Source organism: Amycolatopsis sp. NPDC033938, from assembly GCF_055575975.1.
Map to the genome: position 1 here is coordinate 1 of NZ_JBVIRO010000001.1, position 54,973 is coordinate 54,973.

Consider the following 54,973-nt stretch of genomic DNA (forward strand, 5'->3'; position numbering starts at 1 on the left):
CTCCTGGTTTGAGGGTTTGGCTTCAGCACCTCCCTCGCTACCAGGAGCCCACCCTTATGCCAACACGACACACCACAGGTTTAGGAACAGGCTCTTAGAACCCGAATCGCCACTCACGACCAACCCGGCCCAGGCCTCACGGAAGCTTCAAGGTCAGGCCACGACCTGCACCACGTCGCCACTCTGCAGAGTCGAGAAGTACTTCTGCGAAGCCGCCGCGGACAGGTGGATGCAGCCGTGCGAGTACACCGACAGGCTGCCGGTGTGGAAGGCGATACCCGGCAGGAAGAACACCGAGTTCGGCATTGGCGCGTCGAATTCCTTCGAGTGGTAGTTCTTGACCTTGTTCGACACGTGGAAGACGCCGGTCGGTGTCGCGTGGCCCTTCTTGCCGGGCAGCTGCTTGACCGGACCGTAGATGACCTTGCCGTCCTGCAGCAGCCAGGTCTTCAGCGCGGAGAGGTCCACACAGGCGCTCACGCCCGGTGAAGCCAGCGCGGCCTTGCACGGGACGTCGGCGACGTTCGCGGCAGGCTTGGCCGCCGGTTTCGGCGTGGGCTTCGGCGTCGGCTTGGGCTTCGAAGACGTCGGCTTCGGGCTGGAGCTCGAACTGCTCGGCGTAGGTGTCGGTGTCGGCGACGACGACGTGGCGGGTGCCGAGGACGGCGCCGAAGTGGTCGTGGTCCCGGAGGCCGGGTCACCCTGCGCGACAGCGCCACCACCGGGCGCGCCGCCGCCGGTGTTGCCGGAACACGCGGTCAGCACCAGCGCGGTGGCCAGTGCGGTCACCCCCACCAAGAACCTCTTCACGACCCTTACCCCCGTTTGTCCGTAGTTCGTCTGACATGGGTAAAGACGGAACTCACCCGTCCGGGGTTGTTGGGCGGAAGGTCACGATCACGTCTCATGGCACGCGGCCGACGACTCTCGCGTACATCCGGCCGGGATTGGCGCCCTCGTCCAGGTAGCCGGGCAGCGGCGGCAGATCCCTGGCGAACACGGCCAGCCGTTCGAACAGTTCGTTCGCGTCCGCGGGACGTCTTTCCGGGTCCTTCTCCAGCAGATCCGCGAGCAGGACGTTCAGTCCACCCGGTACTCCGTCCACTTCAGCCGGACTTTCCTTGACCTGCTTCTCGAACACCGCGTACGCCGTCGGACCGGTGAACAGCTGTCTGCCGGTCAGCATTTCGTGCAGGACGCAGCCCAGCGCGTACAGGTCGCTGCGCGGTCCCGCGATCCCGCGCTGGATCTGCTCGGGCGCCATGTACGCGGGTGTGCCCAGGATCTGCCCCGCGCGGGTGAACTGGGCGACGTCGGTCTCGCGCAGCATCGCGAGCCCGAAGTCGAGCACCTTCACGCTGCCGTCGGGACACAGCATCAGGTTGGTGGGCTTGAGATCGCGGTGGCAGATCGAAAGCGCGTGCGCGCCGGCCAGGACGGCGCACGCCTGCGCGGCGATCGCGGCCGCCCACGGCACCGGCAGCGGGCCGTGTTCGGCGGCGAGATCGGCGACGGTCACGCCCTCGATGAACTGCATGACCTGGTACAACCGCTCGTCGTAGGTGCCGAAGTCGTACAGCGTCGGCGCACCCGCGTGCTCCAGCGTCGCGAGGATCCGCGCCTCGCGGATGAACCGCTGTTCGAGTTCGGCGTCCGGACCGCCGGGCAGCCCGAGGAACTTCACCGCGACGCGGCGGCCGAGATGCCGGTCGTGGCCCGCGTAGACCGCGCCCATCCCACCCCGGCCGAGCGGCAGCTCGTCGAGTTCGTAGCGATCGGCGATCAGCAACCTAATTCTCCGGCTTGAGCTGTCCTTCGGTGAGCCCGGCCAAGCCTAGTCTCACCAGCTCCATGCCCGATTCCGCCGCCTCGCGCAGTGCGTCCTCGAACTCCGCGAGCCGGGTGAAGGCCTCCCCGTGCGCGCGCTGTGTCTCGATCGGGAGACGCGGGATCCGGGTGCGCTTGAGGTCGATCCGGGTGGAGGAGGTCGGCGCGATCTGCCCGGCCGCGCGCAGACAGCCGGCGAGGAACGCGGCGTCCAGCCGTTCGGGGTCGGGGCGGTACTTCGACATCGACGGCTCAACCGTCGTCGGCGATCCACTGTGGACATATGCGGGTACGGCCGGCGACGCGACGACGTCGCCCGCCTCCACCGTTTCCGGCACGCTGAGCACCCCGGACTTCAGCAGCTCACCGATCGTGGTGAACGCGGGTTTTTCCGCGGAAACCACCAGCGACGGCAGTTCCGGCCGGATCCCGTCGAAATACCGCCGGACTTCCAGGAACGCCTCGCCCGCGTGTTCGTCCCGCGTTTGATGCCGGGCGGGGGAAAGGTCGATCTCCTCGTCGAGCAGATCGATGATCCGGACGGCGCCCGGCACCTCGTCACCGCGCAAATGCGCCGCCCATTGATCCTCCACAGTGGACGGATCGGCCAGCAGGAGCAGCCGGGAGGGCGGGCGCTCACCGGGTTCCGGGCGCCGCAGCAGCCAGACGTCCGAGCCGCTGACCGTCACCACCGCACGCAAAGCCCCGGCCCGCAACAGGTTTCCGCGGATCCGCCGTCCGGTGCGGCGTCCGGCGGCGGCCAGCGGCATCCGGATCGCGACCAGCCCGCCGGGTTTCACATGCGCGAGACAATGCTGCACCCACGCCAGTTCCGGCTCGCCACGCGGTGGCTGGCCGTATTCCCAGCGCGGGTCGCCGACGAGTTCGTCGTAACCCCATTCCCGCTCGTTGAACGGCGGATCGCAGACGACGGTGTCCGCGAGCACCCCTTCGTAGGAGTCCATCGCCAGGGCGTCCGCGCCGTACATCTCCATGTCGGCCCCCGCGAGCAGCAGCCGGTGCGCGGCGATGCACGAGGTCGCCGGATCGTCGGCCTGGCCGAGCAGCCGGGTCCCGCCGGAGGCCAGCAGCAGTGTCCCGAGCCCGCACGCGGGGTCGAGCACGACGCCGGGTTCGGGGCCGATGAGGCGGGACATCAGCGCGGCCACCGGTTCCGGGGTGACGGAGAGCTGACGCGAGTGCGCCTCGACGTAGCGTTCGCACAGGAATTCGTAGGCCTCGCGCGCGCCTCGCTCGCCCACGAAGCGGTCCAGCAGGCTGAGCAATTCCGCGTCGTCGTAGCGGGGCGAAAAGGACCACTCGCCCGGCCGGGTCAGATACGACCCCACCCGGCCCACCCGCAGGCCGAGCGACAGGTCGTCGCCGAGGTTCCGCAGCCGTTGCCAGATCCGGTCACCGAGCGAGATCTCGAACGGCTTTCCTCGCTCACGCAGCCAGTTCTCGACGGTGACCAGCGAAAAGAGGGGGCTCGACGCCGTCCCGCCGACGGGCGGCGGAAAATCACCGTAACGTCGACGCCAGTTGCTCACCGCGGCGCGGCCGACGCCGGCGATCCGCGCGATGTCCGCCGCGCTGACGGTGGCTTGCTCCTCCATCGGCGCATCGTAACCGACAGCTGACCATTCCAGCCCTTTGTTTGTGAACTCAGTACACAGCTGCTTTACTGGGATCCATGAGGTACACCCTTCGGTACGCCGCCGGCTCGGATGTCGGGCGGCGCCGCCAGGTCAACCAGGACTCGGTCTACGCCAGCCCCAGGATGCTGGCCGTCGCCGACGGCATCGGCGGCCAGCCGCACGGCGAGGTGGCGAGCGCCGAGGCGGTCGGCGTCCTGTCCCGGCTCGACGCGGACCTCGGCGGTTTCGACCTCGCGGAGGTCGACCTGGTCGAGGTGCTCTCCGGCGGCCTTCGCACCATCGATGACAGGCTCGCCGCGACGGCCGAGCAGGAGCCCGAGACGCGGGGCATGGGCACCACTCTGACGGCGTTGCTGTTCGACGGGTCGCACTTCACGGCCGCCCACATCGGCGACTCCAAGGGATACCTCCTCCGCGGAGGAACACTTCAGCGCTTCACCCGCGACCACACCCTCGCTCAGGCCCTCGCGGACGACGGCCGCATCGACCCGTCGGAGGTCGAAGGGCACCCTCGCGGCTCACTGCTCATGAAGGCACTCCTGAGCACCGGCAGCGGCGAAGCGGACATCTGGACCTTCGACGCGGCCCCGGGGGACCGTCTCCTGCTGTGCTCGGACGGGTTAACGGCAACGGTTGTCGAAACCGTTATCAAGGACGTCCTCGGCGCCTTCCAAGATCCCGCCGAGACCGTCCCGCACCTGATCCACCTGGCCAACGAAGGCGGCGGACCGGACAACATCACCTGCGTCGTCGCCGACGTTCTCGCTCCGGCGCGCGCCTGAGGCGACCAAGCCGGAAACCCAGGTCAGACCCGCCTTCGAAGGACCGAAAGGGCATCCGGTAAAGTTCCCCACGGAGGATTGGCCGAGCGGCCTAAGGCGCACGCTTGGAAAGCGTGTTGGGTTCACGCCCTCGCAGGTTCGAATCCTGTATCCTCCGCCGTCAGCAAGGCCCCGGACGTTCCGACGTCCGGGGCCTTGTTGATTACTTAGCAGGACCTTCACTTAACAGAGTCAGTTGATCACGCTAAGTTTAATGGTGGTCGTTCCAGCCCCCGACGTCCCAAGGAGTCCGCCAAAATGGCCGGAGTCGAAGAGATCCGCGCTGGTATCGCGCTCGCGAACGAGAAAGCATCCGCGGGTATCGCCGCACTTCAGCAGGCAGCGCAGTCTCTCGAAGAAGCCCAGCTTTCACTTTCCCAGGCCACGCAGGGCAGCACCCAGCACGAGGTGAGCCAGGCGCACGGGCTTCTCGCCGAGGCACTGCAGGGCATCACCGGTATGCAAAGCACCATCCAGGCCGGCATCTCGTCGGCCGAGTCGTACTCGACCCGCCTCTAGCATGTACCTCGAGGAACTGCACCAGCTGCTGACGGCCGTCCAAACCGGCCTCGCCGACGGACGCACGCACGCCGAACGGGCCAGAAGCCTGCTCGAAGAGGCCCGCCGGGCCATCGTGGATCCACAGGCTCAAGCCGTGCCATGGGTGCCGTCGCAGCTGGCGCAGGCCGACGAGGGAATAGAAAACCTCCTGACGCGCCTTTCCGCCGCTGACGACCTGGTCAGCGGTTACCAATCACGCCTCTGAGATCGGCGAGCCGGTATGGGCAGCAAAGCGAGTGAACAGCGCAATCGCGTCGCCACGGCGCTGGAACGGGTCCGGCACCAGATCGGACTCGTCCTCGGAGCCGCCGCCGGCGCCCGCCAGGCCGCCGAGGCGGAACTGGCCAAACTGCAACTGGAACAGCACATCGTCCGGGTGGGGATGAACAACTCCACCTCGGATCAGTACGCCGAATGGTCGCGACATCCCGCCGCTGGCGAGGTGTTCGGTCTGCTCGGCAACGTGCGGAACCAGTTCTACGCGGACTGGGAAGCGGGTCCGGACGCGCTGCGCGACCTCGTCACGAACAACGCGCCGGGCCCCGCCGGCCAGCAGCCGGGCAACTGGCTCGGCCGGGTCGGCGGGAATCCCGGCATCACCGCGCCGGGGTTGTGGCGGGTCGGCTCGGCGACCGTGCCGGGCAAGGACGTCCCGCGCACGTTCGACGTCGCGATACCCCTGCTCGACGAGTCGCATCTGTCCATCACCTCGGCACCGAAGACCCGGGCCGCGGTGGACGGCATCGTGCAGAACCTGCTGATGCGTGTGCTGAGCACCTTCGAGCCCGGCGCGGTGCGCGTCCACCTGTGGGACGTCGGGCAGCTGACCGCGATCCTGCCGGACCTCTATCCGCTGAGCCGCACGAGCGCGCTCACCCTGTACGACCCGGGACGGCTGGAGGACCTCCTCGACGAACTGGCCGGGCACATCCGCCGTATCCACGCGACCGGGATGCAGGCGGGCCACACGTCGCTGCGGGAGATCCGGCAGGCGAGCGGCCAGCGCGTCGAACCGTTCCGCGTCGCGGTGCTCTACGGCAACGGGGAGACCCTCGAACCGGAGCGCGCCCGCGAGCTGAAACGCGTCGCCACCGGGGCGCTCGCGGCCGGGATCTGCCTGATCCTCATCGACGTGCCGACCACCTTGTCGACGTCGGTCGAAACCTTGAGCCTGTACGACGACCGGCGCGCGACCAGCAGCATGACCGGCCCGGATCTGGTCGTCGACCTCGATCCGCCGATGCCGTCCGCGCAGGTCATCCGGGCCGCCGGGCGGATCGCCGAGGCGCTGATCGCCAAACAGGGCGGTCCCCGTTCGTTCGCCGACCTCCTGCCGACCGAACTGGGCAAGGAGAGTTCGGCACGGGAACTGCGGGCACCGGTCGGGTTCTACGAGGGCGAGGCGGTGGAGGTCGTCATCGGCGACGCCAGCCCGCACGCGCTCATCGGCGGGCCGAGCGGTTCGGGGAAGACGAACTTCCTGTACTCGCTGCTGGGCAGTCTCGCGGCGCGGTACTCGCCGGACGAACTCGCGCTGTATCTGCTGGACTTCAAGGAAGGCGTGTCGTTCGCCGGGCTCGCCCCGGGACGGCGTGACGCCAGCTGGCTGCCGCACGCCAAGCTCATCGGCGTCAACGTCAACACCGACCGCGAGTTCGGCCTGGCGCTGCTGCGCTTCCTCGCCGACGAGCTGCGCCGTCGTTCGGCGGCGGCGAAACAGCACGAGGTCACCAATCTCGCGGATCTGCGGGAGCAGGATCCCGGCGGGCACTGGCCGCGGATCGTCGCGGTGATCGACGAGTTCCAGTACCTGTTCGCCGGCCGTGACGGCGTGACCTCGACCGCGACCCAGCTGCTGGAGGACATCGCGCGGCGAGGCCGGTCGCAAGGCATCCACCTGGTGCTGGCGAGCCAGGACGTCGCCGGGATCGAGGCGTTCTGGGGCAAACCGGCGGTGTTCGAGCAGTGCACACTGCGGATCGCGATGCCGAAGGCACGGCGGGTGCTGTCCGAGACCAACAACGCGGCGGTTTCGGCGCCGAAATGGCATGCGGTGATCAACCACGATTCCGGTATCGCGCACGGGAACCAGCTCGCCCACGTGCCGGACGCGAGCAGCAAGGACGTCTTCGTCAAACTGCAGCACCGGCTGTGGGAACGGTATTCGGAGTCGTTCAAGCGGCCCCGGCTGTTCGACGGCGCGCATTCCCCGGTGCTGGAACAGTTCCCGGTGTTCAACGATCTGAAGCCGACGAAGAAGCCGCGAGCCCTGCTGGGGCAGTCCATCGACGTCGACGAGGCCGCCTGCGGGGTCGACCTGCCGAAGGCGCCCGGCCGCAACATCGCGGTCTTGGGTGCCGCGACGGCGGAGGCACTGTCCATCATGGACTCCGCCGCGCGCTCGCTGGCGCGTCAGCATCCGCTCGGTTCGGTGGAGTTCGTGCTTTCGTGCCCGATCGAGGCGTCCGTTCCGGCGGTGGCCGAGCTGGCAGAGCGGCTGAAAGCGGAGGGACACCACGCGTCATTGGTCGACGACCTGCCTTCCCGGGTAATCGATATCGCGGAGAATCTGTCCTCTTTGGACAATGCGAAGGTGTTGCTGCTGTACGGCGTCGACGCCTCGATCCCCGCGCTGGAGGCCAAGGCACCCGGGCAGTTGAAGAGCGGTTTGGACCAGCTGCGGGTGCTGCTGAAGCAGGGGCCCACGCACGGCGTCCACACCATCGGCTGGTGGCGCAGTGTCGCGCGGCTCAAGGACACCCTCGGTTTCGCGGGCACCGACGACATCGGCACCTGGGCCGCACTGGACGTCCAGGGCAACGAACTGTCACCGTTCGCCGCCGGGCAGGTCGTGCACTGGTCGCCGCGACCGGGCCGGGCGCTGTTCTTCGACCGCACGACCCACGGCGCACCAGAGGTGATCATCCCGTTCCAGCGGCCGGAAGGGCTTCTCGATGGATGACGGCATGACCGCGGCCATGCGGTACAAGGAGATCGTCGGCCTCGCCCGCGCTTCGGCGGAGAACCTCCGCGACTGGGAGATCGGCCGCGCGGACGAACTGGAGGCCCGGCTCGCCGAGGCTCACCAGGCGGTCGCGGACGCCGCCGAACGCGAGCAGCGGGCGATCGACCGGTGCACACGCTGGTGGAAGATGGCGCAGCACAACGTCGAAGGCCTCGCCTGGCTGCCGGACGACGAAGACCCCCAGCCGGTGCCGACAGCGCGCGCCGGCTACCTGGAGCGGTACCTGGAAGAGGTCAAGCCGAGCTACCAGGAACTCGTCCAGGCCGTTCTTTCCCTCGGCTGGCGCGCCAAACGCTCCTGAACAGCGCGTGAAGGCCCCCTTCCCTCGGCTGAGCCGAGGGAAGGGGGCCTTCACGCGCGTAACTACCGAGTCGGCAGGTAGGGGCCGAAGACGCGTTCCAGGTGGTCCGCCAGGTCGTAGAACGCGTCCTGGATCGGGTTGCCCGCGCTCGGCCGGAACCGCAGCACCTGCGGGTCATGGTCGCTCGCCTGCTTCGCGAACTCCGCGTTGAGGTGCACGACGTCGTAGTCGGTCCCGCGCGGCGCCCGCGACGCCAGGATGTGGTCGAGCACCTGCGACTGACCCTCGAAAACGTAGCTGTACCGCTCATTCTCCGGAAGCGACGCGATGAGGTCCTTCAGCGCGCCACCGGCGGTCAGGGTCTGCACCGCGGGCGAGAACGGGTAGTCATTCAGGTCACCGGCCACGACGATGTTCGCGTTCTTGTCCGACGCGAGCACCTTGTCGATGAAGCCGCGGAGCACGGTCGCCTGCTTGGCCCGCTGCACTTCGGAACTCCGCACCGGCGGCTGGTTGCGGCCGTGGGTCGGCTGGTCGCCGCCCTTGGAGTTGAAGTGGTTCGCGATGACGAACACGGTGCGGCCCTGGAAGACGAACTCGCCGGCCAGCGGCTTACGGCTGGCGTTCCACGCCTCGTCGGAGGGTTCGACCCGGCCTGGGGACGCGGTCAGGTGGGTCTTGCCGCGTTCCTTCACGACGCCGACTGGGGTGGTCGCGTCGCCGCCCGGACGGTCCACAAAGGACACGCGAGCCGGGTTGAACAGGAAGCCGACGCGGATGTTGCCGCCCGGCTGCCCGCCGTCCTTGCCGTTCTCCGGGTCGATCTGCCGCCACTCGTAGCGCGGGCCACCGGCGGCGACGATCGCGTCGACGAACTTCTGCAACGTCTGGTCCGCGGCGACGGTGCCATCGTTGGTGGGCCCGTTGTTGTCCTGGATCTCTTCCAGGTTCAGGATGTCCGGCTTCGCCAGGTTGGTGGCGATGGCCTTGGCCAGCTCGCCGAACTTCTCCGCACTGTCCAAAGCGGACAGGTTCTCCACGTTGTAGGTCGCCACCGACAGCTCACCACTGCGCTGCTTACGGGTGCTCTCGCGCTGCAGGCCGTTGTCCTTCGCCGCGCCCAGCTTCGTCGCGAACAGCGTGTAGCCGCCGAAGTTGCTGTATTCGACCGGGCCGGAGGTCTCGCCGGTGAGCACGTCGCCGGTGTTGACCTTCGGGAAGGGCGTCTCGGCGAACGGGATCAGCGACGCGACCTTGAGCACGCCGGTGTTGAGCCGGTCGTAGTCCAGGTACACCGCGCCACCGCGGATGCTCGGGTTCTGCTGCGGCTTGGTGGTCACGTAAAGCTCGTTGAACGACGACGTCGGGCCGACGACGCGCGCGTCGGAGACGCTGACGGTCTCGCTCTCGTGCGTCTCCCAGAAGTCCAGCGAGTACTTCGACGGCTCCAGCGGCAGCGGTTCGATGTTGCCGCCCGGCGCCGGGGCGACGGTGTCCGGGACCGACGCCGGCGTGACGACGGTCGGCGCGGGTACGGCGTTTCCGCTCGAATCGATCGTCCACTGCGCACTGGTCAGCTCGGTGAGCGACTGGTACGGCGAGGTCGCGGGCGCGTCCGGGTAGAACTCGCGGACGGTGCCGGTGGCCGTCACCGCGTCACCGACGGCCACGGCGGGGGTGGTCGAACCGGTGAAGACGAACAACCCCTCGCTGGTGCGCGGGTCGGCGTCGGGAGCGGTGTCGGTGAGCCAGAACCCGCGTGCCGAACCGAAACTCCGGATCGCGGTCACGACACCGGTGACCCCGGCGACCTTTTGGTCCTTGAACGGCGAGATCCGGGTGGTGCCCTGGATGTCGTGGATCTTCGCGGTGACCGGCGGCGGGCCGGTCTCGCCCGGTGTCTCGCCCTTGCTGTTGGTCGGCGTGGGCGCGCCCGCGGTGAAGTCGGCGGCGTTGTCGTCGGTGTCCGCCAGCGTCGTCCCCCTGGCGACGGACGCGGTGTTGGACGGCGCGGGTGCCGCGGCGCCCTCCCGGATGACGGCGGTCGAGCCGAAGCCGACCAGGTCCTTGATCCGGCTGTCTGCCGCGCAGTCGGCGGCGGTCTTGCAGGTCAGCGCCGTCGTGCCCTGGACGAGCGCGACGGTGCCCGCGGTGGCGGACAGCGTGATCGTCCCGGTGGCGTCCGGGGTCGGCAGCGCGACCGTGCCGCCCGAACCCTTCGCCTGCGCGACGAGGTACCGCGCCCCCGGCGCGACACCGCCGGTCAGCGGCGTGACCTGCCAGCCGCTTCCCGACGCGGGCGCGTACTGGACGCTGAAGCCGTCGAGGCTCACGGCGGCCGCGCCTCGGTTGGCGAGTTCGACGAAGTCGTTGCTCAGCGTGGCTCCCGAGTTGCCACCACCGCCGTAGACCTCGGCGATCACGGCGTCGGCGCTGGGCGCGGCGAGCGCGGCCGGAGCGGCGGCACCGCTCACGACCAGCCCGGAGGCGACGGCCGCGGTCAGGGCCCTTCTCCGGGCAGCACGTCGGGATGTGGTCACGCTGAGTCCCCTCTTCGCAAGATCGGTCGAGGAATACTCCCCCGAACAAGTGAAATGAGGAAGACGGCAAGACAACGATTCGTCACCGCTAGTCCGTTCGGACCCGTGCTTTCGTCGCTGCCGAGGCTGGTTCCTCCAGGTTCCTTCGTGAGAGGATCAAGCTCCGCCGCCTGCACACATCAGGAGGCGTTTTCATGCGCGGACTTCTTTGCGCGCTAGTCCCTCTCCTCGCGGCGGGTCTCGTGACCTCGGTTTCCCCAGCGGCCGCCGAACCATCCGAAAGAGCCGCGTTCGAGGTGATGACCCCGGCGAGCACGGTCGCGTCCCGCACCGACCGGCGGCCCACCGCGGGCGGGATCCACGATCCGGTCGCGCGCAAGACCTTCATCTCGTGGTCCGGCAAGGCCGCGGACACCTACGTCCAGGCCTACGACCACCGGACCGGCACCTGGACGGCACCGAAGAAGATCGCCGACGGCGAGTCCGATCCGCACAACTACCCGACGATGCTGCTCGCGGGCGACGGCCACCTGCTGATCTTCCGCGGCATGCACAACACGCGCACCGTGATCAGCCGCGCGCCACTGGCCCACTCCCTCGACGGCACCTGGACCGACACGGAGATCCCGGAGGGAGATTCCGCGAGCTACCCGATGCCGGTCAAAACCGCCGACGGCACGCTGTTCATGTTCTACCGCGAGACGACCGACGAACTCGATCCGGCGGCGAACCCGGACTTCCGCCCGATGAAGTACATCGTCTCCCGCGACAACGGGAGGACGTGGAAGAACTCGGTGCGGCTGACCGGGAAACAGTGGGCCTTCGGTTCGCTGGGCCGCGCCGACCACATGGACGAGATCTACGTCGGCCAGCTGCGGTACCTGCCGTCGTCCGGGCGGATCCAGTTCGTCTACACGCTGGCCGGCGGCGGGCCGGCGCAGCACAAGCACGACGTCTACCACCGCAACGTCTACTACCTGTCGTTCGACGTCCGGACCCTGCGGTTCTTCTCCGCGGCGGGCCGCGACCTCGGCACTCAGGTCGACGACGCCGAGCAGGAGAGGTACCTGAAGGTCGTCGAGACGCCGCTCGAACTCCCTGGCGGGCTCAAGTCGCCGGACTACATCCTGCAGGTCGGCACGCAGCGCGACGGCAAACCGTTCGTCACCTGGTTCCAGTTCGACGCCGCGGGCTCGCCGCGCGATTTCGCGGGCGCGTGGAACGGCCGGGACTGGGAAGTCCGCGAAGTCGCGAACGGACTCCGAATGCGCGAGATCGAACCGCTCAATGGCGGCACTTGGCGCGTTTACGGAACTCGTGACGGACAGCCGGGCATCGAAACGTTCTTGCTCGGGAACGGGCGCGTCTGGAAACCGGAAACCGTGATCAGCACCCCGAAACCGGTCCAGCGGGTCGAGGTGATCACCGGCTTCCGCGATCCCGCCCGCATTCTGGCGACCGGCGCGTCCAGTGCGCGTGACGTCGCCGTGGCCGACGGTGACATTTATGTCGCGGGAATGCCGCGCACATAGACCATTGGTGTTTCCCTGCCTTAAATGAACCTCAAGTCCGGGTACAACCCGGCGTTTCCGGAGTTACCTTTGCGACGTGAGCGAGGACACACTCTTCTGACGCTCGCCGGGGAGGGCGAGCGGGGGGAACTGGGGGAATGGGGGGCGCACCGCCGGTGCACGGGACCCGTCTGGGGAGGACGGTGCCCGTACACCGGCGGTGCGTCATGTCCAGCCACTCATGAGGCGGATCAGCGCTCCAGCTCCTGCCGCGCGCGGTACTTGCCGATGAGCGACTTCGCCCCGGCGACAGCGGCCTTCCCCGCGCCTTTCGCGCTCGCCGCGAGGAACGTCGTCCAGTCGAAGTAATCCCGCCACAGCACGATGCGGCCGTCGCGGACCTCGAAGGTGCCACAAACCCAGAACTCGGCCTCCCAGGTGCCGCGGCGCAGGACGTCGGTGCGTTCGGTGAGCACGATCGGGCCGTCGGCGGCGATGTGATGCGTGCGCGCCTCGAAACCGCTGCCGTAACGAGCCATGGTGCGCAGCTGTTTCTCCACCGCCCCGAGGCCGCGGGCGGCGGGGAGCGGGACGTTCTGATAGACGATGTCGATCGCCAGGAAACCCAGCGCGCGGTCGATGTCGAGCTCTTCGAGAGCCTGAAGGAAACCGGTCACCACGGTCTTCGGATCCGTCATGCCTGCCAAGGCTAATCCGATTTTGAACCGCCGGAAGGTCACAGCCGTATCACAGAGCGGAGGGGCCGGTCCCCCATGACTACGGAGGTCTCAATGCGACGGCGACTGCCGATGGCCCTGCTCGGACTGCTCGTCTGGGTGCTCGCGGCCTGCTCGACCGCCACGGGTGCCGCTCCGGCGGCGCAGGGCGGACCGGGCGCCAACCAGGCCGACATCACGTTCTCCCAGCAGATGGTCCCGCATCACCAGCAGTCGATCCAGGTCGCGAACCTGGCTTCGGAACGGTCGGCGTCCGAGTTCGTGAAGTCCGTCGCGGCCAAGATCGTCAAGGCCGAGTCGGCCGAGGTCCAGACGATGACCGGCTGGCTGCAGTCGTGGAACGCGGCCGTGCTCCCCGCGGCCGGTCACGCCGGGCACTCGATGCCGGGGATGATCACCTCGGGGCAGGTCGCCGCACTGCAGAACCTGACCGGCGACGAGTTCGACCGCACCTGGCTCCCGTTGATGGCCGAGCACCTGCGCAACGGCGTCGCGATGGCGAAGACCGTGCTGTCGTCGGGTGAGCACGCCGAGACCAAGGCGCTGGCACAGGAGATCGTCGAGAACCAGACGGCGGCGATCGACGAGATCAGCGCCCGGATTTCTTGACCCCCTGAAGGGCCGCCGACGCCCTCCGGTATTGTTCTCGGCGGTGGCGTGTCCGAGCGGCCGAAGGAGCACGACTCGAAATCGTGTGACGGTTAATACCCGTCCGTGGGTTCAAATCCCACCGCCACCGCAGCGAAGAGCCGGTCTCCACGGAGACCGGCTCTTCTGCGTGAGGGCTACTTGTTGAACTTGTCCTTGAGGTCCTGCACGCCGCCTTCCGCGCGATCACGCAGATCGTGCCCGGCTTCCTTGACCTGGCCCTCGGTCTGGTCGGCTCGACCGGAATTCGCGAGGTCCTGGTTGTCGGTCTTCTCGCCGAGCTTCTCCTTGGCGGCGCCGATGGCCTGCTCGGCCTTGTCCTTCGCCTTGTCGAAAACGCTCATGGCGGACGTTCCTCCTTCGACTGCGGCCACCGTTTGCGGCCGCCTGTCTCCGGAGTACCCGGGGAGCGGAAGGTGACACATCTGTCACCCGGTGCGGTTACCCCGTTGCCCGTGGAAGAAGTCTTCGAGCAGGGCCGCGCACTCGGTCTCCAGCACCCCGCCGACGACCTCCGCGCGATGGCTGAGCCGCCGGTCGCGGACGACGTCCCACAGCGACCCCACCGCCCCCGTCTTCGGCTCCCAGGCGCCGAAGACGAGCTTCGCGACCCTGGCCATCACGAGGGCGCCGGCGCACATCGTGCACGGCTCCAGCGTCACCGCGAGCGTGCAGCCTTCGAGCCGCCAGCCGTCGCCGTAGATCTTGGACGCGGCCCGCAGCGCGAGGATCTCCGCGTGCGCCGTCGGGTCGCCGTACTCCTCACGCGCGTTGCGCGCGGACGCCAGCGGGGTGCCGTCCGGTGCCAGTACGACGGCGCCGATCGGCACGTCGTCGCCCGCACCCCGCGCCGCTTCGATCGCCGCCTGGACGGCGGCGATGTCGGCGGCGGAGGCGGAGGGGCTCAGATCTCGTCCAGGATCTTGGAGAACTCGGCGGCGAATCCACACCGCTGCGCGACCATCTGCAGTTGTTCGTCCGGATAGAGGTCGACCTCGCCGACGATCACCTCGAGTTCGGCACCCGGCAGGCCGAGATCGGTCAGGATCTCCAGGTCGCCTTCCGGCCAGACCGCGTCGTCGTCCTCGTCCGGCGGGTCGACTCTCAGCACGTCGAGGACGTCGGCGGCGATGTCGTAGTCGAGCGCCGCGGCGGCGTCGGACAGCAGCAGCGAGGGACCTCTCGGACTCGGCCGGACGATCACGAAGAACTCGTCGTCGACCGCCAACAGCCCGAAGGCGGCACCCGTCGACCGCAATTTCCCGAGCTCGGTGATCGCAGCGTCGAGTTCCGCGAGCGCTCCCGGGTCAAGAGAGCTGCACCGCCACCGACCGTCCTCCCGCACCACGGCCACCGCGAACCCCGTGATCGGCTCTTGCACCGCCATGCGCACACCGTATTCCGCCCGCATTCGGAACGCACGCACGGTGCGCCCGAAGCGCCTCATGCGCCACTATCGAGACATGACCGGACCCACCGACCTGCCCACTCTCCCCGACGCGCGCTTCGCCGGTTTGCTGGACGAAGCCCGCGCACTCCAAGCGAAAACCGTAGAGCTCCGCCGGGAGATCCACCGGAATCCGGAGATCGGACTGCATCTGCCGAAGACCCAGGCCGCGATCAAGGCGGCCCTGGAGGGTCTGCCGCTGGAGATCACCGAGGGCAAATCGACCACTTCGCTGACCGCCGTCCTCCGGGGTGGGAAGCCGGGGCCGTCGATCCTGCTCCGCGGCGACATGGACGCGCTCCCGCTGCAGGAGGACACCGGCCTCGACTTCGCCTCCGAAGAAGACGGCTCGATGCACGCGTGCGGGCACGACACCCACGTCGCGATGCTGGCTTCGGCGGCGCGGCTGCTGAGCGAGCACGTCGACGAGCTGGCCGGTTCGGTCGTGTTCATGTTCCAGCCCGGCGAGGAAGGCGAGCACGGCGCGCGCCACATGATTCACGAGGGCGTGCTCGAAGCCGCGGGCGAACGCGTCGAGAAGGCGTTCGGCCTGCACATCTTCACCCAGGTCGAATCCGGCATCGTGCAGACGAGGCCGGGTCCGATCATGGCTTCGGCGAATAGCTTCCACGTCAAGGTCACCGGCCGGGGCGGGCACGGCTCGGCGCCGCATCAGGCGATCGACCCGGTGCCCGCGGCGGCGGCGATGGTCGGCGCGCTGCAGACGATGGTGGCCCGCAAGGTGAGCGTGTTCGAGCCCGCGGTGGTCTCGGTCACCCGCATCGAGGCGGGGACGACGACCAACATCATCCCGGAGACGGCGTTCCTGGAGGGCACCATCCGCACGCTGTCCGAGCGGACGCTGGCCTTCGTGCGTGAAGAGGTGCCCAAGGTGTGCGAGGCGATCGGTGCCGCCCACGGCGTCCGGGTGAGTGCCGAGGTGGTGTCCGGTTACCCGGTCACGGTGAACGACCCGCAGGTCGCGGGCAGGGTGCTGGAGCTGGCGGCCGAGGTGCTCGGGGCCCGCAACGCCGAGGTCATGGAGAACCCGGTGATGGGCGCGGAGGACTTCTCCTACGTCCTGCAGCGCGTCCCGGGCGCTTTCGCGTTCCTCGGCGCCTGCCCGCCCGGCGCCGACCTGGCCACCGTCGAGGCGAACCACTCGAACCGGGTGGTCTTCGACGAGGACGCCATGGCCAACGGCGTCGCGATGTACGCCGCCTTCGCCCTCGACGCACTGCGCTAGCCACGAGGGTCGTGAGTGGCGATTCGGGTTAGACCGAACCCCCTCTCAGGTACCTACCCGTGTCCTGCGGCCTTGCTGGCGTGAGGTAGCGCGTGAAGGCCCCCTTCCCTCGGCTGAGCCGAGGGAAGGGGGCCTTCACGCGCAGTCGTTGTGACTGGTGGTGCTGCTGAGGCTCTTGATGGCCTTCCCTCCCCGTATCCGCCGTAGGTACTTAAAACACCCTTGGCCAGAACCCGAATCGCCACTCACGACCCGCTGTACCGACCGCCTGCCCCAACCTTCAGGACACCCGTCCCGAAACCTTCGCCGTGGTACCGTAGGACGTCACATCATATATCAGATCGGACATGCCAGTGACGACCGCTTCTTCGTTCGACGAGCTGAAACGAGCGCTGTCCGGGGTCGTGGCGATCCCGGTGACCCCGTTCGACGCCGACGGCGCCGTGGATCCGGACACCTACGAGAAGCTGGTGGACCGGCTGATCACCGGCGGCATCGACGTCGTGACGCCGAACGGCAACACCGGTGAGTTCTACGCGCTCGACGAGGCCGAGGCGCGGCACTGCCTCGAACTGACGGTCAAGACCGCGGGCGGCCGGGCGACCGTGGTCGCCGGTGTCGGACATGACGTCGCCACGGCGATCCGCGCGGCACGGCACGCGCGGGAGGCGGGTGCGGACCTGGTCATGATCCACCAGCCGGTGCATCCGTACGTCTCGGCGGAGGGCTGGGTCGAATACCACCGGGCCATCGCGGCGTCCGTTCCGGAACTGGGTGTCGTGCTGTACGTGCGCAACGCCCTGATCGGCGGAGAGCAGCTGACCCGGCTCGCCGACGTCGCGCCGAACGTCGTCGGCGTGAAGTACGCGGTGCCGGATCCGGTGCGGTTCGCGTCGGTGGCACGGGACGCCGGGTTCGATCGGTTCACGTGGATCGCCGGACTGGCGGAGCTGTCCGCGCCCGGTTACTTCGCCGTCGGCGCGACCGGGTTCACGTCGGGACTGGTGAACGTCGCGCCGTCGATCTCGCTGGAGATGTTCCGTTCGCTACGGGACGGCGACTTCCGCGGCGCCATGGCCGACTGGGAACGCATCCGCCCCTTCGAGGAGATGCGGGCCGCGAACAGCAACGCCAACAACGTGAGCGTCGTGAAAGAAGCATTGGCACAACTGGGTTTGTGCCGCCCTGAAGTCCGACCGCCGAGCCGTCCGCTCCTGCCTGGCGAACGCGAAGAAGTCGCGTCACTGCTGGAAAGCTGGGGGCTGCGCTAACGGTTTTCTGACCGTGTTCACGCCCGCCAAGGGTGGGCGTGAACACGGCGACAGGTCAGAGGTCTTGTGCCATCGACGATCGCGGCGTGGCCCTGATGGGCGCCTCGGGGCGCACCTCGCGGCGCGGCGGGCGGCTGCTCGCCGGACCAGGCCGGCGGGACCATGAGCGCGAAGGGATCGATGTCTGGCCGGTGCTCCTGTCTCCGGTCTGTTCTCGGACCGGACGGAACCGGGGGAAGTTTCCCTCGATGTCCTTGACTGTACGCCAGATCGTGCTGTTCCGGTGAATTGCTTCCGCTGGACGGGCGTGGGACGATGGGGGCAGACCACGGAGCGACCGTGGCGTGTTGTGGGGACCAGTGCCACTCTCGGCCGAACCAGACCCCTTCGGTGTTCCGAAACCCGTTGCTGGACTGACCACTTTCACAAACCAGAACGGTGTGATCTCTCATGACTTTCGCAACGCCGCTGGATCAGCCGGCGTCGCCGTCCAAACAGGGCACCGACTTCGCCGAGTTGTCCAAATTGGTCAAAGACGCCGGCCTGCTCAAACGCAGGCGCGTCTACTACGCGCTCAAAATCTCCCTGAACCTCCTCGCTTTCGCGGGCGGATGGGTTGCCTTCGCGCACCTCGGTGATTCCTGGTGGCAGCTGTTCCTCGCCGCCTTCTTCGCGATGATGTTCACGCAGCTGTCCTTCATCGGACACGACGCCGGGCACAAGCAGATCTTCTCGAGCCGCAAGGCGAACGACGCCACCGGATTCGTCCACGGTGGACTGACCGGGTTGAGCTACGGCTGGTGGATCGGTACGCACAACCGCCACCACGCCAACCCCAACCACGAGGACGAAGACCCGGACGTCAACCTCGCGGCCCTCATCTTCACCAAGGCCCAGGGCGCCGAACGACGCGGTTTCCTGCGCTGGATGGCGAAATACCAGGCGTACCTGTTCTTCCCGCTGCTGTTGCTGGAAGGCCTGAACCTGCACGTGTCGAGCGTGACTGCGATCTTCCAGCGCGGCTTCAAGCGGCGGAAGCTCGAATCGGCGCTGATGCTGGCCCACATCGCCGCGTATCTGACGGCGGTGTTCGTGGTCCTCTCGCCCGGTGTCGGCTTCGCCTTCATCGCCGTGCACCAATGCCTCTGGGGCGTGTACATGGGCTGCTCGTTCGCCCCGAACCACAAGGGCATGCCCACGCTTTCGGCCGGTCACAAGCTCGACTTCCTGCGCAAGCAGGTGCTCACCTCGCGCAACGTGCGCGGCGGTCCGGTCGTGGACTTCGCCCTCGGCGGGCTCAACTACCAGATCGAGCACCACCTGTTCCCGAGTATGGCCCGGCCGAATCTCAAGCACGCGCAGGTGATCGTGAAGGAGTTCTGCGCGAAGCACGGCATCGACTACGCGCAGTGCGGCTGGGCGGCGTCCTACGGGTACGTCCTCCGACATCTGCACGAGGTCGGGGCGCCGTTGCGCGCACAGGCGACGGCGGGTGCGCGATGACCGCCGCCGTCTACTCGCTCGGCGATGTCGCCGAACCGGCCGCCGACGACCGCTGCCCGTGCTGCCCGCATCCGATGTCCTCGCACGACGCGATCGCGCGGCGGTTCTGCACCGCCACCGCGGCCGGCGGCTTCAGCCGCGGCTGCACCTGTGCCACGAAGCCCGAAACAACCGAATAGAGGATCACCGTGAACGCCGAAACCATCCCCGTCTCCCGCTACGAAAAGCGGGTCGACACCGTGAAGAAGATCGTCGCCGAACACACCAGCCTCGACAACGAGGCGGCGTTCTCCCTGGCCGTGCACATGGTGCGGGCCCTCGACACCGTCCCGGAGCCCGTGCGCTGAGGAGTGTGGCCGGGGTTACTCGCGCGTTAACAACGCGTCAGTGACCCGCTCGGCGACGTCAGGGAGATGTTGTCGGAGCGGCCAGGGCGGGTCGATCGGAGTTGTGCTGGCGGAGCACTGACCGATCGACGCGGAGGTACCCGTGACGCTCAGCGAGCTCCTGCCCAGCCTCGGTTGCGAGGCCGCCGACCATCTCGAACCCGGCGTCTGGCCGAGGAGCACCCACCTCGGCCCCGGCGGGGAACTGCTCTTCGCCGGCGCGCCGGTGTCCCACCTCGCCGCCCGGTTCGGGACACCGGCATATCTGCTCGACGAAGACGAGGTCCGGCAGAACGCCCGCGCGTACCGAAGGGCGCTGCCCGACGCCGAAGTGGCGTACGCGAGCAAAGCGCTGTGCACCCGGGCGGTCCTGCGCTGGATCGCCGAGGAAGGCCTTTCCCTCGACACCTGCTCGGCGGGCGAGATCGCCGTGGCGCGGTCGATCGGCTTCCCGCCCGAGCGGATCCTGCTGCACGGCAACGCGAAGACCCCCGAAGACCTCAAGGCCGCGTTGTCCTACGGCGTACGCCGGATCGTGGTGGACTCGCTCGACGAGATCGAGCAACTCGGCGCGCTCACCACCGGCGCGCAACAGGTGCTGATCCGCGTGACCCCCGACGTCGCGGCCGGCACCCACGCGGCGATCACCACCGGTACCGAAGGCCAGAAGTTCGGCTTCTCGTTGCGCGGGGAGGTCCGCGACAATCTCGACCGGGCCGTCTCCGCCGTCCTCTCGCAACCGGGGCTGCGCCTCGCCGGGTTGCATTGCCATATCGGCTCGCAGGTGTCGCGGGTGGATTTCTACGAACTGGCCGCCCGCAAAATGGTCGGGGTCCTCGTCCGGCTCCGCGACAGCCACGGCGTCACCCTGCGGGAATTGGACCTCGGCGGCGGGCACGCCGTTCGCTACCTTCCCGGCGACACCGGTTTCGACATCGACGGCTACGTGCGCCGCCTGCGGGTCGCGCTCGCCTACGAATGCACATCGCACGGTTTCCCGCTGCCGAAACTGACGATCGAGCCGGGCCGCGCGATCGTCGGCCCCGCGGGCATCACCGTGTACCGGGTCTGCGCGGTGAAACGCGGATCGCGCACCTTCGTCGCCGTCGACGGCGGCATGAGCGACAACGCCCGCCCCGCGCTCTACGGGGCGGCGTACACCGCTCGGCTGATCGGCAGGCGCAGCCGCGCGGCCCGGCGGCCGATGACGGTGGTCGGCAGGCACTGCGAATCCGGCGACATCCTCGCCGACGGACTCGCGCTCCCCGACGACGTCCACCCCGGCGATCTGCTCGCCGTGCCGTGCACCGGGGCCTACCACCACTCGCTCGCGTCGAATTACAACCTCGTGGGCAGGCCGCCGGTCGTCGGCGTCTCACGCGGTACGGCCACCCTGCTCGTGCGGCGCGAAACCGAGGAAGACCTGCTGAAACGCGACCTCGGCTGACCCGGCTTCCGAAAACCTCGGCCTTCTCCCTGTCGCACGACAGAATCCTTCGCAAGACAACGTCTTGAAAGAGAATCGCGACAAACAACTTAACGGCGGTAGCATTACCGGCATTGATCGATACGCTGCGCGACAAGAATCGCATGCCGAAACAAAGGGAGGGACGGCATGGGTGACGAACCACGCGCGCAGATGGAGCAGCGCACAGCCAGAGGTTTGGACAATACCGATCGCACTCTGATCGCCCTGCTGCAAGTCGACGGGCGGGCCTCGTTCACGGCGCTCGCCAAGGCCGTCGGTCTGTCGGAGGGCGCCGTACGGCAGCGCGTCCAGCGACTGCTGCGGGACGAGACGATGCAAATCGTCGCGGTCACGGATCCGGCGAACGTCGGCCTCGGCAGGCAGGCGATGGTCGGGGTCAAGGTCCACGGCGATCCGCGGGCGGTCTCCGACCAGCTCTCCGGATTGCCGGACGTCCACTACGTCGTCCTCACGGCGGGAACCTACGACCTGCTCGCCGAGGTCGCCTGCCGGGACGACGAACACCTCTTGAGTGTGCTGAACGACGACATCCGGCCCATCCCGGGCGTCGTCAGCACGGAGACCTTGGTCTACTTGAAACTGGCAAAACAGACATACGCCTGGGGCAACCTGACCCGATAACAGGCCAGCCCGGTGCCATGAAAGGTCCTTTCCTTGCAAATTTTGCAAGGAAAGGACCTTTCATGGCACTCGGGGAGGGGTCAGACGCAGCGCAGGTACGCGTCCGGAGTCCGCTGCCCCGTGTCGAGCCCGCGAAGCACCTTCGGCAACACGCCGCTGTACAAGACCCCGAGCCGTTGAGTCGCCCGGGTCAGCGCGACGTACAGCTCCGCCTCACCGCTGGGACCTTCCGCGAGAATCCGCTCCGGCTCCACCACGAGGACGGAGTCGTACTCCAGGCCTTTGGTCGCGGACGGCGCGATGGCGCCCGGCACGTCCGGCGGCCCGATGACCACCGAAGTACCCTCTCGCGCCGATTCCTCGCGACCGAACTCCGCGACGGCGTCCGCGAAGTCCACTTCGGACAGTCGACGGGCCCATGGCCGCACACCGCACGAACGTACCGAGTCCGGCGGTACGACATCCGGCGCGAAACTCGCGAGGAGCGAGGAAGCCACCGCCATGATCTCCGACGGCGTCCGGTAGTTGACGGTCAGTTTCCGGTACACCCACCGGTCGGCGACGTACCGGGAGAGCATCGCGTCCCACGACCGCGCACCGGACGGCGACCGGCGCTGCGCGAGATCCCCGACCACGGTGAACGACCGGCTGGGGCAACGCCGCATCAGCACTCGCCAGTCCATTTCGGACAGTTCCTGCGCCTCGTCGACCACGACGTGGCCATAGGTCCATTCCCGGTCGGCGGCCGCGCGTTCGGCCAGATCCCGGTCGTCACGCTTCGCGAAGCGTTCCGCCAGATCCTCCGCGTTCAGCACGTCGGCCGCCCTGAGCGCGAACTCGTAATCGTCGTGATCTTCTTCGACCTCGACGATTTCCAGTACGCGCTCCGCGTATTCGCGCTGGGCCAGCTGCCGCCGTTCCGCCGCCCGGCGCTCGGCGGTGCGGTCCCAGCCGAGCAGCTCGACGGCCTCGTCCAGCAACGGTACGTCGGACACCGTCCACGCCTCCGCGTCCTCGCGGAACAGCGCCGGATCGGCCCCTGCCGCCCGCAACCGCTCCGGCGAGGAATAGAGGTCGGCGAGCAGCCGCTGCGGCGTCAGCACCGGCCACAGGCGATCGAGCACCGCGCCGAGCCCCACGCTGACTTCCATGTCGCGCCGGAGGTTCTTCAGCATCGCCGGGCGGGTGTGCGCGTCGTCCTTGGGCAGCCAGCCGTCACCGAGCCGGTCGACGGCGCGTTCGGCGAGCGCGGTGATCACCTCGCGTTCGAAGACCGCCTTCGCCTCGTTGTGCAGCAGTCCGGTGGCCCTGGCCACCTCGCGGGCGGCCGCCGCGACCTCGGCGTCGAGCGGCACGGTGACGTCGTCGAGTTCGATCGGCTCAGGTTCGGCGGGCACTTCCTGCCGGTCCGTCACCGCCGCCGCGAGCACCTCCAGCATCGCCAGCGAACCCTTGAGCCGCTGGACGGACGGCGGATCCTCGCGTTCGGTGCGCAGACCGGGGACGAGGTCCCCCGGCGTCGCGAAAACGGCGCTGGTCTCGCCGAGCGACGGCAGGACGCGGCCGATGTGGTCGAGGAAGCCACTGCTCGGGCCGACCACGAGCACGCCGCGGCGTTCCATCCGCTCCCGTTTCGTGTACAGCAGATACGCCACGCGGTGCAGCGCCACCGCCGTCTTGCCGGTGCCCGGGCCGCCCTCCACGACCACGACACCTGGGTGGTCCAACCGGATGATCTCGTCCTGCTCGGCCTGGATCGTCGCGACGATGTCCCGCATCCCCTCGCCGCGTGGCGCGTTGACCGCGGCCAGCAGTGCGACGTCGCCCCGTTCCCCCGCCGATTCCGGACGGCCGAAGACCTCGTCGGTGAAGTCGAGGACCTTGCGGCCGAGGGTGCGGAACTGACGGCGCCGCGACATTCCCTCCGGAGACGCGCCCGTCGCGCAGTAAAACGCGCGAGACGCGGGCGCGCGCCAATCCAGGAGCAAGGGTTCGTAGTCGTTTTCGTCGTCGAAAAGACCGACCCGGCCGACATAGAGCCGGTCGCCCGAAAGGGCGTCCAACCGGCCGAAACAAAGGCCCTCGTCGGCGACCTTCAGCCGGGCCATTTCGCGGGCCTTCGTGCCGACGGAGACTTCCCGGTCCGAAAGCGCGAACCCTTCTCCCCGCAGCGCACCGGCGTACGCTTCGCCCACCCGCACCCGTTCCGCGTCCAGTCGCCCGTAGAGCGACGCGACGTACTCCCGTTCGGATCGCAATTCCTCGTCGTACCCCTGATTTGACAAGTTCCCCTCACAGCGGTTAGACTACTGACACATTCGGCGTACTGATCAGTCATTCTGATTCGGGCGCCGATTTTTTATTGTCCACCACTTGTCAAGGGAGACCCGGTATCACTCCGGAAATGATCGTGCGCGATAATGGGGACCACAGCCCACCATTACCGCGCACGATCCGTGCTGCCCGGGTACCGCTCAGCCGAGCATGAACTCGCGGGGCTCCAGCGCCCTCCCCACCACGCGGACGTCGCCGAGCCAGCCGTGGAACGCCTGCTCGACGATCGAGTCGTAGGCGTAGGCCCCGATCAGCCAAGGGCCACCGGGGTTCGCGATCCCCGCGGCCGCCGTCTTCGGATTCCGCAGTACCGGGCAACCGTCGACGTACAGCGTCGTCCGCCTGCCGTCGTTGACAGCGGCGACGTGGATCCATTCCCGCAGTGCCAGTTCATGACCCCAGCAAGTGGAAATCCCGTTCTGGTTCACCGGGAACACCGCCCACTGGAACGCCGCACCGTCCGAAAGGGACAGTGTCGCGGCCGGCTCACCGGGGTCGTCACCGGTCTTGCCCGCTTTGCCGCCGGAGCCCTGCCTGCCGAAGAGCGCGGCCCAGGAATGCTTGCCGTCCTTGAAATCGGCGGGCAGCTTAACGAAAGCCTCGATGGTGTAACCACGCGCGAACGTCTCCGCGTTCATCGGCGCGGAGTCCGCGGTGCGCAGGTAGCCGCCGCGCGCGGGCTTCTTGCCGCCGTCGAACCGAAGGCTCGACCTCGACGGCTGCCGCGCGGAGAACTCACCGGAGAACCGCACCGCGTCGGGCGCGCTGCCGGGCAGGGTCACCCGGACCAGGTCGTTGCCCCGGCCGGACAGGTCGCGGACCCCGGAGACCGGCGTGCCGTCCTGCCCTTCGAACCGCCAGTACGCCACGGTGCCGCGGATCAGCTGCCGGTCGGCCGGCCGGGCGGGCGGGACCGGGACCGGCGCGAAACCGGCGAACCTCGCCTCGAAATCGATCTCCAGGCTGAAGTAGTCCACCGGACCGGTGCGCTCGATCTCCCGCCGCTGCAACTCGTTCAGCCGCGGCGCCTGGTCGGCCAGCCACGGTGAGAACGTGCGGACGTCGATGACGTTCCGCGCGAGGTCGAACCGGTAGAGCCGGATCATCGCGCTGCCGCCGTAGTACCGATCCTGGTAGTTGGTGATGTGCAGGTGGACGTCGTTGCCCGCCTTGTTCCGCTTCACCGTGCGGCCCGGCGGCCAGTAGTGCCCGTTGAGGGTCAGGAAGATCTGGTCGTTCCCGTCGACCAGCTCGTCCCACACCTGCTGCCCGAACTCCGAGAGCCGCGCTTCGCCGGCCTCGTCGGCCCATACCAATTCATGGATGGTCAAAATCGCCGGAAGCCGGGGATTTTTCGCCAGTATCGACCGCGCCCACTCCAGTCCGCCCGCCGACGGCCGCCAGTCGAGCGCCAGCAGCAGCCACTCCCGGCCACCGGCGCGGAACACGTGATGGCTGTTGTAGCCGTCCGGGCTCGCGCCGCGGAAGGTCCGCGAACCGCGTTGCCGCTGCGGGCCGAAAGCGTCGAGATACGGGGTGCGGCCGCGCTGGTCGTCGGTCGAGGACTTGATGTCGTGGTTGCCGGCCAGCGTGCTGTAGGGGAACCGGCGCCGGTCCAGATGCTGGAACGACCGGCTGATCTGGTCGAACTCGCCCGGCTGACCGTTCTCGGTGAGATCACCGAGATGTGCCAGGAAGACGATGTTCTCGTCCCCGCCGGTGACGTACCGCAACGTCGCGTCCAGCGGCGCGGGGTCGCCGCGGTCGGCGTCGAAGAGGTACTGGGTGTCGGGCAGGACCGCGAGGGTGAAGCAGGTGTCTTCGGTGTCCAAGCCGTGGCGGCCGGGGGTCGCCGAAGCAGCCGGTGCGCCGAGGGTGGGCAACGCGGACACCGCCGCACCGGCGCCGAGCAGGCCGGCACCACGCAGGAAGGTCCGTCGGGAGGAGTCGTTCACGGCCGCAACCTACGGTCGCGGAGGCAACGGCTCCCGAACCGCGGATGAACACTTGCTCCGCTCGGTACCTTCATCGTATGGGGGAAACCGAGACACCCGAACGGGTCAAACGCTGGCCGGTGCTCGCCGGGGTCGGCGTGGTGGTCGCCGCGGCGGCCTGGTGGATCGTGGACGAGATGCCGTCGGTGGACGAAGCCGTCGCCCGGGAGGCGCTACCCGGGATCGACGAGCATCTGCGCGCGTGGACGACGGCGGCCGCCCGCTCCGGTGATCCCGGCATCCGCTGGGTGTGCACGCAGAAGGTGATCGAGACCCGGCCGGACGGCGATCTCGTCGACATCGGCCTGGTCGCGAGCTGCGACGAGGTCGCGAAAGAGGGCGACGGGCTCGTCACGCGCGGCGGATTCCGGCGGCAGCCGATGGTCTACCGCGTGGAACGGACCCCCGGCGGATACCGCGTGCTCGACCGGAAGTTCGCGGAGGACGGCGCCGGCTACTCGCGTTCGGTCAAGGAGATGTTCTCGTGGGTCGGCGCCCGCCGGGTGCTCGGCGGCGCGAGCCCGGACGACCCGAAGTCCGTGTCCGCCGCCGCGTTCGGCCTGCCCGAAAGCACGCCGGTGCGCACGGGCCGGTGATCAGTCGCCGTTGCGGTCGATCTTTTTCGGCACCACGAACCACATGACGACGAACAGCACCGCCGACACCACGCCCAGGAACGCCATCGCGATCGGACCGTAGACGACCTTGGCGATGAGCGAGACCGTCGTGGTGATGGCGGCCGCGAGGCAGCCGAGTCCGATCAAGACCGAACGGTTGCCGACGGTGAGGATCTGCTCACGATTGCCGGTGCGGAACAGCAACCGGTGCCACGCCGCGGGCGCCGTGAGCAGCACGGTCGAACAGACCGTGAGCAGGACCGCCGTCAGGTGAACGGCTTTCTCGAACCCGCTCGCCTGGTGGAACTCGTCGGTGAACACCACCGTGAGCAGGAAGCCGAAGAGGATCTGGACGCCGGCCTGCGCGACGCGGAGCTCCTGCAGGAGCTCACTGACGTTGCGGGTGAGGCGCTCGTTCTTCGTCTCCCCGGTGTGCTCGACCATGTGGCGGCTCCAAGACCATCGGTTGACGCCTGACCTTTTCATGCCAGCCGAGCGAAGTCACCGTTACGACCACGACGGCGAGGCCGAGCCACTGCGTGCCGGACAAATGCGCGTTCAAGAACGATACGCCTATAACGGCCGCCGTGACCGGAAAGGCCAGCTCCGCCAACGTCGCCCTGGCGGCCGGGGTCGACCGCAAGCCCCAGTAGTACAGGCTCAGCGCCAGCAAACCGGGGACCAGCGCGAGCAGCCCGAGTCCGAGCGCGTTGTCCCAGCCGACCGTGAACCGGCCGCCCTGATACGCCACGATGCCGGCCGCGACCGGAAGTCCGACCGTGAAGCGCAGGGTGGTGACCTCCTTCGGCGCCAGTTCGGTGGAGAGCAACCGGCCGAGCACCGTACCCGCCGCCCACAACGCGGCCGCGCCGATCGCCAGCAGCGCCGCCTTCGCCGCGGCGAGCTGGATGTTCAGCGGATCCTTGAACGCCAGCAGCCAGGCACCCAGCAACGCCGGGATCGCGAAGAAGGCGTATCCGGGACGCACACGCTCACCGAGGACGAAGAACGCCGCGAGGACGGCGAAGACCGGCTGAAGCTTCTGCAGCACCAACGGCGTCACCGGGTCGCCCAGTTTGAAGGCGGCGGTGAACATCGCCGTCGCCAGCGCGGACGAGCCACCGCCGATGGCGAGCACGGCCAGCCATTCCCGCGGGCCGCACCGGCGCAGCGCGCGGAAGGCGCCCGGGATGAGCGGGCTGAGGACGAGCACCACCAGCAGGTGCTCCCAGAAGACGACCGTGGCCGCCGGGAGCGCCTCGGCGAGCGGAAGACGCAGAAGGCCGTCAGTGCCCCAGAGGGCCGCGGCGACCGCGACCAGCCAGGTGCGATCCGGAGGGTTGGTACTCACATTTCCTGCCCATGGTTTGAGAATGATCGCCCGACCGAGTGACCGGTCTGGCGTGCCCGATGTCCCGCGGACTAGGCAGGGGACATGCGCCTCGTCCCCCTCATGACCGCTGTCGTGTCCACTGCCGCGTTACTCGCCGTCGTTGGCGCCGGAACGGCCGCCGCCACCGAAGCCCCGGTGCACGTCATCACCGCCAAGGGCAAGCTCACGACGTACAAGCCGGAACTGGTCCCGCCCGGTGCCCGCGCGCACGTCTTCGGGTTGACCTCCAAGGCTTTCGGCACCTCGACCGCGGTCCTCGTGACCGGTCTCCTGCCCAACCGCGAATACGGCGCCCACGCGCACACGAAGCCCTGTGGCGCCACCGGCGACCTGGCCGGACCGCACTACCAGAACGTCGAAGACCCGGTGAAGCCGTCGGTGGATCCGGCCTATGCCAACCCCCGCAACGAGATCTGGCTGGACCTCACCACCGACGCCACCGGCCGCGGCGTCGCCGTGTCCAAAGTGGACTGGACGTTCACCGATCGGCGGGCGAATTCGATCGTGATCCACGAAACGCATACGCACACCGACCCCGGCCACGCCGGGACCGCGGGCGCCCGGCTGGCCTGTATCACCGTCGGTTTCTAGAAACCCCAGGTGCGCTCGGGCCGGATCCTGATCCGGACGCTGTACTCCCGGTCGAATTTCGGGACGTCGTAGTCGATCGCGGGGTAGTGCTTCTCGTACTTTTCGAGGAAGCCGGGCTGCTCCGACGCGAGACCGTCCGGCAGGATCTCGGCCTTGCCGCCGATCACCAGGATCGAGCCGCCGTGCTCGTCGCTGTTGAAGTGGATGCTGACCTCGGGGTTGGCTTCGATGTGCCGGGTCTTCGCCGTGTCCGGCTGGCTGAAGACGATGACGTCCTCGCCGTCCAGCACGAACCACACCGGGCGGGGCGAAGGCCTGCCCTTCGGGCTGATGGTGGTCAGCCAGGCGATGTTCTCCTTCGCCCGCTCGGCGAGCCGTGGATCGGGTCGGTAGCTCATGAACCGACCAACCACGACCCGGCGGCTTTTCTTCCTCGTCCGCTCAGCGAGACGCGACGAGTTTCGCGTAGCGCGTCCCGGCGCCGAGCAACACCAGGCCGGCGAGGAGGAAGGCCGCGACCCTGGCGAGGCCGTCGAGCGCGGAGAGGTCGAACAGCACCAGCTTCAGCACCGCGGCCCCGACCAGCACGAAACCGATCACCCGGAGACTGACCGCGGAGATGCCGCGGATGAGCAGCACCAGCGCGGCGACCGTCCAGGACACCGTGATCACCACGTGGCCGATCAGGAAACCCGAGCGGCCGGGAACGGCCAGCAGCGCGCCGCACAGCACCATCGCGCCCGCACCGTAGAGCCCGCAGACCCCCGCGAAGAGCCACGGCACCACGTTGTCCGACGCCGCCTTGAACAGTCCGAGCCGGTGCGCGACCCACGGAAGCGTGATCGAGACGGCCAGGATCGCGACGGCCACCAGCAGAGCGGCGGCGAGGTCGGCGTCCGGACGGGGCCGGATCAGGAAGAAGAGCGTCGGCGGGACGTCGAAGGCCAGTGCGATCAGGCCCCCGATGACGGCGAAGCCCAGGCCACCGAAGAGCGCCACGTGCTTCTTCGTCCACAGCGCGACCAGCGCCAGCAGGACACCCTCGCCGATGAGGATCGCCGACCGGGCACTGCCGTCGAAGAGGGTCATCGTCGTCTGCAGGGCCGCGAGGAGCCCGGCGGCGCCCGCGAGGTCACCCGTCCAGCCGCTGAGCCACTGTCCGGCCGCCCACACCCCGAGCAGCACCAGCGCGACCGACGCGGTGACGAGTACGGCCGGGGTCTTCGGCAGGAACAACGCGGCGAGCAACGACGGCGCGGGCGCGGCAGCCAGCAGGGCGAGCGCGGCGGCGTCCCCCGGCCGTTTGGTCGTGACGATCAGGGCCAGCGCGAGTCCGACACCTCCCGCGGCCAGCGCGGCGGCGGTGTTGGCCGTGCTACCACCGAAACCGGTGAACGCCGTGCTGAAGACCGCCGCGACCAGCGGCGGAATCCCCGCGGCGACCGCGACCGACGGCCACGACTGACGCAACTGCACCGGCGTCGAAGCGACCTGGACCACCAGCAGGAACGCGACCAGTTCGGCGGTGAAACCCTGCGTGATGATCGGCGCGCAGACCACACAGCCGAGCACGACGGCCGTCGCGAGCAGCGAAGACTTCCACCGCACGGCCAGCAGCAACCCGCCGACCGCGATCAGGAGACCGATCGCGAGACCCGCGTAGGCCGGGAGGTACTCGTACATCGTCGTCGCCGCGATGGCGTCGAGGTACAACGCCCCGATCCCGGTCGCGGCGAGCGCGAACGCGCCCGTGCGGCCCGCCGGGGTCCGGTGCAGGCGAAGCCCGATCCCGACCAGCGCCGCGCCGAGCACGGCACCCCCGAGTACCCGCGGCAACGGGCCGAACCAGCCACGCTGGATGGCGAGCACGAGGAACAGCACGACACCGAGCAACGTGACCGCGCCGCCGATCCAGGCCAGCAGCCTGCTGCCGGCGCCTTCCTTGCTCAGCTTCTCGCCGAGCGTCACCTTGGGGGGCGGCTGGTAGGGCTGGTAGGGCTGCTGCGGCGGGCGGGGCTGCTGGTACGGCTGCTGATACGGCTGGCGGTATTGCTGCTGGTACTGCTGCCACCGCTGCTGAGCCAGTGCCTGGGCTTGGGCGTACTGGGCTTGCTGGTGCTGGGCGTGGTGGGGGTATGGGTACACCGGCTGCTGGGGCTGGGGCTGCGGCTGCTCGGGGGTGGGCTGCGGCTGCTGAGCCTCGGCCACCTGCTGCTCTGCGGGCTCCGGCTGTGCTGGGGGCATCTGCTGCGCTGCGGGTGCCTGTTGCGGTGCTTCGGCAGGCGTCGGTGCCGCGTCGGCCTGGACGGTCCGCAGCTCGGTCCCGACCCGCGCGAGGCGGGCCCCAAGATCGTCGATCTCCCCGGCGAGCCTGAGGAGCACATCCCCATCGGTGGTCATGGCGATCAGCATGCGGTCTGGAGCCCGCCGAAGGATCCGTAGCACTACTCAATCGTGATGACGATGTGGTCGCGACCTGCGAGATCATCCCAGTAGTGGCACGCGCCTATGAGCTAGCATCGACGTGTCATCCGGGCGATTCGGCTCCAGTGGTTCGAGTCCGGGTGACACCGAGCGCGACACCGTGGGTGTCGTGCGAGTCGCGAGGCCAGGTGCACCCGGGGAATACCGGGACCCTGGCTTTACGCATTCCAGAGGGCAGGGACGAGTGTCGGCCTGCGTTGATGAAGGATTTGGGACGTTGAGTGTCCCAAATCCTTCATGGACACCAGGCGCAGCTCTGAGCGCGTTCCTGGACGAGGAACACGTCGACTTCCAGCCCACCTGCGAGTGACAGACACCACAGGCGACAATGGAGGACGTGACTGCCACCCTGAGCAAGCCCAGCCTGAAGATCGGCCCCTACGAGGTCGATCCCCCGGTCGTGCTCGCTCCCATGGCGGGCATCACCAACGTCGCCTTCCGGCAGCTGTGCCAGGAGTACGGCGCCGGCATCTACGTCTGCGAAATGATCACCGCCCGCGCGGTGGTCGAACGGCATCCCGGCACGATGCACATGATGACCTTCGGCGAGAACGAAAAGCCCAGGTCCATGCAGCTGTACGGGGTCGACCCCAAGACCATGGCCGAAGCCGTCCGCATCATCACCGGCGAGGGTCTCGCCGACCATATCGACAGCAACTTCGGCTGCCCGGTGGCGAAGGTGACGCGCAAGGGTGGTGGCGCGGCGTTGCCGTTCAAGCGCAAGCTGTTCGCCGACATCGTGCGCGAGTCGGCGAAGGCCGCGGCCGAGGCGGGCGTGCCGTTCACGGTCAAGTTCCGGGTGGGTATCGACGACGACCACCTGACCTACCTCGACGCCGGGCGTATCGCCGAGGCCGAGGGGGCGGCGGCGGTCAGCCTGCACGCGCGCACCGCCGCGCAGCGCTACTCCGGCCAGGCCGACTGGACGAAGATCGCCGCGCTGAAAGAGGCCGTCACCAGTATCCCGGTGCTCGGCAACGGCGACATCTTCACCGCCGAGGACGCGCTGCGCATGGTCGACGAGACCGGTTGCGACGGCGTCGTGGTCGGACGCGGTTGCCTCGGCAGGCCCTGGCTGTTCGGCGAACTCGAAGCGGCCTTCAAAGGGACCGAAATCCCGACGCCGCCGAATCTCGGCGAGGTCGCGAAGGTTCTGCGCCGCCACACCGAACTGCTCGTCGAGCACGACGGGCACGACAAGGCCATGCGCGACATTCGCAAACACATGGCCTGGTACTTCATGGGTTTCCCGGTCGGTTCCGAACTGCGCCGCGGTTTCGCGATGCTGTCCAGTATGGACGAGCTCGACGACCTCATCGCCAAACTCGACCACGACGCCCCGTTCCCCAGTGCCGCCACCGGTCCGCGTGGGCGACAGGGTTCGCCGGGCAAGGTCACGCTGCCGCACGGCTGGCTCGACGACCCGGACGACGACTGCGTCCCCGAAGCCGAGGACATGCACTCCGGCGGCTGAGGCGCCCCCGTAAAGTCGGCGTCGTGATCGAGCAGCTGAGCATCCCCACCGACGCCGGTTCCTTCGACGCCATCGCGGCAGGCCCCGAAGACGGCCGCCCCGTCCTGTTGCTGCACGGGTTTCCCGAGGCCGCGGTGGAGTGGGAGCACCAGGTCGCGACCCTCGGCGTACTCGGATACCGCGCGGTGGCACCGGATCAGCGCGGCTACTCGCCGGGCGTCCGGCCGGAACAGGCGTCCGAATACAACATCGACTATCTCGTCGGTGACGTCATCGCGATCGCGGATCGCTTGGGGTGGAAGGAATTCGACCTCGTCGGGCACGACTGGGGCGGCGCGGTGGCGTGGTGGACGGCCGACGCGCGGCCCGACAGGCTCCGTAGTCTCGCCGTCATTTCGACGCCGCATCCGGCGGCGCTGGCGGAGGCCATGAAGACCGACGAGGACCAGCATCTCCGTTCCGGGTACATGACCGAATGGCGGCAGACCCGCGTCACGGAACGCCGGATGCTCGAGAACAACGCCGACGCGCTGCGCCGTATCTTCGACTGGAAGGTACCGCCCACCAAGGTCGACGAGTACGTTGCGAGACTCGCCGAACCGGGCGCGCTGACCGCCGCGCTCAACTGGTACCGCGCGGGCCGTCCCGGCGGGAAGATCGGCCCGATCGAGGTACCGACGCTCTACATCTGGAGCACCGAGGACGCCGCCTTCGGTTCGACGGCCGCGCTCGACACCGCGAACCGTGTCACCGGCCCGTACCGCTTCGAGATGATCGAAGACGCCTCCCACTGGGTGGTGGAAGAGGCACCGGAGGCCGTCACTTCTTTGCTCGTGGAGCACCTCTCGTCCCACTAACAGGGGTAACTCTGGTCGCGGTACCGGTTACAGCGAGCCGAGTGGTTCAGTGGGCCCGGTGAACAACACGACCGAAGTGGACACCGAACGCATCGTCTACGTGACCGAGGACGGTGAACCGACCGGCGAAACCGCGCCCAAGCTGTCCGCCCACCACGAGCACACCCGGTTGCACCTGGCGTTCTCCTGCTATCTGTTGCGCCGCAGCGACCAGGCCCTGCTGATCACCAGCCGTGCCGCGTCGAAGAAGGTGTGGCCGCGGGTCTGGACCAACAGTGTCTGCGGCCATCCCGCCCCGGGTGAGCCGATCGAGGAGGCCGTCCGCCGCCGCGCCGCCTTCGAACTGGGACTGCCCCGTTTGGACGAGCTCCGTTGCGTCCTCCCGAAGTACCGCTACCGGACGCCGCCGTTCGAGGGAGTGGTCGAGAACGAGTTCTGCCCGGTCTTCGTCGCCTGGGTCGACGACGACCCGAAGCCGCATCCGGACGAGGTCGGTGACTGGCGTTGGCTGAGCTGGAATGATTACGCACGGTTGCTGAATGACGATGTGACTGACGTGAGTTACTGGGCAAAGGATCAGTTTTCGCAGCTCAAAGACGTCGAGCCGTTTTCGTCCTTACGGAACGGTACTTCGGTGCGTGACAATGGCGCCGAACCGTCGTCCACTTGAGCGATATTCACTTTGGCCCGTACCGATACCTCAAGAGATCCCTCCTATACGACGAAAACCAATTCGTGGCGGAGGTGAGCGTGGTAGCCGATGACGAGGCCGCGCTCCCCCCGGGCGCGCCGGGTACGGATCTGCTCAGCATCCACGAGTCGATCGCCGGAGTGCTCGCCACCCAGGGCGACTGGCGGCGCGCCTACCACCATCTCAAGTCCGCCTTCGACCTCGCCCGCGCCGGCAGCCTGCGGGACACCCTGACGTCCAGCTACAACCGGCGCTACCTCGACCAATGGCTGCACGGACCGGCCATCGAACAGCACGGCCCGCCCGGGATCGCGATCGCCTTGGTCGACCTCGACCTGTTCAAAGAGGTCAACGACACGTTCGGGCATCTGGTCGGCGACCGGGTCCTGCGCGAGGTGGCCGACCTGCTGCAGCAAGGGCTACCGCCGGAGGCGTTCTGCGCCCGCTACGGCGGCGAGGAGTTCGCGCTCGTCCTGCCGGACGTCGACGCCGCCCGCGCGGTGCGCATCGCCGACACCGCCCGGATCCGGGTGGCCCGTCATCCGTGGGCACGAATCCGGCCCGGCCTCTCGGTGACGATCAGCGTGGGACTCGCGCACGAAAACCGCGCGGAACCGGGCCGCGCGAGGGAAACGGTGGAACCGGAACGACAGTTGCGCCGCGCCGACGCTTTGTTGTATATGGCGAAACGGGCGGGCCGTAACAAAGTGGCGTATCACGATAACGAATCGTCACGGATGATTCCCCGTTCGATGAACTCGGCGGAGTCCGCCGGCGCCTAGCCACCCACTCGGGCAATGTCGCACTCTGCGTAACGGTATCGCCGCTTTTAACGATACTTTAACCAGGACCGCTCACCCGATCGCATGGACCGTTCGGCGCTTCTCGGTACCTTGTGTGCAGAAAATTCCGGGATGGTTGTCGTCACGAACCTGAGGTGTCCGTACGATAACGAAAGAGCTTCGACGCCAGTTGTGAAAGGAGACCGAGTGCCCGACGAGCACCACAACCCGGGGACCGGTCGCCACAGCAACATCGACAGCAGCGCCGGTGCACGCGGGCAGCGCGGCCGTCGCCGCTCGATGGAGACCCACGGCGGGATCAGCGTCTCCGACGTCGTCGCACGTCATACGGGTGAACGCCCGATCTTCGACCCCGAAGCCGAGACACCGGCTCCGCGCCGCCTCCGGCAGCCCGAACCGACGCCGGAGCCTCCGAGACCCGGTTCGCACGCCGCGAAGGTGGAACCACCGGCACCTCGACGTCCGCGTCCGGCCACCCCGGCCGAAAACCCGGCGGCCGCGCCCCGCCCCGTCTCGCCGCGGGCCCAGGCTGTGCCGCCGCAGGCACCGGTACCGCCACGGAACCCGCACCCCGCCGAGACGCCGCGTCCGCCTCGCGCACGCCAGCCGCGCCGCACTCCGCAGGCCGCGCCGAGCCCCGAAGCGCCGACGCAGCGCCGTCCGCCCGTGGTGAATCCGGGCGCGCAGCAGCAGCCCGCGGTGCCGTCGCCGCCCCGTCGTCCCCGCCGCCCGGCGCAGCGGCCGATCCAGCAGGCACCGGTCCCGCAGCCGTCTGCCCCGCCGCCGATTTCCGGTGACGTCCCGGCGCGGTCCGAAATGGACCGGCTCACGATGACCGACGAACTCGAAGCGATCGACGACGCGACGATCGTCAAGCGCAAGATCGACCACACGCTCGCCCGGTTCTCCGCCGCGCACGACGAACTCGAAGCCGAAGAGGCCAAGAAACGCGAGCGGCGTGAACGGCTCGCTGCCCGCCCGGCGGCACTGCTGGAGCAGACCCGTACGGCACTGCAGCGCGTGGTCACGACCACCGACAGCGACCCCGCCGAAGCCGAGCAGGCGCCACAGACCCGTCTGCAGGAGAAGAAGGAACGCAAGACCAAGCAGAGCGCCAAGGCAGGCCGGATCGCGGCGGCCGTGGTCGCCGCGCTCGTGTTCCTCTCCATCGGCAGCGCGTGGGGCGCGCAGACCTGGTTCGACGCGAAATTCAACACCGTCGCCTCGCTCGACGAGGACTCGGCCGACATCCAGGACGCCGCCGGCCAGACCGGCGACGAGAACTTCCTGATGGTCGGTTCCGACTCCCGCGACGGCGCTGCCGCCGAAGACGGCGTCGGTGACGCGGAAGGCACTCCCGGCGCCCGTTCGGACACGATCATGATCGCGCACGTCCCCGCCGACAGGCAGCGCGTCGTGATGGTGTCCTTCCCGCGCGACCTCGAGATCAACCGCCCCGAATGCAAGCGCTGGGACCCGGCGACCTCGTCGTATTCGGACCAGACCTCGCCGGCGCAGAAGATCGCGAAGCTGAACACGGCCTACGCGGTCGGCGGCCCCCAGTGCGTCACCAAGGTGATCCAGCAGATCACCGGCATGAAGATGAACCACTTCGTCGGCATCGACTTCAACGGCTTCAAGTCCATGGTCGACGCCGTGCAGGGCGTCACCGTGTACAACGAGAAGCCCATCGACGACGAGACGCTCGGCATGGTCATCCCGCAGGCCGGTGAGGTCCGGATCTCCGGTGACCAGGCGCTGAACTACGTGCGGGCGCGGCATGTGAAGGGCGACCCGACGTCGGACTACGGCCGGATCAAGCGGCAGCAGGCCTTCCTCGGCGCGCTGCTGAAGACGGTGATGTCCAAGGACGTCATCCTGGACACCGGCAAGCTGAGCGGCTTCATCGACGCGTTCGCCAAGGCCACCTTCGGCGAGAACCTCGGCATCAAGCAGATGATGACGCTGGCGAAGTCGATGCGCGGGATGGGCTCGGACAAGGTCAAGTTCCTCACCGTGCCCACCACCGGCGAGGCGAACAACCGCGGCAACGAAGTGCTGGTGCAGAGCAAGACGAAGGCCGTCTTCCAGGCGCTGATCAACAACACCCCGCTGGAAGAGAAGTCCCCCGAACCCCCGGCGAGCAGTACGGCGTCCGCTCCGACGAGTTCCGCCAAGTCCGGCGGCGCCAAGAAGAGCAGCAGCTCAGGCTGAAGATCCGCCGAGGGATCATTCGTTAGTCCGGGTTCACGTCAGGTTCACTCTGCGATGCGGCTTTTGGCCCCTCTTCCCCGTAGGGTTGGGCCATGCGTGAGGCTTACCATGTCGAACTCGAACAGCTCGCCGAGAACCTAGCGAGCATGTCGCTCCAGGTCGCCGACGCGATGGAGCGTGCGACCAGGGCATTGCTCGAGGTCGATCTCGGACTCGCCGAGCAGGTGATCAGCGACGACGCGAAGGTCGACGACGCGCGCGCTGAATGCGAGGAGCAGGCGTACGCGCTGCTGGCCCTGCAGGCGCCCGTCGCGACCGACCTGCGGACCGTCCTCGCCGCGATCCACGCGGCGGAAAGCCTGGAGCGGATGGGCGATCTGGCGCTGCACGTGGCCAAGGCCGCGCGCCGCCGTCACCCCGACCCCGTGCTGCCCGAGGCCGTGCGGGGCGACTTCGCCAAGATGGGCGAGGTGGCCGTCAAACTGGCCAGGCAGGCCGAGCAGGTCATCAAGTCCAAGGACATCGAAGCCGCCCGCACGATCGAGTCGGACGACGACGAGGTCGACGAGATCCACAAGCACCTGTTCACGGTCATCATGGACCGGAACTGGGACCACGGCGTCGCCGCGGCCGTGGACGTCACCCTGCTGGGCCGCTTCTACGAGCGCTTCGCCGACCACGCCGTCTCGGTCGCGCGCCGGATGATCTTCGTGGTGACCGGCAAGATGCCCGGCTACGGTCCCGACGAACTCTGATCCGCCAAAGGCACCAAGCGCGTGAAGGCCCCCTTCCCTCGGCTGAGCCGAGGGAAGGGGGCCTTCACGCGCGATAGGGAGGCTCAGCCGAAGCGGCCCGAGATGTAGTCCTCGGTCGCCTTCTCGTCCGGGTTCGAGAAGATCTTCTCGGTGTCGTTCAGCTCCACCAGGCGACCCGGCTGGCCGACGCCCGCCAGGTTGAAGAACGCGGTCTGGTCCGAGACCCGCGCCGCCTGCTGCATGTTGTGGGTCACGATGACGATCGTGTACTCCTTCTTCAGCTCACCGATCAGGTCCTCGATGGCCAGCGTCGAGATCGGGTCGAGCGCGGAGCACGGTTCGTCCATCAGCAGCACGTCGGGCCGCACGGCGATCGCCCGCGCGATGCAGAGCCGCTGCTGCTGACCACCGGAGAGGCCACCGCCCGGCCGGTTCAGCCGGTCCTTGACCTCGTTCCACAGGTTCGCGCCGCGCAGCGCGCGCTCGGCGACCTCGTCGAGTTCCTTCTTGCCCTTGGTACCGCCCAGGCGGAGACCCGCCACGACGTTGTCCCGGATGGACATCGTCGGGAACGGGTTGGGCCGCTGGAAGACCATGCCGATCGTGCGGCGGACCTGCACCGGGTCGACCCCGGCACCGTAGATGTCCTCGCCGTCGAGCAGCACCTCACCCTCGACGCGGGCGCCGGGGATGACCTCGTGCATACGGTTCAGCGTGCGAAGCACCGTCGACTTGCCGCAACCGGAAGGGCCGATGAAGGCGGTGACGTTCCGAGGCGGCACCGAGAGGGTGACGCCGTCCACGGCGTGGAACTTGCCGTAGTAGATGTCCACGTCCTTGACGTCGATTCGTTTGGCCATCTCAAACAGCTCACTTCTTCTTCGGGGCGACAAGACGGGCAAAGAGCATGGCGAGGAGGTTCACGATCGCGATGATCAGCACCAGGGTGAGCGCGGCACCCCAGATCCGGTCGAACGCGACGGTCCCCTCGTTGAACGGGTTGCTGACCCGTTCGTTGTTCATCAGGAGCGGCAGTGCGGCCTGCTCGCCGCCGAAGATGTCCCAGTTCACGTAGGCCGAGTAGCCGACGAGGACCAGCAGCGGCGCGGTCTCGCCCATGACCCGGGCGAGCGCCATCATCACGCCGCCGACGATGCCGGACAGCGCGGTCGGCAGGACGATCTTCATGATCGTCTTCCACTTCGGCACACCGAGCGCGTACGAGGCCTCGCGCAGGTCGTCCGGAACGATCCGCAGCATCTCCTCCGACGAGCGGACGACCACCGGGATCATCAGCAGCACCAAGGCCAGCGACACCGCGAAACCGCTGCGAGGCAGGCCGAGCGTGGTGATCCACAGCGCGTAGATGAACAGCGCCGCGACGATCGAGGGGACACCGGAAAGGATGTCCACCATGAAGGTCGTGGTCTTCGCGAGCTTGCCGCGGCCGTACTCGACCAGGTAGATCGCGACCAGCAGGCCGATCGGCACGGCGATGATCGCGCACACCAGGCCTTGCAGCACCGAACCGATGACCGCGTGCAGCACGCCGCCGCCGACCTCGTCCGAAAGCACCGAGCCGAAGTCTTCGGTCCACCAGTTGCTGTACGGGATCCGCTTGACGCCGTTGATGACGACCGTCGCGAGCAGCCACACCAGTGGCACGACGGCGATCAGGAACGACAGCCAGATCAGGACCGTCGCGACCCAGTTCTTGGTCTTCCTCGCCAGGCTGACCTGTTGGAAGGCCGGTGCGATGGCGGGGGTCTTCTCGAGCGTGGTGGACATGCTCAGTCCCCCTTCTTGGCGATGATGGATCGCGCGAGGAAGTTGACGATGAACGTCAGCAGGAACAGCACCAGGCCGGCCGCGATATACGCGCCCGCCGAGATTTCGTTGTTCAGTTCCGCGTAGTCCGCCGCGATCTTCGAGGCGAACGTGGCGCCACCGTCGAAGAGGCTCCAGGTGAACTCACGGCCCACCGCGCCGGTCAGGATGATCGCGAGCGCGATCGTCTCGCCGAGCGCGCGGCCGAGGCCGAGCATCGACGCGCCGATGTAGCCGGCCTTGCCGAACGGCAGCACCGTGGTGCGGATGACTTCCCAGCGCGTGGCGCCCAGTGCCAGCGCGCCTTCGATGTGGGGGGTCGGGGTCCGCTCGAACACCTCACGGGACAGCGAGGTGATGATCGGCAGGATCATCACGGCGAGCACGATGCCCGCGGTGAAGATCGTGCCTCGCATGTCCGGCGAGACGTTGCCCGCCGCGAAGATCGGGATCCACGAGAAGGTTTCGTTGACCCACTGGGAGAAGGGCTCGATCGTCGGCGCGAAGACCATCAGGCCCCACAGGCCGTAGATGATCGATGGGACCGCGGCGAGCAGATCGATCACGTAGGCGAAGGGCCGTGCCAGCCGCTTCGGCGCGTATTGCGTGAGGAAGAGGGCGATACCGAGAGAGATCGGCATCGCGATGATCAGCGCCAGCAAGGCGGAATAGATCGTGACCAGCAGCAGGCCCATGATGCCGAACCGCATGTCGCCCGGGTCGGTCTGCCAGACCTGGCTGGTCAGGAAGCTCACGTTGTCCGCCTGCAGCGCCGGGACGGCCCGCACCAGCAGGAACAGCCCGATCAGGCCGATCAGCGCGACGACGAAGACGCCGGCTCCGGTGGTCAGGATCTGGAAGATGCGGTCACCGGGCCGCACCGTCCTGGACTTGGGATTCGCGAGGGGCACCGAGGACTTCTCGGGCGGTGACGCGGCGGATTGCGGCGAAATCGGGTCCTCCGGGACGGTCTCGCGGACGGCAGAACGCCCACCGGGGTCGCCGGTGGGCGTTCTGGTCGAAGACGAATCGCTCATCGACTACTTCTGTCCAGCCTGTCTTTACTCGTCAACCTGGGGGTTGGCAACAAGGGTCAGGCGATGGCCTTGACAGCGGTCAGGACCTTGTCCTGCAGGCTCTGCGGGATCGGCACGTAGCCCTTGTCCGCGAGCGGCTTCTGGCCGTCCGTGGCGGCGACGGTCAGGAACGCCTTGACGGCCTTGCCCACCTCGGCGTCGGCGTACTTCGAGCAGGCGATCTCGTAGGTGGCGAGGATGACCGGGTAGGCACCGGCGACGTTGCTGGAGTAGATCGAGTCCAGGTCCAGCGCGAGGTCGTTGGTGCCCTCCTTCTTGAACTTCGCCGCGTCGAGGGCCTTGGCGACGTTCGCCGCCGTCAGCTCGACACCGCCGGAGCCGCTGTCGATCAGGGCGGCCTTGAGGCCGTCCTTCGCGAAGGAGGCCTCGACGTAGGTGATCGCGCCGTCGGTGGACTTCACCGCGTTGGCGACACCGTTGGACTTCTCCGCGCCGTTGCCGACACCGCCGTTGAACTTCTTGCCGTCACCCTGGGTCCAGGCGCCCTTGGACGCGACCTTCAGGTACTTCTGGAAGTTGTCGGTGGTGCCCGACTCGTCGGTGCGGGAGATGACCTGGATGGCCTTGTCCGGCAGGTTGACGGCCTCGTTGCCCTTGACCGCCTTGATGGCCGGGTCGTTCCACTTGGTGATGCCGCCGTTGAAGATCTTGGCGGTGACCTCGGGGGTCAGGGTCAGCTTGTCGACGCCCTCGACCTTGTAGGCGACCGCGACCGGGCCGATCACGAGCGGCAGGTTCCACGCGTCGGCGCCGCAGCGGGCCTTCGCCTTCTCGGCCTCTTCGCCGTCCTTGAGCGGCGAGTCGGAACCGGCGAAGTCGACCTGGTTGCCGTTGAACTGCTTGACACCGGCGCCCGAACCGCTCGGGTTGTAGTTCACCTTCTGGCCGGAGCACTTGGCGGCGTAGGCCTGCACGAAGATGTCGATCGCGGTCTTCTGCGCGGACGAACCCTCCGCCGAGAGCGGGCTCTTGCCCCCGCACTGGACGTCGGCCGTGCCGCTGGGCGCGGCCTGGGCGCCGGAGCCCTGAGGCTTGGTCGCCGCCGGGTCGGATCCACAGGCACCGAGCACGAGGGCGGCGCTAGCCACGATGCCGATCGCGCCCGCGGGCCGCATGATCTTCACTGCATTTCCTCCACTGGGAGACTTTCGCCGGATCGGTGGAACGGGAACGTTCCTGCCGGACCCGGACATTAGGCACTCACAGTGGACAGGTGACCGTCAAAGGGTGAACGAAAGGTGAACAAGGCGCCCGATGTGAGCAGCGCGACTACTCCGAAAGTGGACCGTGTCCCGCACGTGACCTGCGCGTTTGCTCTCCGTGACCGGTCAAGGACCAGACGTGTGAACCCGATTACCGAGCGTATTGGACGTCGACCTCGTACCGGGTGAAGCCGAGCTTCGAATAAACGGCGAGCGCCGGGGCGTTGTCGCCCTCGACGTACAAGATCACCTGGCCGAGCCCGCGATCGCGGAGATACCGCAATCCGGCGAGCGTGAGCGCCTTGCCGAGGCCGCCGCCCTGCGCGTCCGGATCGATGCCGACGACGTAGACCTCGCCGACGGGCTCGCCACCGAATCGGCCCGGAACCGCCTCGTGGACCTTCGTCCAGTGGAAGCCGATGACCTCACCGTTCTCCTCGGCGAGGAAGAAGCCTCCCGCGTCGAACCAGGCCTCGGTCTCGGTCGCGCGGACCTCGTCGGCGGTCAGTGCCCCCTGCTCGGGATGCCAGTCGAAGGCGCGCGCATTGACGCGCACCATCGCCTCCTCGTCCTGGCCGGGGACGAACGTGCGCAGCGTGATCCCTTCGCGCGTCACGGGTTCCGGCCACTCGGCCGTCTCGACGTCGGCGTGCAGGATCAGCAGTTCCCTGGCCCGTTCGAAGCCCTCGGTACCGGCGAGGTGGACGGCGCCGGGGTGGTCCCCGTGCGCCCAGACCCGCAACGGCTTCCCGTCGACGTGCTCGACAAGCGCCTTGACCAGTGTTCTGCCATGACCAGCGCGACGATGCTCGGGGTGCACGAACAGCTCGGCGACCTGGTTGCCGTGCGAGTCGCCTTCGGTGTTCAGGTGCGCGTACGCGACCAGCTCGCCCTCAAGGCGCCCCAGTAGATGTCGCCCACCGGCGAAACCGGTGTCCTCCGGCTTGCCGTCGGCCTCGCGCACGGCGAGGAGGAAGCGGCGGACGTCTTCCGTTTCCGGTTCACCGGTCCACTGCAGATCGAGCATGAAACCGACCCTACCCGGGAACCCTGCCCCTGCCCGGACGTCTTGTCAGGGGAGGAGAGGAAGGGTTTCAGTGCGAGGAAAGCTCGGTCGGTTCGTAGACGCTCGCGTCCGGGGCGATGGCCTGTTGCTTGGCCACCGAACCCTTGGCGGGCCGCTCGAACTTGTAGCCGACGTTGCGCACGGTCCCGATCATCTGCTCGTGCTCCGGACCCAGCTTCGCGCGCAGGCGCCGCACGTGGACGTCGACCGTGCGCGTGCCGCCGAAGAAGTCGTAACCCCAGACCTCCTGCAGCAGCTGGGCGCGGGTGAACACCCGGCCGGCGTGCTGCGCGAGGTACTTGAGGAGCTCGAACTCCTTGTAGGTGAGCTCGAGAGTGCGCTTGCGGAGCTTCGCGGTGTACGTCGCCTCGTCGATGACCAGCTCGCCGACGCGAAGCTCGGCGTCGACCTGGGCCGCGCCGCCGTCGCGAGTGGTGACCAGCCGCAGCCGGGCGTCGACCTCGGCGGGACCGGCCGTGGGGAGCAGGATGTCGTCGGTGCGCCATTCCGCGCTGACCGCGACAAGGCCGCCTTCGCCGACGACGGCGATGATCGGCGTGGAGGCCTCGTCCTCTCCGGCGCCCTTGAGCAGCCGACAGAGGCTCTTCGCGGAGGCGAGATCACTGCGGGCGTCGAGCACGATGACGTCCCGGTGGCCGGCGTCGAGCAGCGCGGTCACCTCGGGTGGACGGACGCGTACGGTGTGGGGCAGCAGATCCAGGGCGGGCAGAACCGCAGTGGCATCTGCTTCCGCAGTCAGTACCAGAAGGTCCAGGCTCATCGCCGCACCGCCTTCACTCGTAGTCGCCTCGAACGTGGCTACAGCCGGTGCTTAGTGAGAATAGCGGGTGAACAGCCGGACACCTACCCCGTGCTGGATCGATCACACCTGCACAAAGGACAACCAGAAGGAGATTCGACGCGATGGTGAGCAGGCCCGTGGCGCGTGACGACCGACCGTCTTCCGGCCGGTCCGCCAAGCGAGGAAAGCGCCGTGGCCGGGGCTGGCTCATCGCCCTCGCGGTACTGGTGGTCCTGCTGGTCGGAGCCGATTTCGGGGCGGCGGCGTTCGCCGAGCACACGATCTCCCAGAAGGCCCGCGAACAGCTGGGCGTGGCCAACGACCCGGCGGTCACGGTGCACGGTTTCCCGTTCCTGACCCAGGCCGTCGCCGGTGACTACAGTCACATCACCATCAACGCGCAGGGCGTCCCCGTGCCGCCGAAGCTGCGCGACGTGGACTTCAACGCGGATCTGAGCGACGTCACGGCACCGCTTTCGGACCTGATCTCCGGCAACACCAAGTCGATCGTCGTCGGCACGCTCAAGGGCGAGGTGACGATCAAGGCGGCGGACATCGCGCGGCAGGCGCCACTGGACAAGATCGAGAACCTGAAGATCGAGCCGGTCACCGAGGACTACGTCCGCAACGGCGACAGCGGGCAGGGCGAGACCAAGCCCACGACGACCACGAACGAGAACGGCGAGCCGGTGGATTCCGCCAGCGCCGGGATCCGGGTGTCGGGCAACGTGCAGATCGGCGGGAACAACACGGAGATCTTCTGCTTCGCGATGATCGAACTGGACGGGCAGAAGATCCGTCTCGAGCCGAAGCGGCTGCAGTTCGGGAATGACAAGGAGACCACCGTCGTTCCCCAATCGGTGCAGGAATTGCTGCTGCCGAACTTCAACGCGACCATCGACACCGGCGCGCTGCCGTTCTCGGTGACCCCGACGGCGGTGCGCGTGAACAGCGGCTCGGTGACCATCAAGGGCGAGGGCAAGAACGCCGCCTTCAGCGGAGCGAAGCCGCAAGGTTGATTGATGCGGGAGTGATCGCATGACCGGGGTTTGGGTGCTGCTGGGCGTACTGGTGCTCGGCGGCGCCGTCGGGGCGCTGCTGCAGGCGCGCAACGGCCGCATCAGGGCCGCCAAGGCTTCTGACGCGTCCCCGCTGCCGGAGCGCGTCTCGGCCGCCCTCGCGCCCGAAGGCGTCACCCTGGTCCAGATCTCGACGACGTTCTGCGCGCCGTGCCGCCACACCCGCGCGATCCTGTCGGCGCTCGCGGACAAGACCGACGGCCTGACCCACGTCGATCTCGACGTCACCGAGACCCCGGAAGTCGCCAAGGCGCTTTCGGTATTGCGGACCCCGACGACGCTGGCCTTGACGCCGGACGGCAGGGAGGTCTTCCGCGTCGGCGGTGTTCCCCGAGGTCAGGAGCTTCTCGAAGTCCTGAAGCCCCACCTGGCGAGCGTCTGATCCCGAATTTTGGGAAGCGTCCCAAGGTGTGAACACGGTTCCCAACCTGAGGGAGCTCTGCGTACCCTCGTGCCCGTGAACAGGCTGCCCCGAACCTTGCTGACCCAGCGCCGCGCAGTGGATCTGTGCCGCGTTCGCAGCAGCCTGTGTCCGGCTCGGCCCGGTATTCGCTGAATCACGCCTTCATGCTCGCGCGCCCTGTCGGGCACGCACCTCTTCCGTCGCTCGTGCAGGAGGAACCATGTCCGCAGGACCGGCCGTCGACCCCCGTGGTCCGCGTTTCGCCGCCATCCTGACGACGATCGTGCTCGCGGTCGTGCTCATCACCCAGTGGTGGCCACTGCTCGCGGCGCAGGCGGTGGTGTTCGCGATCGGTGCCTTCATCGGACTGAAGCAGGCGCCGTACTCCCTGGTCTATCGCTACCTGGTCGCGCCGCGCCTCGGCCCGACGACCGAACGCGAAGACGCCGCCCCGCTGCGGTTCGCCCAAGCGGTCGGTTTCGTGTTCGCGGTCGTCGGCACCGTCGGTTTCGCCACCGGCCTGACCGCGCTCGGGTTCGTCGCGACGGCCTTCGCGCTGTTGGCGGCCTTCCTCAACGCGGCGTTCAACTTCTGTCTCGGTTGCGAGATGTACCTGCTCATCAAGCGTTTCAGTCCCAGCCCTCGCGCGTCCTAACCCAGAAAGAGAGTCAGCTCCATGAGCCGTGAAGACGTCCTGGTCACCACCCAGTGGGCCGAGGAGAACCTGGACACCCCCGGTGTCGTGTTCATCGAGGTCGACGAGGACACGACCGCGTACGACAACGGACACATCCGCGGTGCGGTGAAGTTCGACTGGCGCAAGGACCTGCAGGACGGCGTCCGCCGCGACTTCGTCAACAAGGAGGGCTTCGAGAAGCTGCTGTCCGAGAAGGGCATCTCGAACGACGACCGCGTCGTCCTCTACGGCGGCAACAACAACTGGTTCGCCGCGTACGCCTACTGGTACTTCAAGCTCTACGGCCACGAGAACGTGCAGCTGCTCGACGGCGGCCGCAAGAAGTGGGAGCTCGACGGCCGCGAGCTGAGCTCGGAAGAGGTCAAGCGCGAGCCGACCGAGTACCAGGCCAAGGAGCAGGACCTCTCGATCCGCGCGTTCCGCGACGAGGTCGTCTCCGAGATCGGCAGCAGCAACTTCGTCGACGTGCGTTCGCCCGACGAGTTCTCCGGCAAGCTGCTCGCCCCGGCGCACCTGCCGCAGGAGCAGTCCCAGGTCCCCGGCCACATCCCGGGCGCGCTGAACGTCCCGTGGGCGAAGGTCGCCAACGAGGACGGCACTTTCAAGACCGAGGAAGAGATCAAGGAGCTGTACTCCGACGAGGGCCTCGACGAGTCGAAGTCCACGATCGCGTACTGCCGGATCGGTGAGCGCTCGTCCATCGCGTGGTTCGCGCTGCACGAGCTCCTCGGCTACGACCAGGTGAAGAACTACGACGGTTCGTGGACGGAATACGGCTCGCTCGTCGGCGTGCCGGTCGAGTTGGGAGCGAAATGATGGCGGCAGACGACAGCTGCGGCGCGCCGGTCCAGGAGGCCACGCCCGCCGATTACGACACGCGTGGCCAGGTCGTGCTGGCAGGCAAGGTGACCGGCGCGGAAGGGCCCGTCGGCGGCGCCTTCGTCCGCTTGCTGGACGGCGGCGGCGACTTCACCGGCGAGGTGGTCTCGTCGGCTGACGGTGACTTCCGTTTCTACGCGGCTCCCGGCGACTGGACGGTGCGCGCGCTGCACAAGAGCGGGAACGGTGAAGCGTCGGTCACCGCTCAGGGTCCCGGTGTGCACCAACTCCAGGTCTCGGTGGCCTGACGAGAGCTGAAGGGGCCCTTCACCGCATGTCACGCGGTGAAGGGCCCCTTCGTCGCATCTGACGCGGGGAAGGGGGCCTTCACGCGCGTGTGGGCACGGCCACGCGACCTCGGCAGGCCTGTCCGGGCAGCTAGCGACTAAAGTGCGTGGCGTGGAGATCCTGTTTACGACCCTGCTGGTGCTCGCCGGCGTCGCGATCACGTGGTTCGCCGTGTACGTCGTCTACCGGCTGTACGCCGACCAGCGCTGACCCATGACGGCTAGTGGCGACGAGGCCATCCAGGCCGCGGAGAAGCGCGCGGAAAGCACCCGCGAGCGCAACCTCCCCCAGTTCGACGACATGCCCGTCCCGGGTGACACGGCGAACCTGCGCGAGGGCCCGAACCTCAATGACGCCTGCCTGGCGCTCCTGCCGCTCGTCGGCGTGTGGCGCGGCGAAGGCGAGGTCGACTATCCGACCATCGACGGCCCGTACCGGTTCGGCATGCAGCTGACCATCGCGCACGACGGCCGTCCCTTCCTCACGCACGAGGCCCGTGCCTGGCTGCTCGACGAAGACGGCAACGTCATCCGTCCCGCCGCGCGGGAGTCCGGCTTCTGGCGTCCGCAGGCCGACGACACGATCGAACTGCTGCTGACGCACAACACCGGCATCGTGGAACTCTTCTACGGCAAGCCGCGCGGCAAGGCCTCGGTTCCGGCTTGGGAGCTGGGCACCGACGCCGTCGTCCGCACGTCGACGGCCAAGGACGTCACGGCGTCGCAGCGCCTCTACGGCATCGTCAACAACGGCGACCTCGGTTATGTCGAGGAGCGCGCCATGATGGGCCAGGACCTGCAGCCGCACACGTCGGCGCTGCTGCGTCGCGTGGTGGGCTGACCGGGACGCGTCCCGTGCGGTGGCGGGCCTACGGTGAGCACGCCGCCCTGCTCGACTGCGATTCCCTGAGCCAGACGATCGCGGCGCACGCCACGATCGCGGCCGCGCGCCCGGACGGCGTCACCGAACTCGTTCCCGGTGCCCGCAGCCTGCTCGTGGTGGAGGCCCCGGGTTCCGGGGCTCTCACGGCCGTCCGTGAACTCCTGTCCGGCGCCGATCTCGAACATCCGCCCGCGGGCGAATCCCGCGAGATCACCCTGGACGTCACCTACGACGGCGAAGACCTCGAACTCGTCGCACAGGACGCCGGAGTGTCCACAAAGGACGTCGTACGGCTGCACACCGACGCCGTCTACACCGTGGCCTTCACCGGATTCGCCCCCGGTTTCGGCTATCTGACGGGACTTCCCGAACCACTCCGGCAGCCGAGACTGCCGACTCCGCGCACCAGGGTGCCGCCGGGTTCGGTCGCGATCGCTGGCGAGTTCACCGGGGTGTATCCGCGCGTCTCGCCCGGGGGCTGGCGGCTGATCGGCCACACCCGGACCGTCCTTTTCGACCCGCGCGCCGAACCGCCCGCGTTGCTGGCGCCCGGCGACCGGGTGCGGTTCCGGAGCACCGGATGAGGGCACTCGAAGTGCTCGAGACCGGGCCGCTCGCGCTGGTGCAGGACCTCGGCAGGCCCGGATACGCGCATCTCGGCGTCCCGCCGTCCGGCGCGCTGGACGTCCCGGCGCTGAAGCTGGCCAACCGGCTCGTCGGCAACGACGAAGCCGCCGCGGGCGTCGAGAGCCTGTTGGGCGGCCTGCGGCTGCGCGCGAAGACGTCCTGCACGATCGCCGTGACCGGGCCGCCCGTCACCGTCAGGGTGGACGACCGCGACGTCGGCTCGCACGCGCCCGTGTGGCTGGCTCCCGGCCAGGTCGCGGCGATCGGCGCGCCCGCCAGCGGATTGCGGTGCTATCTGGCGGTTTCCGGTGGGATCGCGGTCGAGCCCGAACTCGGCAGCCGGTCACGCGACGTCCTCTCGGAGATCGGACCCGCGCCACTACGCGTGGGTGACGAACTCCCGCTCGGCCCGCCGTCGGGGATGCCGGGCGGCGCCGACGTCGTGCTGCCCACGGTGGCACCGCCGGAACTGGTCGTGCCTGTCGAACCCGGCCCGCGAGCGCACTGGTTCGCAGGGCTGGCGGCCGGTCTCGCGAAGACCTGGACGGTGACGGCGGAATCCAACCGCGTCGGCCTCCGGCTCGACGGCACCGCCTTGGCGCGCGAGGACGACTATGCCGAGCGGGAACTGCCGAGCGAAGGCCTGTTGACCGGTGCGATCCAGGTGCCGCCGAACGGGCTGCCGGTCGTGTTCTTGGCGGATCATCCAACTACCGGTGGTTATCCGGTGGCGGCCGTGGTGAGACAGGCGTCACTCCCGGCACTCGCGCAGGCCCGTCCCGGAACCCTTCTCCGCTTTCACTCGTCCACGAGGGTGTGGAACAGGTAAAGGTCGACGGTGGCACGGGTGTCATCGACACGAACAGCGTCCCAACCCAACCAGAACTCCCGCAGTCGCTGCGGATCGCGCTGGCCACCGGCCAGATGCGGCGCCCGCTCGGCGACACGCTCCGCCCGCTTCTCGATCTCTTCGCCGACGGCGAGTACCAGGTCACCGGACCCGAGCGGCTGGTCGAAGACCGGTACCTGACCCCGAGCGCCGACTGGCCGCCGTCCGACGTCTCGCGGGTCGGCTACTACCGGACGGCGATCAAGAGCGGGCACCGTCCGGTGGCCGTGGTACTGGAAACGGCGGACGCGGCGGTGATCCTCGACGGGCACCACAAGATCGCGGCCTACCGCGAGGAAGCGATCCTGCCGCATCTGCTGATCATCAGCCCGCTCAGCTGATCGTGTATTCGCTCTCGTAGGCGGCGGCCAGTTCGGCGTGGACCGCGCTGGAGTCGCTCAGCGCGACGCCGTCGAGCGTGTGCACCCTGGTCAGCTTGCGGACCGACGAGGCGAGGAACAGGCCATCACCCTCGCCGAGGTCGGAGACCTGGAGCGGCTCGACCTTGATCGACCAGCCCGCCCGCTCGGCGCCACGGAACAGCGCCGCCTGCGTCGTCCCCGGCAGGATGCCGATGGTCGCCGGCGGCGTGTAGAGCGTCCTGTCCTTCGCGAGGACGACCGTCGAAGTCGGCCCTTCGAAGACCGAACCGTCGGCGGCGGTGAAAATCACATCGCTCGCGCCGCGGCGGCCCGCCTCGCGCAGCGCGGCCATGTTGACGCCGTAGGAAATGGACTTCGCGCCCAGCAACAGCCACGGCGCGCGCTCGGCGAGGCCGGGGTCGATGCCGCGTTCGAGGGTGATCGCCGCGACGCCTTCGACACGGGCGCGCAGAACCTTCTCGTCGATCTCCACACCGAGCGCGAAGCCGAACGGCTTCTCCTCCGGGTCGCCGTCGATCCCCCTGGTGTACACCAGTTTCAGCGCGATCTCGGCGCTGCCGGTCCAGTTGTCGATGACGGTCCGCGCCGCCAGCTCCCATGCGGCGAGATCCGGCGCCGGGAGGTCGAGCATGGCGGCGGAACGGGCCAGTCGATCGAGATGCGGGCCAAGCTCACGAGGTCGCCCGTCGACTACGAGGATGGTCTCGAACACGCCGTCCCCACGAAGGAGTCCGAGATCGTCCACCCGCAGGTGAGCGGCTTCGGGGTCGGCAAGGGTCCCGTCGAGAAAGGCAAGCACGCGCATACCGACACGGTACTCACTAACATGGGTTTTATGCCCTACCGCTCCCCCCTGCTCGACCTTCCCGGACCGATCGCGGCACCCGACGGGCATCCCGAAGAGGGTGTCCCGTGGCATTGGGGAGACCCGTTCGCCGAGCAACGGACGGCGGCGCGCGGCGTGGTCGTGATCGACCGTTCGCATCGCGAGATCCTGGCCGTGACCGGGGAAGAACGGTTGTCCTGGCTGCATTTGGTGATCTCGCAGCACGTCACCGGGCTCGCGGAAGGCACCGGCACCGAGGCGCTCGTCCTGGACAGCCAAGGCCGCGTCGACACCCACATGGTCGTCGCGCACGCGGACGGCACGGTGTGGCTGGACAGCGACAGGGGCGCGGTGGCGTCGAGCGCACTGCCCTCCGGTGGCAAACAGCCGCTGCGCGAGTACCTCGAAGCGATGAAGTTCTGGTCCAAAGTGGACATCCGCGATGTCTCCGGTGAACTGGCGTTGCTGACCGTCCTCGGCCCCGACGCGGACCGCGTCCTCGCCGCCGTGGACGTTTCGCTCGGCTCGGAGGCGTACTCCGTCGCCGCGATCCCCGGCGGTTTCGCGCGGCGGATGCCGTGGCCAGGGCGGAACAGCGTCGACCTCGCCGTACCCCGTGCCGACCTGGCGACCTGGTGGCGCCGGCTGACCGACGCGGGCGCGCGACCCGCGGGCAGCTGGGCGTTCGACGCGCTGCGGGTCGAGTCGCTGCGGCCGCGGCTGGGTATCGACACCGACGACCGCACGATCCCGCACGAGGTGAACTGGGTCGACTCCGCCGCGCACGTGGCGAAGGGCTGCTACCGCGGGCAAGAGACCGTCGCGAAGGTCCACAACGTCGGGCGGCCGCCGCGGTACATGGCGCTGCTGCATCTGGACGGTTCGCCGGAGATCACGCCGGAGACCGGAGATCCGGTGGTCGTCGGCGAGCGGACGGTCGGCCGCGTCGGCAGCGTGGTGCAGCACCACGAACTGGGCCCGATCGCGCTCGCGCTGGTCAAGCGCTCGACGCGACCGGGCGCCGAACTGCTGGTCGGCGCCGAGGACCGCGTCGTGCAGGCGGCCATCGACCCGGACTCCGTCCCTGGTGAGGCCCCCGCGCCGGGACGGGAAGCCGCACAGCGGCTGAGGAGCTGAGACCTCGGCTTGTGGCTCACGCCGTGAAGGCTTGGTCAACGGAAGATCAGGGACACTCAACGTCCCTGATTCGTCCACAAGGGACCCGGCCGAGCGATCGAGTGTCCGATTGATGTCGCTATGTACGGTTCTGCGAGGGGGTCGTGAGTGGCGATTCGGGTTAGAACGCTCAGTAACACTCACGACCCCTTCGCGAAACCGTGCAACTTGACCAAACCGGGCACATTTGTGTCGCGAAGTGTCCCTTGTGGACAGTCAAGGGCGTGGTCCCTTTGGGGTGAGCCCGCTCTCGCCGGGTCCATCACGACAGGTTCGCCTTGTCCCGCTCTAGCGGTGGAGCCGACCAGCGGTTATGCGACTTTGCCGGGCCCCTGACCTTGAGCGCCGGGAAGGAGACCTTCGCTTCCTTGTGACCTGGCGACGCGTCCATGAAGGAATTGGGACGTTGAGTGTCCCGATTCCTTCATGGACACACTCGGGTCGACCTGCGGCGACCGTGTCGTCATGGCTGCCAGGGTGTCCACCCGCGGGCACCCTGGCAGCGTGTCCGTGAAGGGCTCCTTGACGGACTCCTAGTCCCTCAAGGAGCCCTTCACGGACCTCGCGGCGTCTCTCATGGCGGTCTCACGGGCCACAGCGGTCGCGCGTGAAGGACTGCTTCACGTACTCGCCCACCCCGCCGTCCACAAGTTATCCACAACTCTGCCCACCTGTGGACAACCTCGCCGACCAGCCCTTTTCCACCCCCACCCCCGGTAGACTGGACCAGGGGCCGCCCCCGGGACGGGTGGGGGGCGCGCTCTGGAAGGAACCGAAAGAGCAGGGGCGCGCCGGGGAGGTGTTCGGGAGGGCGAAAGATCCTTGTGGTATCGCGCCCTGCGGAACATTTCCGCTGGAGCGCGATAAGCTACCCGGGTGATCGAAGTCCGGCCCGGTGGTCGCCGTCGTATCGACCGCGTGCTCGGCCCTGGGTATCTCAGCGACCTCGGCGAGCTGCCCCTTTCCGTGCTGCGCGAGCGCCGTGACGAGGCCGCGCAGGAGGAGACCGACCTGTCGTACCTGCGGCGGCTGTTGCACGCGCGGATCGACATCGTGCGGGCCGAGCAGGAGCGCCGGAGTTCGGGCGGGGAGCGCAGCGTCGTCGAGCGGCTGGCCGCGATCCTGGCGGACAACGCGATCGGTCCGGCCACGGGCTCGGGCAGGCATCAGCGGCTGGAGCCCTCGCGGGCGGGTGAGCACCGGCGGTTCGCCGAGGCGCTCATCGGTGACACGGACCTTTCCGACGTGAGCACCCTGTCGGACGAGAAGCTGGTCAGCGCCCTCAACAGGTACGCCGACGAAGAGGTCTCCGTCTCCTCGTACCGCCGCGAGGTGCAGGGCGTGATGGACACGATCAACGCCGAGATCGCGACCCGTTACCGCAAGGGCACGGCTTCCGTCGACGATCTGCTCGACACCGAACGCGGCGGACCCGAGTGACGAACCCCGTCCTGGTCGAGGTCGTCCGGTCCGGTTTCGTGGAGAGCGTCCATCGCGGCGCGCTGGTGATCACGGCCCCGGACGGGTCGGTGCGGTTCTCCGCGGGCGACGTCGAGCGGCCGGTCTACCCACGCTCGTCCAACAAACCGCTCCAGGCCGTAGCGATGCTGCGCGCCGGTCTCACCATCGGCGACGAAGAACTCGCGCTGGGCTGCGGGTCGCACAACGGCGAACCCGGCCACGTCGAGGGTGCTTTGTCGATGCTCGCCCGCACGGGGCTGACCGAGGACGCGCTGGCGTGCCCGCCCGCCTTCCCGCTGCACGAGCCGAGCATGCTCGCCGCCGCCGCCGGGAAACGCCGGGCCGCCATGAACTGCTCCGGCAAGCACGCCGCGATGCTCAGCACCTGCGCCCAGCTCGGCTGGCCCACCGAGGACTACGTGGCCGCGACCCATCCGCTGCAGAAGCTCATCCAGTCCACCATCGCCGACCTCACCTGCGAACCGATCGAAACGGTCGGCGTCGACGGCTGCGGTGCCCCGCTGTTCGCGTTCTCCCTCACCGGCCTCGCCCGCTCCTTCGGCAGGCTGGTCACCGCTATCGGCGGACCGGAACGCCGGGTCGCGGACGCCGTCCGCGCGCATCCGTGGCAGGTCGCGGGCACCGGCCGCGAGGACACCGTGCTGATGCGGAACGTCGACGGCCTCCTTTCGAAGGGCGGCGCCGAGGGAGTGCATTCGTTCGCTCTCCCCGATGGCACCGCGCTGGCGCTCAAGATCGACGACGGCGCCGCGCGGGCCCGGCTCCCGCTACTGCTCGCGACCCTGCGTCACCTCGGCATCGAGCCGGGGGACGAGGCCGAGGCTCTCGCGCGTGATGTCGTCCTCGGCGGCGGGAAACCCGTCGGCGAACTGCGCGTCACCGCCGGTCTCTTCGGCTAGTTCGCGCGTTCTCGCGCGGCCAGGTCGCCCCAGAAGTCCCGCAGGTCGGCGAACAGTTCCGCCAACTCGTCGACATTGCCGGTGCGAAGCGCGTCGAGGATGTCGTGCACCTCTTCGGCGGTCGTGTCGGCCTGCAGGATCGAGTCGGCGAAGAGCTGCACGAGTCCGCCGTAGTCGAGTTCGACCGCGGAGCCGGGGTGGAAGCTGTCGAGCCAGCGTCGCGTTTCGAGGAGCACCCGGCCGGGCCCTGAGTCACCGAAGGTCGCTTCGAGCAGGTCACCGACCTCGCGGGCACGATGCCGGGCGTCGGCGATCGAGACCCGCCACGACACTTCGCGTTCGGGGTCGTGGCGGCCCTTGCCCAGTTTGACCCGGCGCATACCGGGATCGAACAGGACGAACCACGGGAGCGGAACGGTCCACGTCGTCGAGAGCGTGTGCGATGCCCCGGCGGTCAGATCACCGATGGCCGACTTCGCCCGCGAACGGATCATGTCGAGTGAGGCGCCGCCCGCGTCGAGCACCGAGTTCTTCAACGCCGGGTGGGCGTCGCCGAGGAAGGTCACCAGTGCCGCGGCCGATCGCGCGCGGACCTCCATCGGGCAGACCAGCGGACCCGGGCCCGCGTCGCCGTGCTCACCCTCCGGCACGTCTTCCGGGTCCAGGACGA

At 68.3% G+C, this 54,973-nt stretch carries 56 protein-coding genes and 2 tRNA genes (1 of these 58 cut by a window edge); 36 read left to right on the forward strand and 22 right to left on the reverse strand.

The window, feature by feature from the left end; genetic code table 11:
- Window positions 1-153: 153 nt before the first annotated feature.
- From ACZ5ZX_RS00005 to ACZ5ZX_RS00015, 3 genes are all read right to left on the reverse strand, one after another.
- Complete coding sequence (locus tag ACZ5ZX_RS00005) at window positions 154-810, reverse strand: L,D-transpeptidase (protein ID WP_465499886.1); 657 nt, start codon at window positions 808-810, stop codon at window positions 154-156.
- Between the two features lie 94 nt (window positions 811-904).
- Window positions 905-1,789: a serine/threonine-protein kinase gene (locus ACZ5ZX_RS00010; protein ID WP_465499887.1), complete on the reverse strand. Its 885-nt coding sequence runs from the start codon at window positions 1,787-1,789 to the stop codon at window positions 905-907.
- Window position 1,790: 1 nt separating this feature from the next.
- Window positions 1,791-3,443, reverse strand: coding sequence for an N-6 DNA methylase (locus tag ACZ5ZX_RS00015; protein ID WP_465499888.1), 1,653 nt, complete (start codon window positions 3,441-3,443; stop codon window positions 1,791-1,793).
- A 77-nt stretch (window positions 3,444-3,520) separates the two neighbouring features.
- On the opposite strand from ACZ5ZX_RS00015, the gene ACZ5ZX_RS00020 reads away from it, so the two are divergent.
- The 6 genes from ACZ5ZX_RS00020 to ACZ5ZX_RS00045 all read left to right on the forward strand — a co-directional run bounded on the left by ACZ5ZX_RS00020 (window position 3,521) and on the right by ACZ5ZX_RS00045 (window position 8,193).
- A complete protein-coding gene (locus tag ACZ5ZX_RS00020) occupies window positions 3,521-4,267 on the forward strand; it encodes a PP2C family protein-serine/threonine phosphatase (protein ID WP_465499889.1) in 747 nt (248 codons plus the stop codon).
- 72 nt (window positions 4,268-4,339) lie between these two features.
- Window positions 4,340-4,424 (forward strand) — tRNA-Ser (locus ACZ5ZX_RS00025).
- A 140-nt stretch (window positions 4,425-4,564) separates the two neighbouring features.
- Entirely contained in the window at window positions 4,565-4,825 is a 261-nt protein-coding gene (locus ACZ5ZX_RS00030) for a hypothetical protein (protein ID WP_037320341.1), read from the forward strand.
- A 1-nt stretch (window position 4,826) separates the two neighbouring features.
- Window positions 4,827-5,072, forward strand: coding sequence for a hypothetical protein (locus ACZ5ZX_RS00035; RefSeq protein ID WP_037320343.1), 246 nt, complete (start codon window positions 4,827-4,829; stop codon window positions 5,070-5,072).
- A 15-nt stretch (window positions 5,073-5,087) separates the two neighbouring features.
- Entirely contained in the window at window positions 5,088-7,829 is a 2,742-nt protein-coding gene (locus ACZ5ZX_RS00040; protein WP_465499890.1) for an FtsK/SpoIIIE domain-containing protein, read from the forward strand.
- Complete coding sequence (locus ACZ5ZX_RS00045; protein WP_465499891.1) at window positions 7,822-8,193, forward strand: hypothetical protein; 372 nt, start codon at window positions 7,822-7,824, stop codon at window positions 8,191-8,193. The genes ACZ5ZX_RS00040 and ACZ5ZX_RS00045 overlap by 8 nt, the downstream gene beginning before the upstream one ends.
- A gap of 62 nt (window positions 8,194-8,255) precedes the next feature.
- On the opposite strand, the gene ACZ5ZX_RS00050 is transcribed toward ACZ5ZX_RS00045, so the two are convergent.
- Window positions 8,256-10,733 carry an endonuclease/exonuclease/phosphatase family protein gene (locus ACZ5ZX_RS00050; protein ID WP_465499892.1) on the reverse strand — a complete coding sequence of 826 codons (2,478 nt, stop codon included), beginning with the start codon at window positions 10,731-10,733 and terminating at the stop codon, window positions 8,256-8,258.
- A gap of 194 nt (window positions 10,734-10,927) precedes the next feature.
- Between ACZ5ZX_RS00050 and ACZ5ZX_RS00055 the strand changes: the two genes are divergently transcribed.
- The gene (locus ACZ5ZX_RS00055; RefSeq protein ID WP_465499893.1) at window positions 10,928-12,265 is read left to right on the forward strand and encodes a BNR-4 repeat-containing protein; all 1,338 of its coding nucleotides are present in this window, start codon (window positions 10,928-10,930) and stop codon (window positions 12,263-12,265) included.
- 230 nt (window positions 12,266-12,495) lie between these two features.
- Here the strand turns inward: ACZ5ZX_RS00055 and ACZ5ZX_RS00060 are convergent, their stop codons facing one another.
- Entirely contained in the window at window positions 12,496-12,942 is a 447-nt protein-coding gene (locus tag ACZ5ZX_RS00060; RefSeq protein WP_465499894.1) for a limonene-1,2-epoxide hydrolase family protein, read from the reverse strand.
- Window positions 12,943-13,035: 93 nt separating this feature from the next.
- Here ACZ5ZX_RS00060 and ACZ5ZX_RS00065 point away from each other — a divergent pair, with 93 nt between their 5' ends.
- Both ACZ5ZX_RS00065 and ACZ5ZX_RS00070 read left to right on the forward strand, forming a co-directional pair.
- Entirely contained in the window at window positions 13,036-13,590 is a 555-nt protein-coding gene (locus tag ACZ5ZX_RS00065) for a DUF305 domain-containing protein (RefSeq protein ID WP_465499895.1), read from the forward strand.
- 42 nt (window positions 13,591-13,632) lie between these two features.
- Window positions 13,633-13,720: transfer RNA gene (locus ACZ5ZX_RS00070), tRNA-Ser, on the forward strand.
- A gap of 46 nt (window positions 13,721-13,766) precedes the next feature.
- Here the strand turns inward: ACZ5ZX_RS00070 and ACZ5ZX_RS00075 are convergent.
- From ACZ5ZX_RS00075 to ACZ5ZX_RS00085, 3 genes are all read right to left on the reverse strand, one after another.
- Window positions 13,767-13,973, reverse strand: coding sequence for a CsbD family protein (locus ACZ5ZX_RS00075; RefSeq protein WP_007035155.1), 207 nt, complete (start codon window positions 13,971-13,973; stop codon window positions 13,767-13,769).
- 84 nt (window positions 13,974-14,057) lie between these two features.
- A complete protein-coding gene (locus ACZ5ZX_RS00080; protein WP_465460233.1) occupies window positions 14,058-14,510 on the reverse strand; it encodes a nucleoside deaminase in 453 nt (150 codons plus the stop codon).
- Window positions 14,511-14,533: 23 nt separating this feature from the next.
- Window positions 14,534-15,016, reverse strand: coding sequence for a tRNA adenosine deaminase-associated protein (locus ACZ5ZX_RS00085; protein WP_465459980.1), 483 nt, complete (start codon window positions 15,014-15,016; stop codon window positions 14,534-14,536).
- Window positions 15,017-15,092: 76 nt separating this feature from the next.
- Here ACZ5ZX_RS00085 and ACZ5ZX_RS00090 point away from each other — a divergent pair, with 76 nt between their 5' ends.
- The 7 genes from ACZ5ZX_RS00090 to ACZ5ZX_RS00120 all read left to right on the forward strand — a co-directional run bounded on the left by ACZ5ZX_RS00090 (window position 15,093) and on the right by ACZ5ZX_RS00120 (window position 21,592).
- On the forward strand, window positions 15,093-16,322 hold the full coding sequence (locus ACZ5ZX_RS00090; protein WP_465499896.1) for a M20 metallopeptidase family protein: 1,230 nt from the start codon (window positions 15,093-15,095) through the stop codon (window positions 16,320-16,322).
- Window positions 16,323-16,669: 347 nt separating this feature from the next.
- Window positions 16,670-17,593, forward strand: a complete 924-nt coding sequence (locus tag ACZ5ZX_RS00095) for a dihydrodipicolinate synthase family protein (RefSeq protein ID WP_465499897.1) — start codon at window positions 16,670-16,672, stop codon at window positions 17,591-17,593.
- Window positions 17,594-18,043: 450 nt separating this feature from the next.
- A complete protein-coding gene (locus ACZ5ZX_RS00100; protein ID WP_465499898.1) occupies window positions 18,044-19,096 on the forward strand; it encodes a fatty acid desaturase family protein in 1,053 nt (350 codons plus the stop codon).
- Entirely contained in the window at window positions 19,093-19,275 is a 183-nt protein-coding gene (locus tag ACZ5ZX_RS00105) for an RGCVC family protein (protein WP_465499899.1), read from the forward strand. Before ACZ5ZX_RS00100 ends, ACZ5ZX_RS00105 begins: the two co-directional genes overlap by 4 nt.
- 9 nt (window positions 19,276-19,284) lie before the next feature.
- Window positions 19,285-19,443, forward strand: coding sequence for a DUF6307 family protein (locus ACZ5ZX_RS00110; RefSeq protein ID WP_465499900.1), 159 nt, complete (start codon window positions 19,285-19,287; stop codon window positions 19,441-19,443).
- Between the two features lie 142 nt (window positions 19,444-19,585).
- Window positions 19,586-20,929, forward strand: a complete 1,344-nt coding sequence (lysA, locus tag ACZ5ZX_RS00115) for a diaminopimelate decarboxylase (protein WP_465499901.1) — start codon at window positions 19,586-19,588, stop codon at window positions 20,927-20,929.
- Between the two features lie 168 nt (window positions 20,930-21,097).
- Window positions 21,098-21,592, forward strand: coding sequence for an Lrp/AsnC family transcriptional regulator (locus ACZ5ZX_RS00120; protein ID WP_465499902.1), 495 nt, complete (start codon window positions 21,098-21,100; stop codon window positions 21,590-21,592).
- Window positions 21,593-21,672: 80 nt separating this feature from the next.
- On the opposite strand, the gene helR is transcribed toward ACZ5ZX_RS00120, so the two are convergent.
- Window positions 21,673-23,877 carry an RNA polymerase recycling motor ATPase HelR gene (gene helR, locus ACZ5ZX_RS00125; RefSeq protein WP_465499903.1) on the reverse strand — a complete coding sequence of 735 codons (2,205 nt, stop codon included), beginning with the start codon at window positions 23,875-23,877 and terminating at the stop codon, window positions 21,673-21,675.
- A gap of 189 nt (window positions 23,878-24,066) precedes the next feature.
- Window positions 24,067-25,881, reverse strand: a complete 1,815-nt coding sequence (locus tag ACZ5ZX_RS00130) for a LamG-like jellyroll fold domain-containing protein (RefSeq protein ID WP_465499904.1) — start codon at window positions 25,879-25,881, stop codon at window positions 24,067-24,069.
- Window positions 25,882-25,958: 77 nt separating this feature from the next.
- Here ACZ5ZX_RS00130 and ACZ5ZX_RS00135 point away from each other — a divergent pair, with 77 nt between their 5' ends.
- On the forward strand, window positions 25,959-26,516 hold the full coding sequence (locus ACZ5ZX_RS00135; RefSeq protein ID WP_465499905.1) for a hypothetical protein: 558 nt from the start codon (window positions 25,959-25,961) through the stop codon (window positions 26,514-26,516).
- Here the strand turns inward: ACZ5ZX_RS00135 and ACZ5ZX_RS00140 are convergent, their stop codons facing one another.
- Window positions 26,517-26,981, reverse strand: a complete 465-nt coding sequence (locus tag ACZ5ZX_RS00140) for a DUF6328 family protein (protein WP_465499906.1) — start codon at window positions 26,979-26,981, stop codon at window positions 26,517-26,519. It lies immediately after the preceding gene.
- Window positions 26,926-27,888: a DMT family transporter gene (locus ACZ5ZX_RS00145; protein ID WP_465499907.1), complete on the reverse strand. Its 963-nt coding sequence runs from the start codon at window positions 27,886-27,888 to the stop codon at window positions 26,926-26,928. The genes ACZ5ZX_RS00140 and ACZ5ZX_RS00145 overlap by 56 nt, the downstream gene beginning before the upstream one ends.
- 84 nt (window positions 27,889-27,972) lie before the next feature.
- Here ACZ5ZX_RS00145 and ACZ5ZX_RS00150 point away from each other — a divergent pair, with 84 nt between their 5' ends.
- Entirely contained in the window at window positions 27,973-28,521 is a 549-nt protein-coding gene (locus ACZ5ZX_RS00150; protein ID WP_465499908.1) for a superoxide dismutase, read from the forward strand.
- On the opposite strand, the gene ACZ5ZX_RS00155 is transcribed toward ACZ5ZX_RS00150, so the two are convergent.
- Window positions 28,518-28,919, reverse strand: coding sequence for a TIGR03667 family PPOX class F420-dependent oxidoreductase (locus tag ACZ5ZX_RS00155; RefSeq protein ID WP_465499909.1), 402 nt, complete (start codon window positions 28,917-28,919; stop codon window positions 28,518-28,520). The genes ACZ5ZX_RS00150 and ACZ5ZX_RS00155 overlap by 4 nt on opposite strands.
- Window positions 28,920-28,962: 43 nt before the next feature.
- Entirely contained in the window at window positions 28,963-30,933 is a 1,971-nt protein-coding gene (locus ACZ5ZX_RS00160; protein ID WP_465500983.1) for a DUF2339 domain-containing protein, read from the reverse strand.
- A gap of 400 nt (window positions 30,934-31,333) precedes the next feature.
- Here ACZ5ZX_RS00160 and dusB point away from each other — a divergent pair, with 400 nt between their 5' ends.
- From dusB to phoU, 6 genes are all read left to right on the forward strand, one after another.
- Window positions 31,334-32,479: a tRNA dihydrouridine synthase DusB gene (gene dusB, locus ACZ5ZX_RS00165; RefSeq protein ID WP_465499910.1), complete on the forward strand. Its 1,146-nt coding sequence runs from the start codon at window positions 31,334-31,336 to the stop codon at window positions 32,477-32,479.
- Between the two features lie 23 nt (window positions 32,480-32,502).
- A complete protein-coding gene (locus ACZ5ZX_RS00170) occupies window positions 32,503-33,336 on the forward strand; it encodes an alpha/beta fold hydrolase (RefSeq protein WP_465499911.1) in 834 nt (277 codons plus the stop codon).
- A gap of 58 nt (window positions 33,337-33,394) precedes the next feature.
- A complete protein-coding gene (idi, locus tag ACZ5ZX_RS00175) occupies window positions 33,395-34,006 on the forward strand; it encodes an isopentenyl-diphosphate Delta-isomerase (protein ID WP_465499912.1) in 612 nt (203 codons plus the stop codon).
- Window positions 34,007-34,071: 65 nt separating this feature from the next.
- Complete coding sequence (locus ACZ5ZX_RS00180) at window positions 34,072-34,809, forward strand: GGDEF domain-containing protein (RefSeq protein WP_465499913.1); 738 nt, start codon at window positions 34,072-34,074, stop codon at window positions 34,807-34,809.
- A gap of 837 nt (window positions 34,810-35,646) precedes the next feature.
- A complete protein-coding gene (locus ACZ5ZX_RS00185) occupies window positions 35,647-37,044 on the forward strand; it encodes an LCP family protein (protein WP_465500984.1) in 1,398 nt (465 codons plus the stop codon).
- A gap of 92 nt (window positions 37,045-37,136) precedes the next feature.
- Entirely contained in the window at window positions 37,137-37,799 is a 663-nt protein-coding gene (gene phoU / locus ACZ5ZX_RS00190; protein ID WP_465499914.1) for a phosphate signaling complex protein PhoU, read from the forward strand.
- 83 nt (window positions 37,800-37,882) lie between these two features.
- Here the strand turns inward: phoU and pstB are convergent, their stop codons facing one another.
- The 6 genes from pstB to ACZ5ZX_RS00220 all read right to left on the reverse strand — a co-directional run bounded on the left by pstB (window position 37,883) and on the right by ACZ5ZX_RS00220 (window position 43,772).
- A complete protein-coding gene (gene pstB / locus ACZ5ZX_RS00195; RefSeq protein WP_037320403.1) occupies window positions 37,883-38,659 on the reverse strand; it encodes a phosphate ABC transporter ATP-binding protein PstB in 777 nt (258 codons plus the stop codon).
- Window positions 38,660-38,669: 10 nt separating this feature from the next.
- Complete coding sequence (pstA, locus tag ACZ5ZX_RS00200; protein ID WP_465499915.1) at window positions 38,670-39,587, reverse strand: phosphate ABC transporter permease PstA; 918 nt, start codon at window positions 39,585-39,587, stop codon at window positions 38,670-38,672.
- A 2-nt stretch (window positions 39,588-39,589) separates the two neighbouring features.
- Window positions 39,590-40,507, reverse strand: coding sequence for a phosphate ABC transporter permease subunit PstC (pstC, locus tag ACZ5ZX_RS00205; RefSeq protein WP_465500985.1), 918 nt, complete (start codon window positions 40,505-40,507; stop codon window positions 39,590-39,592).
- A 212-nt stretch (window positions 40,508-40,719) separates the two neighbouring features.
- Window positions 40,720-41,847 carry a phosphate ABC transporter substrate-binding protein PstS gene (pstS, locus tag ACZ5ZX_RS00210; protein ID WP_465499916.1) on the reverse strand — a complete coding sequence of 376 codons (1,128 nt, stop codon included), beginning with the start codon at window positions 41,845-41,847 and terminating at the stop codon, window positions 40,720-40,722.
- Window positions 41,848-42,076: 229 nt separating this feature from the next.
- The gene (gene mshD / locus ACZ5ZX_RS00215; RefSeq protein ID WP_465499917.1) at window positions 42,077-42,952 is read right to left on the reverse strand and encodes a mycothiol synthase; all 876 of its coding nucleotides are present in this window, start codon (window positions 42,950-42,952) and stop codon (window positions 42,077-42,079) included.
- Between the two features lie 67 nt (window positions 42,953-43,019).
- Window positions 43,020-43,772, reverse strand: a complete 753-nt coding sequence (locus tag ACZ5ZX_RS00220; protein WP_465499918.1) for a winged helix-turn-helix transcriptional regulator — start codon at window positions 43,770-43,772, stop codon at window positions 43,020-43,022.
- Between the two features lie 143 nt (window positions 43,773-43,915).
- Between ACZ5ZX_RS00220 and ACZ5ZX_RS00225 the strand changes: the two genes are divergently transcribed.
- From ACZ5ZX_RS00225 to ACZ5ZX_RS00265, 9 genes are all read left to right on the forward strand, one after another.
- Window positions 43,916-44,812 (forward strand): LmeA family phospholipid-binding protein, encoded by an 897-nt coding sequence (locus tag ACZ5ZX_RS00225; RefSeq protein ID WP_465499919.1) that lies wholly within the window; start codon window positions 43,916-43,918, stop codon window positions 44,810-44,812.
- A 19-nt stretch (window positions 44,813-44,831) separates the two neighbouring features.
- Complete coding sequence (locus ACZ5ZX_RS00230; protein ID WP_465499920.1) at window positions 44,832-45,254, forward strand: TlpA family protein disulfide reductase; 423 nt, start codon at window positions 44,832-44,834, stop codon at window positions 45,252-45,254.
- A gap of 241 nt (window positions 45,255-45,495) precedes the next feature.
- On the forward strand, window positions 45,496-45,930 hold the full coding sequence (locus tag ACZ5ZX_RS00235) for a DUF4395 domain-containing protein (RefSeq protein WP_465499921.1): 435 nt from the start codon (window positions 45,496-45,498) through the stop codon (window positions 45,928-45,930).
- A 21-nt stretch (window positions 45,931-45,951) separates the two neighbouring features.
- Window positions 45,952-46,788, forward strand: a complete 837-nt coding sequence (locus ACZ5ZX_RS00240; RefSeq protein WP_465499922.1) for a sulfurtransferase — start codon at window positions 45,952-45,954, stop codon at window positions 46,786-46,788.
- The gene (locus ACZ5ZX_RS00245) at window positions 46,788-47,099 is read left to right on the forward strand and encodes a DUF1416 domain-containing protein (protein WP_037320418.1); all 312 of its coding nucleotides are present in this window, start codon (window positions 46,788-46,790) and stop codon (window positions 47,097-47,099) included. Before ACZ5ZX_RS00240 ends, ACZ5ZX_RS00245 begins: the two co-directional genes overlap by 1 nt.
- Window positions 47,100-47,352: 253 nt before the next feature.
- Window positions 47,353-47,979 carry a heme-binding beta-barrel domain-containing protein gene (locus ACZ5ZX_RS00250; RefSeq protein WP_465499923.1) on the forward strand — a complete coding sequence of 209 codons (627 nt, stop codon included), beginning with the start codon at window positions 47,353-47,355 and terminating at the stop codon, window positions 47,977-47,979.
- 14 nt (window positions 47,980-47,993) lie between these two features.
- Window positions 47,994-48,605 (forward strand): 5-oxoprolinase subunit PxpB, encoded by a 612-nt coding sequence (gene pxpB, locus ACZ5ZX_RS00255; protein WP_465499924.1) that lies wholly within the window; start codon window positions 47,994-47,996, stop codon window positions 48,603-48,605.
- Window positions 48,602-49,477, forward strand: coding sequence for a 5-oxoprolinase subunit C family protein (locus ACZ5ZX_RS00260; RefSeq protein ID WP_465499925.1), 876 nt, complete (start codon window positions 48,602-48,604; stop codon window positions 49,475-49,477). The genes pxpB and ACZ5ZX_RS00260 overlap by 4 nt, the downstream gene beginning before the upstream one ends.
- Window positions 49,465-49,878 carry a hypothetical protein gene (locus tag ACZ5ZX_RS00265; protein ID WP_465499926.1) on the forward strand — a complete coding sequence of 138 codons (414 nt, stop codon included), beginning with the start codon at window positions 49,465-49,467 and terminating at the stop codon, window positions 49,876-49,878. Before ACZ5ZX_RS00260 ends, ACZ5ZX_RS00265 begins: the two co-directional genes overlap by 13 nt.
- Here the strand turns inward: ACZ5ZX_RS00265 and ACZ5ZX_RS00270 are convergent.
- The gene (locus ACZ5ZX_RS00270; protein ID WP_465499927.1) at window positions 49,871-50,725 is read right to left on the reverse strand and encodes an aminodeoxychorismate lyase; all 855 of its coding nucleotides are present in this window, start codon (window positions 50,723-50,725) and stop codon (window positions 49,871-49,873) included. The genes ACZ5ZX_RS00265 and ACZ5ZX_RS00270 overlap by 8 nt on opposite strands.
- A gap of 30 nt (window positions 50,726-50,755) precedes the next feature.
- Here ACZ5ZX_RS00270 and ygfZ point away from each other — a divergent pair, with 30 nt between their 5' ends.
- The 3 genes from ygfZ (at window position 50,756) to ACZ5ZX_RS00285 (ending at window position 54,303) form a co-directional block, all read left to right on the forward strand.
- A complete protein-coding gene (gene ygfZ / locus ACZ5ZX_RS00275; RefSeq protein ID WP_465499928.1) occupies window positions 50,756-51,883 on the forward strand; it encodes a CAF17-like 4Fe-4S cluster assembly/insertion protein YgfZ in 1,128 nt (375 codons plus the stop codon).
- A 915-nt stretch (window positions 51,884-52,798) separates the two neighbouring features.
- Window positions 52,799-53,362 (forward strand): RsiG family protein, encoded by a 564-nt coding sequence (locus ACZ5ZX_RS00280; RefSeq protein ID WP_465499929.1) that lies wholly within the window; start codon window positions 52,799-52,801, stop codon window positions 53,360-53,362.
- Window positions 53,359-54,303 (forward strand): asparaginase, encoded by a 945-nt coding sequence (locus tag ACZ5ZX_RS00285; RefSeq protein ID WP_465499930.1) that lies wholly within the window; start codon window positions 53,359-53,361, stop codon window positions 54,301-54,303. Before ACZ5ZX_RS00280 ends, ACZ5ZX_RS00285 begins: the two co-directional genes overlap by 4 nt.
- Here the strand turns inward: ACZ5ZX_RS00285 and ACZ5ZX_RS00290 are convergent.
- Window positions 54,300-54,973, reverse strand: partial view of a DUF8083 family protein gene (locus tag ACZ5ZX_RS00290; RefSeq protein WP_465499931.1) — the 3' portion only. It continues 226 nt past the right edge of the window; only the last 674 of its 900 coding nucleotides appear in the window; its start codon lies beyond the right edge, outside the window; its stop codon occupies window positions 54,300-54,302. The genes ACZ5ZX_RS00285 and ACZ5ZX_RS00290 overlap by 4 nt on opposite strands.

What these genes read in the sequence shown, in the direction of transcription:
- ACZ5ZX_RS00015 (WP_465499888.1), bottom strand. Translation starts at nt 3,443, where the DNA reads ATGGAGGAGCAAGCCACCGTCAGCGCGGCGGACATCGCGCGGATCGCC.
- ACZ5ZX_RS00020 (WP_465499889.1), top strand. Translation starts at nt 3,521, where the DNA reads ATGAGGTACACCCTTCGGTACGCCGCCGGCTCGGATGTCGGGCGGCGC.
- ACZ5ZX_RS00030 (WP_037320341.1), top strand. Translation starts at nt 4,565, where the DNA reads ATGGCCGGAGTCGAAGAGATCCGCGCTGGTATCGCGCTCGCGAACGAG.
- ACZ5ZX_RS00035 (WP_037320343.1), top strand. Translation starts at nt 4,827, where the DNA reads ATGTACCTCGAGGAACTGCACCAGCTGCTGACGGCCGTCCAAACCGGC.
- ACZ5ZX_RS00040 (WP_465499890.1), top strand. Translation starts at nt 5,088, where the DNA reads ATGGGCAGCAAAGCGAGTGAACAGCGCAATCGCGTCGCCACGGCGCTG.
- ACZ5ZX_RS00045 (WP_465499891.1), top strand. Translation starts at nt 7,822, where the DNA reads ATGGATGACGGCATGACCGCGGCCATGCGGTACAAGGAGATCGTCGGC.
- ACZ5ZX_RS00055 (WP_465499893.1), top strand. Translation starts at nt 10,928, where the DNA reads ATGCGCGGACTTCTTTGCGCGCTAGTCCCTCTCCTCGCGGCGGGTCTC.
- ACZ5ZX_RS00060 (WP_465499894.1), bottom strand. Translation starts at nt 12,942, where the DNA reads ATGACGGATCCGAAGACCGTGGTGACCGGTTTCCTTCAGGCTCTCGAA.
- ACZ5ZX_RS00065 (WP_465499895.1), top strand. Translation starts at nt 13,036, where the DNA reads ATGCGACGGCGACTGCCGATGGCCCTGCTCGGACTGCTCGTCTGGGTG.
- ACZ5ZX_RS00075 (WP_007035155.1), bottom strand. Translation starts at nt 13,973, where the DNA reads ATGAGCGTTTTCGACAAGGCGAAGGACAAGGCCGAGCAGGCCATCGGC.
- ACZ5ZX_RS00085 (WP_465459980.1), bottom strand. Translation starts at nt 15,016, where the DNA reads ATGGCGGTGCAAGAGCCGATCACGGGGTTCGCGGTGGCCGTGGTGCGG.
- ACZ5ZX_RS00090 (WP_465499896.1), top strand. Translation starts at nt 15,093, where the DNA reads ATGACCGGACCCACCGACCTGCCCACTCTCCCCGACGCGCGCTTCGCC.
- ACZ5ZX_RS00095 (WP_465499897.1), top strand. Translation starts at nt 16,670, where the DNA reads ATGCCAGTGACGACCGCTTCTTCGTTCGACGAGCTGAAACGAGCGCTG.
- ACZ5ZX_RS00100 (WP_465499898.1), top strand. Translation starts at nt 18,044, where the DNA reads ATGACTTTCGCAACGCCGCTGGATCAGCCGGCGTCGCCGTCCAAACAG.
- ACZ5ZX_RS00105 (WP_465499899.1), top strand. Translation starts at nt 19,093, where the DNA reads ATGACCGCCGCCGTCTACTCGCTCGGCGATGTCGCCGAACCGGCCGCC.
- ACZ5ZX_RS00120 (WP_465499902.1), top strand. Translation starts at nt 21,098, where the DNA reads ATGGGTGACGAACCACGCGCGCAGATGGAGCAGCGCACAGCCAGAGGT.
- ACZ5ZX_RS00135 (WP_465499905.1), top strand. Translation starts at nt 25,959, where the DNA reads ATGGGGGAAACCGAGACACCCGAACGGGTCAAACGCTGGCCGGTGCTC.
- ACZ5ZX_RS00140 (WP_465499906.1), bottom strand. Translation starts at nt 26,981, where the DNA reads ATGGTCGAGCACACCGGGGAGACGAAGAACGAGCGCCTCACCCGCAAC.
- ACZ5ZX_RS00150 (WP_465499908.1), top strand. Translation starts at nt 27,973, where the DNA reads ATGCGCCTCGTCCCCCTCATGACCGCTGTCGTGTCCACTGCCGCGTTA.
- ACZ5ZX_RS00155 (WP_465499909.1), bottom strand. Translation starts at nt 28,919, where the DNA reads ATGAGCTACCGACCCGATCCACGGCTCGCCGAGCGGGCGAAGGAGAAC.
- ACZ5ZX_RS00160 (WP_465500983.1), bottom strand. Translation starts at nt 30,933, where the DNA reads ATGCTGATCGCCATGACCACCGATGGGGATGTGCTCCTCAGGCTCGCC.
- dusB (WP_465499910.1), top strand. Translation starts at nt 31,334, where the DNA reads ATGGAGGACGTGACTGCCACCCTGAGCAAGCCCAGCCTGAAGATCGGC.
- ACZ5ZX_RS00185 (WP_465500984.1), top strand. Translation starts at nt 35,647, where the DNA reads ATGGACCGGCTCACGATGACCGACGAACTCGAAGCGATCGACGACGCG.
- phoU (WP_465499914.1), top strand. Translation starts at nt 37,137, where the DNA reads ATGCGTGAGGCTTACCATGTCGAACTCGAACAGCTCGCCGAGAACCTA.
- pstB (WP_037320403.1), bottom strand. Translation starts at nt 38,659, where the DNA reads ATGGCCAAACGAATCGACGTCAAGGACGTGGACATCTACTACGGCAAG.
- pstA (WP_465499915.1), bottom strand. Translation starts at nt 39,587, where the DNA reads ATGTCCACCACGCTCGAGAAGACCCCCGCCATCGCACCGGCCTTCCAA.
- mshD (WP_465499917.1), bottom strand. Translation starts at nt 42,952, where the DNA reads ATGCTCGATCTGCAGTGGACCGGTGAACCGGAAACGGAAGACGTCCGC.
- ACZ5ZX_RS00220 (WP_465499918.1), bottom strand. Translation starts at nt 43,772, where the DNA reads ATGAGCCTGGACCTTCTGGTACTGACTGCGGAAGCAGATGCCACTGCG.
- ACZ5ZX_RS00225 (WP_465499919.1), top strand. Translation starts at nt 43,916, where the DNA reads ATGGTGAGCAGGCCCGTGGCGCGTGACGACCGACCGTCTTCCGGCCGG.
- ACZ5ZX_RS00230 (WP_465499920.1), top strand. Translation starts at nt 44,832, where the DNA reads ATGACCGGGGTTTGGGTGCTGCTGGGCGTACTGGTGCTCGGCGGCGCC.
- ACZ5ZX_RS00235 (WP_465499921.1), top strand. Translation starts at nt 45,496, where the DNA reads ATGTCCGCAGGACCGGCCGTCGACCCCCGTGGTCCGCGTTTCGCCGCC.
- ACZ5ZX_RS00240 (WP_465499922.1), top strand. Translation starts at nt 45,952, where the DNA reads ATGAGCCGTGAAGACGTCCTGGTCACCACCCAGTGGGCCGAGGAGAAC.
- ACZ5ZX_RS00245 (WP_037320418.1), top strand. Translation starts at nt 46,788, where the DNA reads ATGGCGGCAGACGACAGCTGCGGCGCGCCGGTCCAGGAGGCCACGCCC.
- ACZ5ZX_RS00250 (WP_465499923.1), top strand. Translation starts at nt 47,353, where the DNA reads ATGACGGCTAGTGGCGACGAGGCCATCCAGGCCGCGGAGAAGCGCGCG.
- ACZ5ZX_RS00260 (WP_465499925.1), top strand. Translation starts at nt 48,602, where the DNA reads ATGAGGGCACTCGAAGTGCTCGAGACCGGGCCGCTCGCGCTGGTGCAG.
- ACZ5ZX_RS00270 (WP_465499927.1), bottom strand. Translation starts at nt 50,725, where the DNA reads ATGCGCGTGCTTGCCTTTCTCGACGGGACCCTTGCCGACCCCGAAGCC.
- ygfZ (WP_465499928.1), top strand. Translation starts at nt 50,756, where the DNA reads ATGCCCTACCGCTCCCCCCTGCTCGACCTTCCCGGACCGATCGCGGCA.